The organism is Paraburkholderia sp. SIMBA_054, from assembly GCF_046534875.1.
Classification (GTDB): domain Bacteria; phylum Pseudomonadota; class Gammaproteobacteria; order Burkholderiales; family Burkholderiaceae; genus Paraburkholderia; species Paraburkholderia hospita.
This window is the reverse complement of record NZ_JAWRXV010000023.1, coordinates 114716-160278: the sequence shown is the minus strand read 5'-3', so window position 1 is coordinate 160278 and position 45563 is coordinate 114716. Positions and strand designations below refer to the sequence as shown.

Sequence of the window (45563 nt, the reverse complement as noted above, 5' to 3'; positions counted from 1 at the left end):
AAAAGTAGGTGCCGCCCCGCACAGGGGCGACGCTTGAAGCACGAAGGCAAATCGCGGATGCCAGCGCAAAGGCCAAAACACCGAACGGCTACGCCTGAAGCGCGAAGGCAAAACGCGGATGCCAGCGCGAAGGCCAAAACACCGAACGGCGACGCTTGAAGCACGATAACAAAGCGCGGATGCCAGCGCAAAGGCCAAAACACCGAACGGCAACGCCTGAAGCACGAAGGCAAATCGCGGATGCCAGCGAAAAGACTCATACACTCATCGTGCCTTCGTCTCGACACTTGCCAACGGCGACGCTTTCCGCCCACGCGACGAAGGACTGCTCGCATGCCAATCGCCAGATGATCCATCGACCTCACCCGCCATCATCGTACGAACCAGATCAAGAAAAATCTGAACCACAGGATTCGGCTGCTGCAACTGCGGACACAGCGTGAACCCGCGAAACATAATCTGAGGCACAAAAGGCCGAAACACAATCCGCTTCGGATTGGTATCAATCGCTGCAAGCGGATTCACAATACCAATCCCAAGCCCGCGCGAAACGAGCGCGCATATCGTCGCGCCATACGGCGTTTCGATCGCTGGCACCTGGCCAGCGCCAGCGGCCCGCAACACGCGATCAAGAGGACTGCGCGTATCGTCCGCATACGATGGCAGGATCAGCCGCTCGCCGCGCAGATCGCCCGCTTCGATCCGGTCTCGCGCAGTCAACGGATGCCGCGCGGGCAGCGCGCATAGCGCCGGCAGCCGATACAACTCGGCACTCGTCACACCGAACGCGTCCGGTGTAGCCGTCGCAAAGCCGACATCACAGTACGCCGACGACACCCAACGCTGGATCGTCCCTTCGCTTCTCATCTCCAGCGACACGATCACCCGCGGGTAAGCCGCAAGAAACTGCTCGATCACCGCAGGCAGAAAGGACAGCGCAAGCACGGGCGCGGCGACGATACGCAGACGTCCACTGCCCAACTGGCGAATTTCGCGTGCCGAGTTCTCCAGCTTTTCCAGTCCGACGAAGCTGCGCTCGACTTCGCGATAGAACGCACTGCCCGCATCCGTTGCGTGGATGCGCCCGCCGTTGCGCACGAACAGCGTGAGCCCCGTCGCCGTCTCCAGCTCCGCAATCAGCCGGCTGATACTCGGTTGCGACGTGCCAAGCTCTTCGGCTGCCGCCGTCATCGAGCCGCGCAGCATGACCAGCCGGAATGCCTCGATTTGCCTCTGATTCATCGCCTCTCCCGTCCGCTCGCCGTGAACAGAGACCTTAGCTTGCCATATCAGAAATGAATAGAAGCCCTTTTTGTCGCTATTTGACCGGATAAGCCGCACGAACCTAGACTGGCCTCACTACGCAGAACCCGTCACGCTCATGCGCCCTGATTCCCTGCTTTTCCATGAAGCCTTTCGATGCGACCCGTACTGGTGGGACGCTGCGCCGCCCGAAACCGCGCGGACGCCGCTGCCAGGCCAGGTGGATATCGCGATTATCGGCAGCGGTTATTGCGGGCTGTCGGCGGCTGCGGAAGCGGCGAGCCACGGCGCGCGCGTGGCCGTCCTCGATGCGGGTGAGATCGGCGCGGGCGGCAGCACGCGCAGCGGCGGAATGGTGTCGAGCGGCCAGAAGCTGGCGTTGACGAACGCGATCGCGGGCGTCTCCGCCGAGCGGCTCGTGCGGCTGATGCGCGAATCGATGGCAAGTTTCGATTACTTGAAGCGCCTCGTCGCCGACGAATCGCTCGATGCGGATCTGAAGATCACCGGCCGCTTTTTCGGCGCTTACACGCCCGGTCATTTCGATCAGTTGCGTCGCCAGGGTGAGTTACTGCGGGACAAAACGGGCGTCACCGTGCATGTGATCGAGCGCGACGCGCAGCGCGCGATGATCGGCTCGGACTATTACTACGGCGGCATCCTCGTCGATGAATACGGCGGGCTGCATACGGCCAAGTATCACCGCGCGCTGCGCGAGCTTGCCAGGCGGCGCGGCGTCACACTGCATTCGCACGCACAAGCGGAACGTATCGAGCGGATCGCGAGCAACGCGCCCGACGGCGTGCGCTTTCGCGTACACACGGCGCGAGGCTCGCTCGACGCACGCCATGTACTTGTCGCGACCAACGGCTATACGGGCCCGTTGCTGCCGTTCTTCGCGCGCCGCGTGCTGCCCGTCGCGAGCTATCAGATCGCGACGGAACCCCTGCCCGACGGATTGATGCACGCGCTCAACCCCGGCGCGCGGATGATCAGCGATTCGAAGCGCAATCTGTTCTACACGCGCCCGTCCCCAGACGGTACGCGGATGCTGTTCGGCTCGCGCCCGGCGATCCGCGAACTGAGCGAACGCGAAGCGGCCCGCCTTCTATACGGAAAGATGCTGCAACTGTGGCCGGCGCTGCGTGACGTGCGTATCACGCACGCATGGAAAGGCTACGTCGCGATGACGCGCGACAAGCTCGCGCACATCGGCGTGCACGACGGCATTCATTACGCGCTCGGCTGCAACGGCAATGGCGTCGCGCTGATGAGCTATCTGGGCCACCGCGTCGCGCGGCATATGCTCCGCGTAGATCGCGACGCAGGCGCCTTTAGCGAAGGCGAATTTCCGTTGAGCGGCGCAGGGATCGCCAGTCAGATTGCCGTGCCGCTCGGCACCGCGCTCTATCAACTCGACGACCTGTGGCGCGGACGTGTGCGCGTCGCGCTGTCCTGACCTTCATCGCGTCACTGGATACGAGGAGCCCCGATGATCCATCTGCACAACGTTTCGAAATGGTTTGGCGAGCACCGCGTGCTGGCCGGCTGCTCCGCGACGATCGAACGCGGCGAAGTCGTCGTGGTCTGCGGGCCTTCGGGCTCGGGCAAGTCGACGCTGATCAAGTCGGTCAATGGGCTCGAGCCTGTGCAGGATGGCCGCATCGTCGTCGACGGCGTGGACGTGACGGCGAAAACGGTAAACCTTGCGCGGTTGCGCGCGAAGGTCGGGATGGTTTTCCAGCATTTCGAGCTGTTTCCGCATCTGAGCGTACGGCGCAACCTGATGCTCGCGCAGATGACGGTGCTCGGACGCAGCCGCGACGAAGCAGCCGACAAGGCGCGCTCGCTGTTGCGGCGCGTGGGCTTGCGCGATTACGAAGACACGTACCCGACGCAGTTGTCGGGCGGCCAGCAGCAGCGTGTGGCGATTGCCCGCGCGCTGTCGATGGACCCCGTCGCGATGCTGTTCGACGAGCCGACCTCCGCGCTCGACCCGGAGATGGTCAACGAAGTGCTCGACGTGATGAGCGCGCTCGCTCAGGACGGCATGACGATGTTGTGCGTGACCCACGAAATGGGCTTCGCCAGGCGCGTCGCCGACCGCATCCTGTTCATGGATCGCGGCGCCATCGTCGAGGACGACTCGAAAGAACAGTTCTTCTCGCGCCCTCGCTCCGAGCGTGCGCGTGAGTTTCTGTCGCGCATTCTGCATTGAGCGGCACACGCCGCGTTCGCCCTGCTGTTCCCTTTCTGTTCACCGCCGTTCCTTTCGAGAGGAGCCTCATGATGCGTTTTCTTCAGTTTGCACGCAGTTTCGCGCTGGCTGCTTCGCTGTGCGTCGCAGCCGTATCGGCCGCTCATGCGGAAGACGTGGGCACGCTCACACCGGGCAAGATCGTTGCCGGCGTCGACGCGAACAACAAGCCCTATTCGTACATCGACAACGGCAAGATGACGGGCTTCGATGTCGAGCTGATTCGCGCGATCGCCGCGAAGCTCGGTCTGTCCGCCGACTTCCGCGCGCAGGACTTCGCCGGCCTGTTGCCGAGCGTCGCGAACCAGCAGATCGATCTCGCCGCCGGCTCCATTTCGATCACGAAAGAACGGCTCAAGATGGTCGACTTTTCCGAGGGTTACCTGACGGGCCTGTTGAGCGTCGCGACGCTGCCGGACAGCACGATTTCGAGCGACGTCGCGTCCGTCAAGGGCAAGCGGATCGGCGTCGTGCAAGGCACCATCGAAGACACGTATTCGGACAGCTATCTGCCCAGTGCGCAGATCGTGCGCTTTCCGAATCTGAACGCGGGGTTCCTCGCGCTGCGTAACAAGTACATCGACGGCTACTTCGTCGACAAGACACTGGTGGAAGGCCTGCAAGGCAAGTACCCGCAGATGAACATCGCGGACAAGCTCGACATATCTGCGATCAATCTGCCGGCGGGCTTTCCTGTTCACAAGGGCAACGTCAAGCTCGAAACCGCGCTCAACAAGACGCTCGGCGAACTGGTGGCCGACGGCACGTGGATGAAGCTCTATCTGCAGTTCCATCCCGGCTATCCGAAGCCCGCCGACCTGCCGCCGTACGCAATGAAGTCAGGCACCTGAGCGACCCGGCCGCCGCCCGCCAACCGCACGTCATCGACCACGTTTCGCCTCCCGGAGAGCGCACATGGACGCTTTTTTGCAGAACTTCCTCGACTGGCCGCTGCTGGTCGATTCGTTGCCGGCGCTGCTGGGTACGGGCCTGGTGAACACGTTGGTCCTGTCGTTGTTCTCGACGGTGCTCGGCATCGTCGCGGGCATGGTGCTCGCGTTGATGACCGTGTCCAACACGCGCTGGCTGATGTTTCCCGCGCAGGTGTTCATCGACGTGTTTCGCGGCCTGCCCGCCGCGCTCGTGATTCTCGTGGTTGGCCAGGGGCTGGCGCCCATCGGGCTGTCGATCTTCGGGCCGAACCCCTATCCTCTCGCGATCGTCGCGCTCGCGTTGATCTCGTCCGCGTATATCGCCGAGATTTTCCGCTCGGGCATCCAGAGCGTGGGGCGCGGCCAGATGTATGCGTGCCAGGCGCTCGGCATGACGTACTGGAGCGGCATGCGGCATGTCATCGTGCCGCAGGGCGTGCGGCGCATTCTGCCCGCGCTCGCCAACCAGTTCATTTCGATCGTCAAGGATTCGAGCCTCGTTTACTTTCTCGGGCTGCTCACGTCGCAACGCGATCTCTTCACGATCGGGCAGAATACGGCCGTCAATACGGCGAACCTGTCGCCGCTCGTCGCGGCAGGCGTCGTGTATCTGCTGATCACCGTGCCGCTCACGCATGCGATCAATCACATCGATCGCTGGACCAACCGCTTCTCGAACCCCGGCGCGCGCGGCGGCAAGCGGGCGCCGCGCAGTCTGCGCGCAGCGCGGCGCGAGGCAGCGCTGCAATCGCAGGCAACTGCGCAGGCCGCCGCAGCCGGCATCGCCGAACGCCGGCCTTGAACCCATCCAACTCAATACACGAACATGGGACCGAAAGTCGACACCGTAGCCGACGATATCCAGTTACCTGAGCGCGCCGATGTGGTCGTGATCGGCGGCGGGATCATCGGCGTTTCCACTGCGCTGTATCTGAGCGAAAAAGGCTTGCAGGTCGCGCTGTGCGAGAAAGGACACATCGCCGGCGAGCAATCTAGCCGCAACTGGGGCTGGGTGCGCGTCACGCGCCGCGACCCGCGCGAACTGCTGCTCAGCATCGAAAGCCTGAAGCTGTGGCGCACGCTCGACCGCACGCTGGGCATCGACACGGGTTTCAATCAGTGCGGCATTCTGTATGTATCGAACGACGACGCGACATTGGCAAGGCATCGCGACTGGCTCGCGCGCGCGAGGCAGATTGCCGGCGACGCATTCGACACGCGCGAAGTCGATACCGAAGCGATTGCCGAACTGCTGCCCGGCTCGACCCGCAGTTTCAAGGGAGGCATATACACGCCAGGCGACGCGCGCGCGGAACCGCAAAAAGCCGCGCCTGCCATCGCGAATGCGCTGCGCAAGCGAGGCGTGAAGATACTCACGCCTTGCGCCGTACGTGGCATTGAAACGAGCGGCGGACACGTCAGCGCCGTCGTCACCGAGCACGGCACGATCCGCTGCGATGCCGTCGTCGTCGCGGGCGGCGCATGGACGCGCTATTTCTGCGGCAATCTCGGCGTCGAACTGCCGCAACTGCTGACGCGCGCCTCGGTGCTGCGTACCGAGCCGCTCGAAGGCGGCCCGACGTGCAGCGCGAACAACGAGGAGTTCGCATTTCGCAAGCGCGCCGACGGCGGCTACACGGTCGCTTATGGACTGCGAACGCACGCGGACCTCACGCCCGATGCGTTCCGCCTCTTCTTCAAGTACATCGAGGCGTTGAAGAGCCAGATGGGCGCGTTGCAGATCCGCGTCGGCAAGCGTTTTCTCGATGAGTTGAAGCGGCCGCGCCGCTGGGCGCTAGACCGTCCAACCATCTTCGAAGCCATCCGCACGCTCGATCCCGATCCCGTCGTCCCATATGTCGATAACGGGTTGCTCGAGTTCGTGAAGGCGTTTCCGCATCTTGCGGGCGCGAAGATTGCGCAGCGCTGGGCGGGCTATATCGACGTGACGCCCGATGCGATTCCCGTCATCTCCGGCGCCGCGCGCGTACCGGGGTTGTTCATCGGCACCGGCTTCTCGGGCCACGGTTTCGGCATTGGACCAGCGGCAGGCAAGCTGATGGCCGATCTCGTCAATAACGACACGCCGCTCGTCGACCCGCACGCGTTTCGCCTCGAACGCTTCAGCGACGGTACGAAAATCACCATCGACGCGGGCTTTTAAACGTTGCACATCACATTGTCAGCGGGAACAGCACATGGACAAGGTAGCGATGGTGTCAGGCGCGAATCGCGGCATCGGCCGCGAAATCGCGCTCGAGTTGCATCGGCGCGGATATCGGCTGTCGCTCGGCATGCGCGACCCGTCATCGTTCGATAACGACGTCGACGCGTTTCTCTTCGCCTACGAAGCGCGCGACGGGCATGCCGCCCGCCAGTGGGTCAATGCGACCGTCGATCGTTTCGGCCGTCTGGACGTGCTGGTCAGCAACGCCGGCATCTGCAAGATGATCACGTTCGACGACGACGCGAGCGAGCTGCTCGACGAAACGCTCGACATCAACGTGAAGGCGCCCTTCCGGCTCGCGCAGGCCGCGTTGCCGCATCTGAGGCGTGCAGGCAACGGACGCTTCGTGCAGCTCGCGTCGCTGTCGGGTAAGCGGGTGAAGAACCTGAACGTCGGCTATCAGATGTCGAAGCACGCGGTGATCGCGTTGACCCATGCGGTGCGGCGTGCGGGCTGGGACGACGGCGTGCGCGCAACAGCCGTCTGTCCCGGCTTCGTCAACACCGACATGGCGGCCGGACTCGCCGATCTGCCACCCGACGCGATGACGCAGCCTGGCGACATCGCATCGATCGTCGTGAACACGCTCGAATTGCCGAACACGGCGAGCATGGCGGAACTGCTCATCAATTGCCGTCACGAAGACATGCTGTGACGACGAACGTCACGCCGCAATCGGCCCATGATCCGCCTGCTGCGTCTCGCGTTTCGGCACGACCACGCGCCGTGTTTCGCCGTCCGACAGCGCGGGCGTCGATTCGAACAACTCCGCGATCCAGTCCGCGAACACACGCACCTTCGCGGACAGATGGCGGTTGTTCGGATACACGATCGAAACCGGCTTGGACTTCGGCTTGAAGCCCGGCAGCACTTCGCGCAACGATCCATCGCGCAGTTGCGGCGCGACCATGAACAGCATCGGCTGGATCAGGCCAAAGCCTTCCAGCCCGCATGTGACGTACGCCTCCGAATCGTTGACCGTGACAACACCGTTCATCCGCACTTCCGTCAGCTTGCCGTCGACGAGAAAGATCCACGGCATTGGCCGCGTGCCGTGCACGACGCGAAAGTTCACGGCCTGATGCAAGGCCAGATCGTCGATGTTCTGCGGCTCGCCATAGCGCGCCAGATAATCGGGCGAAGCACACGTCACGCGCTTGAGCGTGCCGACGCGCCGCGCAACCATCGACGAATCTTCGAGCGGGCCCGCCCGCACCATGCAGTCGATCCCCTCCTCGACGGGATCGACGGGCCGGTCCGAGAGGCCCAGATCGAGCGAGATGTCCGGATAGCGCTCGTGAAAGCTGCGCAACGCTGGAATGACGAGATGTCGCCCGAGCGAATTCGGCATGTGCACGCGCAGCGCCCCGCTCGGCTTGCGATTGCCCGCCTGAAAACTCGCGTCCGTTTCCGCGATGTCGGTGATGATGCGGATGCTGTGCTCGTAATACGCGGCGCCCTCCGGCGTGAGCGACAGACGCCGCGTGGTCCGGTTCATCAGACGCACGCCGAGCACGGCTTCGAGGTTCTGGATGGTCGTCGTCACCGTCGCGCGCGGCATGCCCATCTGCTCGGCGGCGCGCGTGAAGCTGTTCGCATCGACCACACGAGTGAATACTTCCATTGCCTGAATGCGGTCCACGCTATCCCCTTTCGGCTACCAAACGACAAGGATAAAACGCGCGGACCGGCAAAAACAAGCAAACACCGCAATTAGCCGGATTTAGCGAACAGTTGGGCGCGTCTCACGCAAAATAGCGCGACGATAACGCTTATCGTCAGGCAATTTTGACGCGAACCTGAAGCCTGCCTCATGTTCGGTACAAGCGGCGAGGCCGCACAGGCCAATCAGCCGCCGCGATACATCGGATCGATGCTGTCGGGTTGCTCGCGTCCGCCGGACTGCGATTTCCCCGATTCGACGCCGCCGACGCCGCTGTGATTGCCGGGCCTGGCCTTGTCCGGCAAAGCCATTTGATCGCTGTGCCCGGCGTGCGACGCTTTCACGACGCCGCCCGTTCGAGGACTGGAAGCGGGCGCGTCATCGCCTGCGAAGGCTGGCAGGGCAAACGATGTCACGCACGCCAGCAACAGCGCACCGATCAGTTTCGCATTCATGTGGACTCCCTTGAGTTCGTTGAGCAATCGAATGCACGCGAGCCATGTGCTGCGACGCGCTTCGTGCAATCCGATGGAGCGCGCGAGGCCCGGCCTGCGCGCGCAATGGAAGGTTCAAACGATCAACACGGTTTCGCGGACTCGATCCGCGCGGCAGAGCGCCACGCATCGCGCGACAACGATCGTCGTTGCGCCTGCAGCGACAACTGCATGGGCTATGCCAATCGTGCTTGCAGAGCCGTTGGATAACGCCTGAAGTCCTGCCAAGCAAGGTTCTGCGGTCAACGGTAAGGATTGGCGCGGCCAGATGGAACGGCCGCAATGGCGGGTTGCAGCCAACATTTGCTCATCGGCTACGCGAGGTGACCCAACAGACCGATCAGTACAGCGCTTCGTCACCCGGCCCGCTCGTCCCCGCTCACACGGAATATCGCCACGGCGCCGTGCAGATGCTCGCTTTGCGCTTCCAGCGAAGCCGCCGTGGTCGACGCCGACTCGACCAGCGATGCGTTGCTCTGCGTCATCGCTTCCATCTGCACGACGGTCGCGTTGACCAGTTCGATCCCCGCCGTCTGCTCGCGCGAGGCAAGACTGATATCCGCCATGATCGCGTTCACGCTCTGCACGGCCTTCAGGATGTCGTCCATCGTCGAGCCCGCGCGCAATACCAGTTCGCTTCCCGCACGCACGCTCAGCGTCGAATTGCCGATCAGTTCCTTGATTTCCTTTGCGGCCGTTGCGCTGCGCTGCGCCAGATGCCGCACCTCGCTGGCCACCACCGCGAAGCCGCGCCCCTGATCTCCCGCGCGCGCCGCTTCGACGGCGGCGTTCAGCGCAAGAATGTTGGTCTGAAACGCGATGCTCTCGATCACACCGACAATACCGACGATACGCGCCGAGCTATCCGAAATCGCATCCATCGTGTCGACGACCTGACGCACCACTTCGCCGCCGCGTGTCGCAATGTCGGACGCACGCGTGGCGAGCGCGCTCGCGTCGTGCGCATTGTCGGCGTTCTGCCGCACCGTGGCCGTCAGTTCTTCCATGCTCGCGGCCGCCTGCTGGAGCGAGGCGGCCTGATCGCCCGCGCGCATCGACAGATCGCGGTTGCCGCTGGCAATCGCGCGCGCATCGTGCATGATCGCGTCCGTCCCAGCCCTGACTTTGCGCACCACAGCGACGAGACCTTGCTGCATGTCGTTCAGTGCGTCGAGCAGGTAGCCCATTTCATTGCGGCGCTCCGTCGTGACGACGGCCGTGAGGTCGCCCGCTGCGATCTTCGCAAAGTATTCGACGGCGGCGTTGACGGGCGTGACGATCGCCCGCGTCAGCCCCCGATGCGCGAGCATGCCGACGATCAGCGCGCTCAATCCAGCCGCGCCGAAGCCCCAGAGCGTCATGTGAAAGCGCTCGTTCGCGTGGTCGAAGCGCATACGCTGGCGCTGCACCTGAAAATCCTCCAGCGCGATGAGCGCCTTCTGGTATTCGTCGAACAGCGCGACGGGCATCTCGCGCTGCGTGCACAGGAAGTCGACCAGATTCTCGTCGTCGAGTTGCTTGAGGGCCTTCGAAAAGGCCTGCGCCAACAGATGGTCGCGTTTGTCCGTCATCGCCGCGAGCAGCGTCGTTTCCTGCGCGTCAGGTGCGTGCAGCGCACGGTACGCATCGAGCTCACGATTGCTCTCGCCGAGCAGCACATGCAGTTGCTTGATCTCAGCGGCAGCCGGCTTGCCTGCACTGATCAGTTGTTCGACGTCGGCGAGCCCCGTGCGAAACACCAGCAGCCGCTCGGAACTGGTCTTCAGATGCACGACGGAAGCGGTGTCGTCCCGATACATCGCGTCGAGCGCGGCGTTGCTCTTGAAGAGCGCAAACACGGCGGCCGCGATGACCAGCATCAACAGCAGCGTGCAACCCGAGATGGTGGCGGCGAGCCCGCCGCGAATCGTGGTGTTTCTGAACATGAGCGCAAAGCAGCGTGCGCGCCGCAAGCGCGGCGCGCGCAGCGTTTCTCCAGTAGTCAGAACGGAATCGGCTTCGGCCATGTGATCGCAGGCCGTCTACCGGACTAACGGCGCGGCCGCATGGCTTCTGTGATGCCAGCGCGACACCAATTCGACCAATTGCGACATCCACGCTCAGCGAAGCATCCCCAGCGAGGTGCATCGTGCGCCGCGCGCGACCTCAGCCGCGTGAAAACTCCCCGCGCCGGTGCATCACGCGCGCCTGCTTTCCTGCCCGACGGGGCCGTGCCGCATGGCACGCCTCATGCTTATTGAACCTCATTCAAGTAACTTGAATTAAATTCTTTTCACTTTCATACCCGGCCACGGGCCTTTCACAAGGAAGCGTCATGAACAAGCCTCTTCGCAGTCTGGTCTTCTCGTTGCTCGGTGCGCTCGCACTCGTCACCGCCACGCCGGGCTGGTCGCAGTCCGACGATCTGCTGGCGCGCATCAAGACGAACAAGGAAATCACCATCGCGACGGAGGCCCGTTACGCGCCGTTCGAGTACGTCGATAACGGCAAGATCGTCGGCTATGACGCCGACCTGATGGCCTACGTGCTGAAGTCGATACCCGATGTGAAGGTCAAGCAACTGGACCTGCCGTTTCAGGGGCTGTTGCCGGGACTCGACGCGAAGCGCTTCGACATCGTCGTGACTGCCGTTACCGTCAACAAGGACCGCGTCAGCCACTTCGCGTTCACCCTGCCCATCGCCGACGCGACGACAGGCGTGCTGCTGCGCAACGGCGACACGAGCATCAAGTCTCCCGACGACCTGAACGGCAAGATAGTCGGCTCGCAGACGGGCTCGGCGCAGTTGCAGGCATTGCAGGCGCTCGACAAGAAACTGAAAGACGCAGGCGGCCCCGGCATCAAGCAGATCAAGCAGTACGTCGCGTTCGACGAAGCCTATGCCGACCTCGCCGTGGGACGGCTCGATGCCGTCGCGCAATCGGTCGCGAACCTGGGGCCGTTGATGAAATCGCGCCCCGGCGTGTTCACGCTGCTGCCGCAGACCATCGGGCCGAAGAGCTACTTCGCGTGGGTCGCGCGCAAGGACAGCGACAGCGCCGCGCTCGTCAAGCTGTTTAGCGACGGCATCGCGCGCGCGAACCGCGACGGCACGATGAAGAAGCTGCAGGAGAAGTGGTTCGGCTCGACGATGGACGTGCCCGTCGACGCCGTCCCCGCCCCCTCCATCTGACTTGCCGCGATCCGATAGATGAACGCTCCCGATCTGCTCGCACGCTGCGCCGGCTATCTGCCGCAGTTGCTGGACGGCGCATTGACGACACTGTGGCTGTCGGCGGCTGCCGTGTTCTGCGGCTTCTTTGCCGGCATCTTCATCTACACGATGTCGGCAAGCGACAGCCGCCTGCTCGCGGGCGGCGCGCGGGTCTATGTCAGCGTGTTTCGCGGCACGCCCGTGCTCGCGCAACTGCTCGTGATGTATTACCTGCCGTCGGCGCTTGGGCTCGCGGTGCCCGGCATCGTCGCGGCGGCCATCGGACTGTCGATGAACACGGCCGCGTATCAGTCGCAGATTCTCGGCGCGGGCTTTCGCTCTATCGCTCGCGGGCAGATCGAAGCAGCCGTCACGTTCAATCTCACGCGCCGTCAGGTGTTGTGGCACATCGAAGTGCCGCAGGTGGTGCGGGTGACGCTGCCCGCGCTCGTGTCGGAGATGATCGATATCGTCAAGGCGTCGGCTGTCGTCTCCGTGATATCCGTCACGGACCTCATGCGCGTCGGCCAGCAGCTGTCGTCGTCGACGTACCGGCCGCTCGAGGTGTACACGTGCGCCGCGCTCTTCTATCTGGCCATCACGACGCTGCTGTCCTTCGCCGCGCATTGCTACGAGCGCCACGCGGCGTCGCGCGCATGACCGGGGATCACTCGCATGGATAACCTGCTCGCTCTCGTTCCGCGCTTCGCCGACGCGATGCTCGTCACGCTCGAAGTCAGCCTGATCGCGGCTGTGCTCGGCATGGCCGGCGGTTTCGCGCTCAACGCGCTGCGCCTGCGTTACGTCCGCGTGCTTGCCGCGCCCTACGGCCTGTTCGTCTGGCTGGTTCGCGGCATGCCGTATCTGTCGCAATTGATGATCGTCTACTTCGGGCTGCCCGTTTTCGGTATCACGATGACGGCCGTGCAAGCGACTGTCGTGTCGCTCGCGATCTATGCGAGCGCCTATTTTGCCGAGATTTTTCGCGCTGCATGGGCCAGCGTGCCGCGTGGTCAGCTCGAGGCCGCGCAGGCGTTCGGTGTGAGCCGCTGGCCCGCGTTCCGCGCGATCGAGCTGCCGCAGGCGCTCGCGTTCGCAGTGCCGCTGCTCGCGAACCAGATCATTCTCGTGATCAAGGAGAGCGCCGTGGCATCCATCATCACGGTCCCCGAACTGACGATGACGACCAGCGACATCGTCGCCTCCACTTACACGTACATCGGTCCGTATGCGCTGCTGATCGTGAGCTACTGGTTGCTCACGCAGGCGGTGTCGCTGCTCGCGCAGCGCGCGACAGCGATGATCCCTTTTCTGCGTAACGACGCAAATAAAGCCACAAATAAGGCCACATGAGCGCTCAACCCATACTCAAGCTGCGCGCCGTCGGCAAGTCGTACGGTGCAACCCGCGTGCTCAAGGGCATCGACCTCGACGTGATGCGCGGCGAGATCGTCACGCTGATCGGGCCGTCCGGCTCGGGCAAGACGACGGCGCTGCGCTGCATGAACTTCCTCGAGCCCTACGACGAAGGCGAAGTCTGGATCAAGGGGCAGTTGCTCGGCTATCGCTCCGCTGGTCGCACGCTGCGCGATCGCGACAGCGAGGCGAGCGTCGCAGAGGTACGGCGCCCGGTGTCGATGGTGTTCCAGCAGTTCAATCTGTGGCCGCACATGAGCGTGCTCGACAACGTCGCCGCGCCGCTCGTGCTGTCCAAGAAGATGCGCCGCGCGGATGCGCGCGCCAAAGCGCAAGCGGCGCTCGCGCGTGTCGGCCTGCAGCACAAGGCGGACGTCTATCCCGCGCGGCTGAGCGGCGGACAACAGCAGCGCGTCGGCATTGCGCGCGCGCTCGCCATCGAGCCGGAAGTGATGCTGCTCGACGAACCGACTTCGGCGCTTGATCCCGAACTCGTCGAAGAAGTGTTGAACGTGATCCGTTCACTCGCCCAGGACGGCATGACGATGGTCATGGTCACGCACGAAATGAGCTTTGCCGCGAAAATTTCCGACAAGGTCGTGTTCATGGAAGCCGGCCAGATCGTCGAGTCGGGGCCGCCCGCACAGCTGTTCGGTAACTCGCGCACGCCGCGTCTTCAGCAGTTTCTCAAACCGTGGTTCGATCGCAGCCTGAGTGTGACCGCGCCGGCAGGAAGGGCAGACAGCGTGGAGCAGACGTCGGGAGCGTCGTCATGATGCGCACCGGTCAACACAACCTCGCGGACGATGCACTGCGCGCCGCGGACTGTATTGACGAGACACGCCTGCTCGCGTCGATCGAGGCACTCGCCGCATTCGGCGCGCGTCCTGACGGTGGCGTGAACCGCCCCGCCCTCAGTGCAACGGATCTGGATGCGCGCCGCTATCTGGTCGCGCACGCACACGCGTTGGGCTGCACCGTCTCCACCGACGCATGCGCGAACCTGTTCATCCGCCGTCCCGGCATCGACGATGCGCCTCCCGTGATGACGGGCAGCCACATCGACACGCAACCCTCGGGCGGCAAGCTCGACGGCTGCTACGGCGTGCTCGCCGGACTCGAATGCATTGCCGCACTCAACGATGCTGGTATCCGCACGCGCCGGCCGCTCGAAGTCGCGATCTGGACCAATGAAGAAGGCACGCGCTTCGCGCCCGGCGCAATGGGGTCGAGCGCATTCGTCGAGCCTTCGCGCATGCCCGCCTACCTGGACGCCGCCGACGCCGACCGCGTCACGTTGCGCGCCGCGCTGGAGAGCTATCGGCGCGCCTTGCCCGAGCTGCCATCACGGGGCGACGCGCTGCCTGCACATGCGTTCGTCGAGTTGCATATCGAGCAAGGTCCGCAACTGGAGAATGCCGACGTACCGCTCGGCGTCGTCACGGGCATTCAGGGCGTGCGCTGGTACGAATTCCACTGCGAAGGCATGGCTGCGCATGCCGGCACCACGCCGATGCCGATGCGTCGCGACGCGATGACGCTCGCCGTCACGTTGCGCGCGTCGATCGAAGAAATCGCCACGTCGTTGGGCGGCGAGCACACGCGCATCACGTTCGGGCGCTGGAGCGTAACGCCGAATTCGATCAACACGATTCCATCCGACGTGACCTTCTCCGTCGATTTCCGTCATCCCGACGCCCATGTGCTCGATGCGTTCGACGAGCAGGTATCGGCTTGCGCAATGCGCCACGGCGCGCGCATCGCTCCGCTTTTCACTCACGCGCCGGTGCGTTTCGACGCGACGGTGCTCACGCGGATCGATGCCGCCTGCCATGCGCTCGACGCGCCGGCGCTGCGCCTCACGTCGGGCGCCTTTCACGACGCGATGTATCTCGCGCAGCACTGCCCAACGGCCATGCTGTTCGTGCCGAGCCGCGGCGGCATCAGCCACAACCCGGCTGAAGCCACGGAAGCCCGTCACCTCGTGCTGGGCGCACGCGCGCTCGCGCACACCCTCACCACTCTTTGCAACGACTGACAAGGAACCCAGATGAGCACGACTGCCACTCACACGCATACGCACGCGCATGCCCACCCGAGCGACGACAACGGCACGGAACTCGGCCAGAACGCCACCTTGCACGAACCGATTTCCGCCGACGGCACGCCCGAGCCCGGCAAGACCTACACGGTGCCCGCGCGCTGCGGCCGCGCCGTGCGCGTCAAGGCGGGGCAGACCATCCGTATCTCGAACCCGCATGGCACGCAGGTCTGCGATACGTGGATCTTCAACGCCACGCACCTGAACGAATTCCTCTCGTTCGAGCACACGCGCGCGTATATCGACAAGATCATTCCGCAGCCGGGCGACCCGCTCGTGACGAATCATCGCCGCCCGATCGCCGAACTGGTCGCCGATACATCGCCGGGCGTGCACGATACGCTGATCGCGGCCTGCGACCTGTATCGCTACCAGAATCTGGGTGTGGAGAGCTATCACGACAACTGCTCGGACAATCTGCGGCTGGCGCTAAAGGCGATCGGCGTGCGCACGCGGGAAGTGCCGCAGCCGTTCAACCTGTGGATGAACATCCCCGTCAAGCCGGATTACACGATCGACTGGCTGCCGCCTGTGTCGAAAGCGGGCGACCATGTGGACATCAAGGCCGCGATGGATTGCATCGTCGTGATGTCGGCGTGTCCGCAGGATATCATTCCCATCAACGCCCTCAACCCGGTCGAAGTCGAGTTCACGGTTCTCGCCTGATACTCGCCAGGCCGTTCTTTTACGCTGATCGACAGAACGCATACGGTGGCCACCAGAAAAACCCCCACGTCCGGCAACGGCGCTTCCCGCAGGCCGTCCCCACTCGCGCCGCGGCGCGCCGCGAAAGCGCCCCGCACAGCCGCCCCTCATTCTGCACAAGGGGCGGCAGCCGAAGGTCTTGGCACTCGGCTACGGCACGCACGCATGGTGCAGCAGCTCACGCTGAAGGCGCTGGCGGAGCAGGCGGGCTGCTCGGAGAGTCTGTTGTCGAAAGTCGAGGGCGGCCACGCGACGCCCTCGCTTGCAACCTTGCACAGGATCGCGCTCGCGCTGGACACGAACATCGCTGCATTGGTGTCCGGTCCCGTGGCGAACGTCACGCCCGTGCAGCGCGCCAGCGAACGGCCTTCCGTGCGCTTTCCGGGCGTGCAGCAAACCTCGGGGCGACATGGCCGCGCGGGCGGGTCGATCATGCTGGAACGGCTCGTCGTGGCGGGCCCCGGGCAACTGCTGCAAGGCGACATTCACGTGCTCGAACCACTCGCGCGCAGCGACGAGCAGATCAGCCATGCAGGCGAAGAACTGGGCTACGTGCTCGAAGGCGAACTCGAACTCACGCTCGGCAGCGAATGCTACCGGCTGCAGGCGGGCGATTCCTTCTACTTCCCGAGCACCGAGCCGCACAGTTACCGCAATCCCGGCGACTGCATCACCCGCGTGCTGTGGATCAATACACCGCCGACCTTCTAAAGCGTGCGGTTGCCGCCAAACGAAAGTGAAACAGGAGTTCAATGTGACGGGAACCGATCTGACCCAGATGCAGCAGCCGCGCTTCGCGGGCATCCCGACCTTCATGCGCGTGCCGTTCAGCACGGACCTGAGCACCTTCGACATCGCCCTTGCGGGCGTGCCCTTCGACGGCGGCGTTACGGCGCGCCCGGGTGCGCGCTTCGGTCCGCGCGAAATCCGCAACATGTCCACGATGATGCGCGGCATCCATCACGTGACGCGCTTCAATCCGTTCGACGCCTGCCGCGTCGCCGATATCGGCGATGTGCCGTTTACCGACCTCTATCATCTCGAACGCGCGCACGATGACATCCGTCGTTTCTTCGAACCGGTGTTCCGCGCCGGCAAGCTCGCGCTGACGGCGGGCGGCGATCACTCGATCACCTATCCGATCTTCCAGGCGCTGGCGCCGCGCGAGCCGATCGCGCTGGTGCATATCGACGCGCACACGGACACCTGGGATACGTTCAAAGGCTCGAAGTTCACGCATGGCGCGCCGTTTCGCCGCGCGGTCGAAGCCGGTCTGCTCGACCCGAAACGAACCATTCAGATCGGCATTCGCGGTGCGCAGAATTCGGACGAAGGCTGGCGTTATTCGCTCGATCACGGTATGCGCGTCGTGTTCATCGAGGAGTTCGACGCACTCGGACCGGCAGCCGTCGCCGCCGAAGCGCGGCGCATTGTCGGCGACGCGCCCGTTTACCTTTCGCTCGATGTCGACGGGCTCGACCCTGTGTTCACGCCGGGCACGGGCACGCCGGAAGTGGGCGGTCTCACGACCCGCGAGACGCAGGCGTTGCTGCGCGGTCTCGACGGGCTCAACTGGGTCGGCGGTGACGTGGTCGAAGTCTCACCGCCTTACGATCCGAGCGGCAACACCGCGCTCGTCGCCGCGACGCTGATGTACGAAATACTGTGTCTGCTCGCAAAGCGCGCGAGCGATGGAAACCGCTAGCACGCCGCCAGCGCGCTACTGCTTGCCCTTCCACGGCACGAGCTTGCGCTCCAGCGCGCGCATCCCGAGATCGAACAGCCACGCAATCGCGCCGATCAGCACGATGCCCATCACGACGACATCGGTGCGCAAGAAGCTCGACGCATTGAGCACCATCTGTCCGAGGCCTGCCGTCGCCGCGACCATCTCGGCGGCGACGAGCGTGGTCCAGCCGAAGCCGATCGCAATGCGCAGCCCCGTGAGGATTTCCGGCAACGCAGCGGGCAACACGACGTGCAGTACGACCTGCCTGAAGTTCGCGCCGAGCGACCAGGCGGCGTTGATCTGCTCGACGGTCGCGCTGCGCACGCCCGCGCGCGCGGCCATTGCAATGGGCGCGAAGCAGGCCAGCCAGATGACGATGAGCTTCGCCGTTTCATCGATGCCGAACCAGATCACCACGAGCGGCAGATACGCGAGTGGAGGCAGCGGCCGGTAGAACTCGATAGGCGGATCGAGCAGACCGCGCGCGACGCGGCTCACGCCCATCAACACGCCGATCGGCACGGCCGTCACGCATGCGAGCGCAAACGCGCCGAACACGCGGATCGCGCTCCACATCAAGTGTTCCGACAACGGCAGTCCGCCCTGAATGCGGCCGTTCCACGCATCGGCGAATGCGCGCCAGACGGCGTCCGGCGATGGCAGAAACAGCGGCGGCACCCAGCCGAAATGCGACGAGGCCCACCACAGTAGCAGCAAGGCCGCGACGCACAGCGTGCTGAGCGCGGCGGTCGGGCCTTCGCCGGGTATGCCGCGATTGGCCTTTCGCTTACGTGTGCGTGCCGCGTCGGCGTCGCCGCGACGTGCCGCACGCAGGCGGCCTGTCGCGTCGTGTCGCGAAGAATCGATCGAGTTCATCAGGCGGCCTCCCGCACCGTCTCATGCAAGCGGCGCGTCAAACGCTCGCGCCACTCGATAAAGGCCGCCGACGACTTCACCGCGCGCGCGTCGCGCGACGCCAGGTATTCGCGCGCAAACGGCAACTCATGCACTTCCGCGACGCGTCCCGGGCCAGGCGTCATCAGCACGAGACGGGTCGCGAGAAATAGCGCCTCTTCGACGCTGTGCGTGATGAAGAACACCGTCTTTTGCGTGCGCGACCACACGTCGAGCACGAGTTCCTGAACCGTCTCGCGCGTGAGCGCATCGAGCGCGCCCATCGGCTCGTCCATCAACAACACTTGCGGATCGCTCGCCAACGCGCGGGCGATGCCCACGCGCTGCTGCATGCCGCCCGACAGCGCGTATACCTTCGCGTTCGCATGCCGCTCCAGCCCGACGAGCGCCAGCGTGCGTCGCGCGATCTCGTGCCGCTCGTCGCGCGCGACGCCGCGAAAGCGAAGCCCGAGCGCGACGTTGTCGAGCACGTTGAGCCACGGCATCAACGCATGCTTCTGAAACACGACGCCGCGCTCCGCGCCCGGTCCTTCGATCGGCGCGCCGTTCAGGCTCACCTCGCCTTCCGTGGGATCGACGAAACCCGCAATGCAATTGAGCAGCGTGGTCTTGCCGCAACCCGACGCGCCCAATGCAACGACGAATTCACCGCTGTCGACGCGCAGATCGACGCCCGCGAGCGCGGGCTCATCCGCACCGTCATAGGTCACGCCGACGCCGCGGATTTCCAGCGCGCTCATCGCGCGGCCTGTTGCGCGAAGCGAGGATTCACGGCGCCCGAGTAGTCGGGCAGGACGTTCTGGATCGTGCCTTGTGTTTTCAGGAACGCCGCCGTCGCCGCCAGCGATGCCGCCGCGCCCGACTGCTTGCCGCCGCCGAGCCAGGTCGGCGACGCCTGTTCCGCCGGCGTCGGGAACGCGTACAGCGCGAGGCTTGCGGGCACGTCGGCGGGCGTTGCGCCCGACTCCTGCGCGACGGCCTGCACTTCCTTCGAAGCGGGCGTCCATGCCGCCTTGTGATCGCGATACTGCGCATCCGTGTCGGCCAGCACCTTGACGAGGCCCGTCATGAACGCGGCGTTGTCGCGCTCGAACTGGCGCGCGGCGACGAAGCCGTCGAACGTCGCCTTGCCCGATTCCTTCGCGACTTCACCCGACGTGATCAGCACCTTGCCGTTCTGCTTGACCTTCGCGAGCACCGGGTCCCAGATGTACGTCGCGTCGATGTTGCCGCGCTGCCATGCAGCCGCGACCTCGGGCGGACGCAGGTTCAGGATCTTCACCGTCGACGGATCGACGCCCGCCTGCTGCAACGCGACGAGCGCATGGAAGTGCGACGTCGACACGAACGGCAGACCGATCGTCTTGCCCTTCAGGTCGGTGAGTTTCGTCACGCCCGAGCCGTCACGCGCGACGAGCGCTTCGGCGTCGTTGATGTTGTCGAGAATCCAGAACAGCGACAGGTCCACGCCCTGGGACAGCCCCGCCGCGATCGGGCTGGAGCCCGCTTCGCCGAGCTGGATGGAGCCCGACGCGAGCGCGCGGATCACGTCCGCGCCGCTGCCGAGCTTGCGGTACGTGACCTTGTAACCGGTGGCTTTTTCGACGGCGCCCGTGACCTGGGCGTAGCGCCACGGCACGACCATGTCCTGATAGCCGATCACGACTTCACGGGTTTCCGCGTGGGCGGGCGAGACAATCGCGGCCGACGCCACGACGAACGCGGCGGCGTGCAACGCGCGGCGCAGGAAGGAGAGAGTGTGGTTCATCGGAAGGTTGCGTGCTGGTTATGGAAACTGCATGAGGCTTCCGACTATAGGCACTTCTCGCCGCCGTCGTTCGAATGTTTCGTGCGTAGCAAATCACGCCGTTGCAGCTTTGCTTTCCATGCGGAAACAGCGGATGCCGCTGATATCGCTGCACAGAACGGTTTGTGCAGTCGGCCAGCCGGATTTGCGCGCTTGTCGTATCGTATTTCGCGCACGCTTCGCAATCCGCTTACCTTTTCGGCAAGGGCTTCCATCATGACCCGATCCCGTCAGTTGCATCTCGGCGCTTTCATGCGTCCCGTCAGCCTGCATACGGGCGCATGGCGCTTTCCCGGCGCTTTTCCCGACGCAAACTTCAACATCGCGCATCTGAAGCGCTTCGTGCAGACGCTCGAACGCGCGTGCTTCGACGCGTTCTTCATGGCCGATCACCTAGCCGTGCTCAACATGCCGCCCGCCGCGCTCAGGCGCAGCCACACGGTGACATCGTTCGAGCCGTTGACGCTGCTCGCCGCGCTGTCGTCGGTGACGGAGCGTATCGGCTTGATCGCAACTTCGTCGACGACCTTCGACGAGCCGTATCACGTCGCGCGCCGTTTCGCTTCGCTCGATCATCTGAGCGGCGGACGCGCCGGCTGGAATCTCGTGACCACGGCCAATCCCGATGCGGCGCTGAACTTCGGCCTCGAAGCCCATGTCGAGCACGGCGAGCGCTATCACCGCGCGCGCGAGTTCTACGACGTCGTCACGGGCCTGTGGGATAGCTGGGCCGATGACGCGTTTGTCCGCGACGTCGAAAGCGGCGTCTTTGTCGACACCGAGCGGATGCATGTGCTCGGCCACAAAGGCGAGCATCTGTCGGTGCGCGGGCCGTTGAACATCGCGCGGCCGGTGCAGGGCTGGCCCGTCGTCGTGCAGGCGGGATCGTCGGAAGCGGGACGCCAGATCGCCGCCGAAACGGCCGACGCCGTATTCACCGCGCCGCCCTCGCTCGCCGAAGGCCAGCGCTTCTACGCCGATGTGAAAAGCCGTGTCGAGCGCGCGGGCCGCGACCCGGATCATCTGAAGATACTGCCGGGCGCGTTTGTGGTGGTCGGCGATACCGTCGATGAAGCACGCGAAAAGCGCGCGCTACTCGATACCTTCGTGCACTACGACAGCGGTATCGCGTCGCTGTCGATCGCGCTCGGCCATGACGTGTCGCAGCTCGACCCCGATTCGTTGCTACCCGAAATTCCCGAGAGCAACGCCAGCAAGAGTTCGCGGCAACGTGTCGTCGATTGGGCGCGTCGCGACCAGTTGACCATCCGCCAGCTTGCACAGCGGATCGGCGGCTATTCGGGGCTGGAAATGGTCGGCACGCCCGCGACGATCGCCGATCAGATGGAGCAATGGCTAGTCGAGCGCGGCTCGGATGGATTCAACGTGATGTTCCCGTATCTGCCAGGCGGCCTCGACGATTTCGCCGATAAAGTCGTGCCCGAACTGCAACGGCGCGGCATTTTCCGGCGCGCGTACGAAGGCACGACGCTGCGCGACCATCTCGGCTTGCCTCGCCCGGAAAACCGTTTCTTCGCGCGGCGCAGAGGCGACTAGACCGCCACCGCTTCGCGCAGGAAATCCACCAGCGCCGATTGCACCGCGTTCATCGCGCCGCCCGCGCCGATGAGCGCGAGCTCCGTGGGCGGCAAACGCGGCAGGTCGAAGCACACGCTATGCTCGGGCAGCACGGCCGTGGTCGGCAGCACCGTGATGCCGAGGCCGGAAGCAACGGCCGCCTGAATACCCGTCAGGCTATGGCTGCCGAACGCGACGCGCCAGCTTCGCTGCGAATGATCGAGGCTGCGGATCGCGCGCTTGCGGTACACGCAGCCTTGCGGAAACAGCGCCAGCGGAATCGGCTCGCCATCCTCGGGAGGCACTTCGATCATGCGCCCGCGCACCCACACGAGCGATTCGGGCCACGACGCGAGACACGGCCCGCTGCCCGGCTCGCGTTTGACGAGCGCGATCTCGATCTCGCCGCCCGACAGCTTGCGGTGCAGATCGGAACTCATGCCCGCGACGGTTTCGAGCCGCGCTTCGGGCCGCGCCTTGACGAAGCCCGACAAGATCGACGCCATGCGCTTCGCGTCGAAGTCTTCCGGCACGCCGATGCGGATCGGCGTGCGCCAGACGTCGCTCGCGAGCGCGTCCTGTGCCTCCTGCGACAGCGCGATCAGGCGGCGCGCATACTGCGTGAGCAGTTCGCCGTGCTCCGTCGCCGTCACCTGGTTGCCCGTGCGGTCGCGCATCAGCAGCGTACGGCCGACCAGTTCTTCGAGGCGCCGCACCTGCTGGCTGACCGTCGACTGGGTGCGGTGCACGCGGTCGCCGGCCCGTGTAAAGCTGCCTTCGTCGACGACGCACACCAGCGTCTTCAGAAGTTCGAGATCGAGCATGACGGGCGCCTCATATTTACGATTCCACTAAGCATGCCATTTTAATTTAATTTCCCAATATGCGGCGCGAGGCATAGTCTGTGTTCCATATCGACGTCACCGGAAAGGAGTCACACATGTCACTTGAAAACTCACCGCGCCCGTCGTGGCTGACCTTCGATTGCTACGGCACGCTGATTCAATGGGACGAAGGGCTGTTGGAGGCCGTCACGGCGATCCTCGCCGGCAAGCACGCCGCCGCCATCGATCCGCGCGAGTTCATCGCCGTCTACGACAGGCACGAGCACGCGCTGGAACAGACTCCGCCGCACCGCTCGTTCCGCGAAGTCGCGGGCCACGCGCTGCGCATCGCGCTCGAAGAATTCGATCTGCACGCCGACGACAACGACATCCGCCTGCTGACCAGCCGCATCTCCGCGATGCTGCCCTTCCCCGAAGTGACGGATACGCTGCGCACGCTGAAGGAAGCGGGCTACCAGCTGTGCATCGTGTCGAATACCGACGACGACGTGATCGCCGGCAACGTCGCGCAGCTCGGCGGCTATATCGACCGCGTGATTACCGCGCAGCAGGCAGGCGCATACAAACCCAACCGGCGGCTTTTCGACTATGCTCACGAACAGCTCGGCGTATCGCTCGACGAGGTGGTGCATATCTGCGCAAGCCCGCATCTGGATCACGCAGCGGCGCGCGATATCGGCTTTCGCTGCGTGTGGATAGACCGCGGCACGGGCCGCCAGCGCCTGCCCGACTACACGCCCGACGCCACGCTCGCGACGCTCGACAAGGTGCCGCCGCTGTTCGCGTCGCTCGGCTGGTGAAACGCGCAAAGGACCTGTAATGGCTCATACGCTCAACGTCAATACCTCTGCGGTCTCGCGTCGCGCCGCGCTCGATTCCGACGCGGTGCGCGCGGCCCGCATCGAACTGGCCGCGTGTTTTCAGCTTGCCGCCCAGCATGGCCTCGAAGAAGGCGTGTGCAATCATTTTTCCGCCGTCGTGCCGGGACATGACGATCTGTTCTTCGTCAATCCGTATGGCTTCGCGTTTTCGGAAGTCACGGCATCGCGCCTGCTGATCTGCGATTTCGACGGCAACGTGATCGAGGGTGACGGCAGCCCGGAAGCGACGGCGTTCTACATTCATGCGCAGTTGCATCGGGCCATGCCGCGCGTGAAGGCCGCGTTTCACACGCATATGCCGAACGCGACCGCGCTGTGCCTCATCGAAGGACCGCCGCTGTTGTGGCTCGGGCAAACCGCGCTGAAGTTCTACGGCCGCACGGCCGTCGACGAGCACTACAACGGCCTCGCGCTCGATACATCCGAAGGCGACCGCATCGCGGCTGCAATGGGCGACGCGGACATCCTGTTCCTGAAGAACCACGGCGTGATGGTGGCGGGCGCGAGCATCGCCGAAGCCTGGGACGATCTGTACTACCTGGAGCGCGCCGCCGAAGTGCAACTCAAGGCGATGCAGAGCAACCGGCCGCTCAAGCCCGTACCGCACGACATCGCGCAGCGCGCGTATGAGCAGATGCGGCTGGGCGACAAGGAAAGCGCGCGAGCACACCTCGACAGCGGCATCAGGCGTCTGCGCGACGCAGGCAACCGCTTCGAGAAGTGATCCGGTAACGCGTCTATCGACCGTGGCCCGCATGGCGTCTTTCACGCCGCCACCAGCCCCTTGTCCTTGAGCCACTCCGGATTGAACAGGCGCGCGCGATACAGTTCGCCGCGATCGCACAACGGCGTGACGATCGTATGGCCCGGTCCCATCTGCTGGGCGAGCGCGACGGCCGCGGCCACGTTGATTCCCGTCGATCCGCCAACGTACAGTCCCTCTTCACGCAGCAGGCGATACACCATCGACACGCAGGTCTGATCGTCGATGCTGAACGCGTCGTCGATCGCCGTGCCTTCGAGGTTGGCCGTAACCCGGCTGGAGCCGATGCCCTCGGTGATCGAGCTGCCTTCGACCTTGATCTCGCCCGTTTTGACGTAGCTGAAAAGGCCGCTGCCATGCGGATCGGCGAGCACGATCCGCACGTTCGGATTCTTTTCCTTCAGGAAGCGGCTGACGCCCGCGAGGGTGCCGCCCGTGCCCGTCGCGCAGACGAACGCGTCGACCGTACCCGCCGTGTCGCGCCAGATTTCGGGGCCGGTGGTCTCGTAGTGCGCCTGACGGTTGACGACGTTGTCGAACTGATTGGCCCAGATCGCGTTGTCCAGTTCCTGCGCGAGACGGCCCGCGACCTTCTGGTAGTTGTTCGGGTCCTTGTACGGCGCGGCGGGCACGGGCCGCACTTCCGCGCCAAGCACGCGCAGCAGTTCCATTTTCGCGGGCGACTGCGTGTCGGGAATCACGATCACGCAGCGGTAGCCGCGCGCCGCGCAGATATGCGCGAGTCCGATCCCCGTATTGCCCGCCGTGCCTTCGACAACCGTTCCGCCCGGCTTGAGCGCGCCGCGCCGTTCGGCGTCCTGGACGATGTAGAGCGCGGCGCGGTCTTTCACCGAGCCGCCCGGATTCATGAACTCCGCCTTGCCGAGTATCTCGCAGCCGGTTTCGGCGCTGAGCGCCGCGAGCCTGATGAGCGGCGTGTCGCCGATGCAGCCGATGAATCCTTTGCATACGCGCATGTCCGCCCCCTCGTTTCAGATGACCGGCAGCAAATGCGGCTGCCACATGTCGAAGGATAGTGCGCCGCGCCTGACAACGCGATCGACACACCAGGCGGGCTGCGATCGCTGCTACACCTGACGCGCGACGTGATCGGTGATCTGCCGCAGCTTGTGCAGCATCTGCTCGCCCGATGCAATGTAGAGCGTCCTGTCGCCCGTCAGGACGCTCGCACGGAACGTCTGCAGCGCATGCTTCAGCGGTTCGTACCTGAGCACGGAAGCCGCGCCGTCGACGCGATGAATCCACTGCCGCAGGACAGCCGGCTCGGCCTCGCCGAGCATGCCTTCGAGTTCGTCGGCGTCAGTCGTCATGGTCTGGACGATGATTTCGATCAGCTTCTCGTCGCGCCCGGTGCTGCCGAAATTCTGATTGATCGCGTCCCAGTCGAGATCGGGCAGTTCGCCTGGTTCCGTCGCTGCGGCAAGTACGGCGGCAGGTTCAGCCACATGAGGCGTGGCGCGCGGCGCGTCCACCTGCGGCACGGGCCGTCCGTCGCTCGCGGGCGCGCTGTGCCCCTGCAGGCACTGCGGCGCGAACCGGGTGAGGCACGCAAGCAGATCGCTGAGCTTGGCCGGCTTGTACAGGCATTCGTCCATGCCGGCGGCGAGACACTCTTCGCGTTCTTCCCGCCCCACGCTCGCCGTCAATCCGACGATGGACATGCGCCGCGCGTCATCCGTCCGTTCGCGCACGCGGGTTGCCAGCGTGTAGCCGTCCATCTCGGGCATGTGACAGTCGGTGATCAGCAGCGCATAGTCCGCCGACGCCATCGCCTTCAGCGCCTGCATACCATCTTCGACGGTGTCGCACGTGCAGCCGAGCAGTTCCAGTTGCTGCCGCAGCAGATGCCGGTTGATCCCGTTGTCTTCGGCGATCAGGATCAGCGCATGATCGCGCAGCGCATCGGCGCGGCTGCGCGGCGCAGCCGGTGTGAGCGCCGACGCCGCGGATTCCAGTCCCAGTTCGGCGTCCCCGTGCAAGACGGCATTGCATACGGCAGCCACGCCCTCGAGCGTGACGGGATAGACGCACAGATAGCAGAGGTCCCCCATGCGGACATATCCGCCCGTCTTGATGGTCGCGGTCGTCGGAACGACGGGGACGCCGCCCACCTGCATTTGAACTGCGGGCTTCTGCTGGGCTTGCGTGAGAGGCTGGTCCGCTGACGGACTTTCCGCTGTCAGCTGGTCGTCGATGATCAGCCGGCACTCCGCTGGCAAGCCGTCCGGGGAAAGCGCTGCATTCGGATCGAGAATCGCCACCGTGCCGCCGAAAGTGCGCAACGCTTGCGTCAGGCTGCGCAGCACAGACGCATCGCGAACACGAAGACCGACGGTGACGCCCGCCAGCGGATAGCTTTGAAACTCACGCTGGTTCACTTCCAGCGGCAGGCGGAACTCGACCTCGGTGCCGCGCCCCACTTCGCCTTCCATGCCGATGGTGCCGCCGAGCATGGCCACCAGCCGCCGCGAGATCGTCAAGCCGAGACCTGTACCGCCATAGCGGCGCGTCGTCGAGGCTTCGGCCTGCACGAACGGCTGAAAGAGGCGCGCCCGCTGATCCTGGCTGATGCCGATTCCCGTGTCGCTCACGCGCCAGACGATGGTTTGCTTGCCGTCTGTTTCGCCCGCGAGTTCGACGTCGAGCCGGATGCTGCCTTCCGTAGTGAACTTGATCGCGTTGCTGAGCAGGTTGAAGAGAATCTGCCGTAGCCGCACGCCGTCGCTCCACACCACGGGCGCAATCGCCGCGTCGATGCACAGCGCCAGCTTCAGCCGCTTCTCCTGTGCGCGCCAGAAGAACAGCGAGAACGTGCTCGTGCACAGATCGCGGATATCGACGGGTGCCCGCTCCAGCGCGATCTTGCCGGCTTCGATCTTCGAGTAGTCCAGAATGTCGTTGAGGATCTGCAACAGCGATTCGGCCGCCTGCGAGATCAGCTTCACCTTGACCGCCTGGTCGGGGCGCAGGTTGCTGTGTGCTAGCAGTTCGATCAGTCCTATCACGGCGCTCATCGGCGTGCGTATTTCATGGCTCATCGCCGCGAGAAACTCGCTCTTCGCGCGCGACGCCTGCTGCGCCGCATCGCGCGCCTCGCCAAGCGCGACGGCATGCTGATGCTGTTCTTCGGCGTCGCTCCAGTAGCCGGTCCAGACGAGATCGTCGTGCTCGACCCGATGCGGCACGGCGTGCAACCGCGTCCACCGGAAGGCGCCGCGGCGCTGCACGCGAAGTTCGCGGCTCACGGTCGCCAGCGTCTGCTCGGCCTTGTACGCCTCGGTCAGAAGAGCGGCGCGGTCCTCAGGATGAACCGCTGCGAGCACCGATCCCGGAATGGCTTGCAGCTCAGCGCTGGTCTTGCCGAACATTTCGACGGTATTGCCGCTTAGCCAGATGACCCGGGAGTCGCCGTTTCTAGCCTGTCGATACTGGAACGCTGTCGCCGGCAACTGGCTGGTCACGTCGATCAGCCGCAGCTCTGCTTCCCGGCGTTCGCGCGCCTCCTTGCGCAGCACGCGGCGCGAGCGCCACAGCACCGCGATCACGGCCAGCAGCGCGAGCGCCACGGGCGCGAACCTCAGTGCGATATCTTTCCACGACGGCCCCAGTTCGTAGTTCGCGCCGAAGTAGCGGTTCTGGATCGAGAGCCGCTCGGTGTCCGGCAACGCCGCGAGCGCGCGGTCGATGAGCGGCATCAGCCGGGCCGCCAGCTTCGGCGAGACGGCAAAGCCCGTCTGCAGCGAACGGCCCCCGGAGCCGATGATGCGCAGATTGTCGCCATGCATGCGCTGCAGCATGTAGTGAACCGTGGCCAGATCGTCCACGTAGACATCGGCCTTGCCTTCGGCGACCGCGTTCATGCCCGTCCCGACATCCGGCACGACGACGATGCGTGCCTGCGGCGCTGCGCCCGTCACCAGCCAGCGCAGACCGCCGCCGTCGGTGACGGCGACGCGCTTGCCGTTCAGATCGCGTAACTGGCCAAGAGCAGGCGCATCGTTACGGCCGACGGCAACAACCGGAAACGTCGCGTACGGGCGCGACACCGGAGTACCGCGCAATGCTGGGTCGTGAAGAATGGCGACGGCGACCAGATCCAGCGTTCCCGCTTGCAGGGCATCCACGGTGGCGGCGAAGCCCGGCTCGGGCCGACGTACGAAACTGATCCCCAGCCGGTTCGCCAGATAGCGCAGATAGTCCTGCGCCATGCCATGCGTCTGCCCGCTGTCGTCGACGTAACTGTACGGCGGCAGCCCGCTGTCCACGCCCACGCCCAGCGGCGGCAGCGAGCGCAGCCACGCGCGCTCCTCGTCGCTCAGTTGAAACGGCGCGGACGACTCCGCTTGAATCGGCCCGGTGGTCATCCAGCGGCTCAGGATGCGCTGCCGGGCATACTCGGGCAGTGCGTTCAGCCGTTCGTCGACACCGTCGCGCAACGCCTGTTGCGTGCGGGCAAAGCCGAAGCGCACGCCGCTTTCCGTTTCGCGATAACGATTCAGTTCCGCCAGCCCGGCGAACTCCGGCTGCAACAACAGGTAGTCGGCGACGGGCAGAAACGTGATGTAGACGTCTGCCTCCTTGCGCAGTACATCGCGCAAGCCCTCCTGCGGACTGTGTGCGCGCACGAAGACGGAGTCGGGGTAGCGCTCGTGCGATACCTGCTCGATGTACGAGCCTGCCTCTGCGGCAATGCGCTTGCCGGCGAGGCGTGGCGGCTCGCCGTCGCGGGCGGCATCCGATGCGCGCCCGACCACGACGACGTCGGAATCGTAGTAAGGCTCGGACAGGATCAGGCAGCGCCTTGCCTCGATGGGCTTCTGCACGGCGAACACGATGTCGAGGGAGCCGGCGCAAGCTGCCGCGCTCAACGAAGCATAGTCAGGAAACACCCGCACCCGCAGTTGCGCGGAAGGGTCGAGAACGGATTTGAGGATATCGAACGCGGCGCCGGACACCTGACCGTTGTTGACGATCATAAGCGGCGGCCAGCCGCCTTCCGGGACGCCCAATGTGAGACTTGCAGGCTTGTGCGGGTGAGATTGCGCCTGCGCGGTGGCATCGGTCGATGCCACCGCAAGCATCACGCATAAAATCCGGCACAGTGTGAGGCAGCGATTGCGGATGCTTTTCATGGCTGTCAGGGAAACGACCACCAGCGCAGACGGGCACCGGGGTCAGGTCGCTGAATCCATGATAGTGCCCCTTCAGACTGTTCGTGGCGCTTATTGGTCACACCGGGTGGCGCGCAACGAACTCCCGCGAAAACTCGCTCAGGCCAGCTCGACGATCACTTCATCGAGCGCGCGAAACGGCGCGAGCAGCGCTTCGTCGGCCAGCGCCGAGGTGATGAGCCGCCAGTCGCGCTGCAGCGGCGTCCAGTGTTGCTGGCGCGCGCGGCCCAGCTTGTCGGAATCGGCGAGCACGATGATTTCGGCGGCGCGTGACACGATGCACTCCTTCAGATACGCCTGCTGTGCCGATGCTTCGCACAGCCCGAACCCCGCGACCACGCCGTCCGCGCCGAGAAACGCGCGGTCGACGGTCAAACGGCTGAGGATGAGTTCCGCGAGCGGCCCGAGCGTGCTCATGCTGGAGCCGCGCAGCTCGCCGCCGATCAGCGTGAGCCGCACGCCTGGCGCATTGGCGAGCGCCGTGACCGCGAGCAGATTGTTGGTGACCACATGCAGGTCTTCGCGCGTCGACAGATGCCACGCGAGCTGGGCGCAGGTCGTGCCACCGTCGAGCAGCACCGTGTCGCCGTCGAGCACGTGCAAGGCGGCCGCCTGCGCGATGACTTCCTTTTGCTCGCGCTGCGCCGACTTGCGTTCTTCGAGCGACGCCTCCGGCTCGTGCACGCCGACCCGCGCGGTCGCGCCGCCGTAGGTGCGCACGAGGCGCTTCTGCTTCGCGAGCGCCGTCAGATCACGGCGGATCGTCGCTTCCGACACGCCCAGCGTGGCGCACAACGCCTCGACGTTGGCATCGCGCGTGCGTACGAGTTCGAGAATCGCCTGATGACGGTCGGTCGTTTTTTTCACGTCTGCGTGAGTCCGGGAATGGGGCTCGATCTTACACCAGCCCCTTTGCGCCCATTCGACGGCGGGCGCGTGCGGCGTTGCTGCTGCGCCGGCTCGCCGCCTTCCGCGCTCAGCGGCGCGTCGCCAGTTCCGCGCCCTGGCGCAGCGCTTCGAGCATGCTGCCTTCGTCGACGATACCCTTGCCCGCGATATCGAACGCGGTGCCGTGATCCACCGACGTGCGGATCACTTCGAGTCCCACCGTCACGTTCACGCCCGCTTCCAGGCCGAGCACCTTCACCGGGCCGTGGCCCTGGTCGTGATACATCGCGACCACCAGATCGAAGTCGCCGCGGCCCGCGCGGAAGAACAGCGTGTCGGCGGGCAGCGGGCCCGTGACATCGAGGCCGCGTTCCTGCAGCAGCTTCACGGCGGGAATGATCTTCTCTTCTTCTTCGCCATAGCCGAACAGGCCGTTTTCGCCCGCATGCGGATTGATGCCGCACACGCCGATGCGCGGATGTTCAATGCCCGCCTTCACGAGCGTCGCGTTGCCGCGTTCAATGGTCCGCTGCACGAGGCCCGGCTCGATCTTGCGGATCGCGTCGATGATGCCGATGTGCGTCGTCACGTGAATCACGCGCAGTTGCGGCGCGACGAGCATCATCGACACTTCGTCGACACCCGTCAGATGCGCGAGCATTTCCGTGTGGCCCGGATACTTGTGGCCGCCCGCATGCAACGCTTCCTTGTTCAGCGGCGCCGTGCAGATCGCGTCGATCTTGCCCGCCTGCGCGAGTTCGACGGCGCGCTTGATGTACTGATACGCGGCGTCGCCCGCCAGTGCCGACAGCTCGCCGAACGGCAGGTCATCGGGAATCAAACCGAGGTCGATGCAGTCGATCGTGCCCTGCTCGTAGCGTGCATCGGATGCGTCTTCGATGCGGCGAATCGTCATCGTCCCGCCGACAATCTGGTTCGCGCGCTCAAGGCGCTTCGCGTCGCCAATCACGAGCGGACGGCATTGCGCGTAGACCGACGCGTGTGCGAGGCTCTTGACGACGACTTCCGCGCCGACGCCTGTTGCATCGCCCATCGTGATGCCGATTACGGGAAGGTAGTTGCTCATGATGTGATCTCGTGGGTACTTGCTATTCATTCGCGGACGTCAGTGCGAAACGACGTCGCGCTCGGTTTCGTTGCGCAGGGTCAGCCATGCGGCGTACAGCGCGTGATCGGTGCCGAATGCGCCCGCCTTCGTCACGACGCCGGGACAATGCGTTCGGGTCGCGTCGAGCGGCCTTGCGACCGCGACGCCCGCTTCGACTTCGGCCAGCAATTGCAGATTGCCGATGCGTGCGGCCGCCAGCATCGCGCGCGCGGTCTCGCCGCCCGTCGCGATCAGGCCGCCCGTTTTCGTGAAGTGCGGATCGACCAGCGCCGCCAGCGCCGCCGACAGTTGTGCGCCTTCGGCGGGATCGAACGCGTCGTCGCGGCCAATGCGCAGCAACAGATCGACACCCGCCTTTAGCGACACGCCGACCTGGTCCTGCCACGCGCGCCAGTCGCGATGGCGCTCGCCTTCGCGCAGCACGACGGGCGGCACGATCAGTTCTTCGACGCCGCCGCGCTCGCGCAGCATTGCGCATTGACGCTCGCTGACGGCCGACAGGCTGCCCACCAGAATCAGGATCGGGCCGCCGGGGAACGCGTTGCTGTCGGACTTACGCTCATCAGCGTCGTCGCGCGGAATCAGCGCCGCGATCTCGCGCGCAAGCCCGCCCGATCCGACCCAGAAGAACGCCGCCTCACTTTGCAGCGTGGCGCGAGCGAGCGCGCGCAATGCCTTCTCGCTTTGCGTATCGACGATCAGCGCCTGCACGCCGTTCGCCGCCATCGCGCCAATGCACACGGCCAGCGTTTCGGGTTCGTCGGCGAGTGCTTCGGCGTCGAGCCGGTCCGTGGTCAGACCCGCCGCTTCGAGTTGCGCCGCGATGCCGGCGGTAACACCCGCATGCTCCAGCTTCCATGTCGCCGTCTGTTCGAGCGGCTCGCCGTGCACGAACACGCGGCCGTCGCGCACCGTGCGTCCCGTCGCCGGAAACGCGGGTGCGACGATCGCCATGCCCGCGAGCGCCTGCAGGCCCGCGACTTCCGCTGCCCAGTTGCCGCGCAGCGTCGAATCGATTTTCTTGTAGAGCCGCTGGTCGCGCGCGCTCATCTCGGCATAGGCCGCCGACGTGCGCGCCGCTGCGTCGTGAGGCGTGAGACGGCGCGTGTCGGTATCGACAGCGATCGTGTCCGCGCCGTCATGCGCGGGTGTGCGCGTCGCCTCCAGCGTGACGACCGTGCGATGGCCCGCGCTCGCGAAACCGATCGCGCAGTCCGCGGCGCCCGACAGGTCGTCCGCGAGAATCAGAATCTTCATCGTGCCAGCCCTTCGCGATTCTTCGTGCGCGCGCCTTCCTGGCGCTGCTGATAGCGCTTGGCCACCTGCGCGGTCAGGATCGGCGACAGGATCGCCGTGACCACCACGCATGCGGCGACCAGCAGTGTCGCGCTCTGCGCCGCTTCGTTGTACACCGGGTTCGCCGCCGCGACGAGCGCTGGCACAGCCGCTGCGTTGCCCGCCGTATTGGCTGCCGCCACACCGGCCACGCCCGTGCCGCCCGTCAGGCGATCCGCGAAGTACAGCGGAATGCCCGTCACGATCACCACCGCGATGCCGAGACCAATGCCGAGCAACCCGGCCTGCCAGACCTTGTGCAGATCGAGGCCCGCGCCGAGCGCCAGCGCGAAGAACGGAATCATCACGGGCACGGCCTTCGCGAGAAAGTCGCGCATTTCGCGGTCCAGATTGCCGAGCAGCATGCCGAGCGCGAGCGGCAGGATGCTGCCGACCAGCGTTTGCCACGGGAACGCCGACAGACCCGCGACGCCGAGCGTCACCATGGTCAGGAACGGACCCGATTCGAGCGACATCAACGTGTACGCGCCGACGTCTTCCGAGCGGCCATACTGGCCCATCAGCGCCATGTAGAGACCGCCGTTGGTGTCGTTCATCGCGGCGACCACGGCAAGCGTCGAGATGCCCGCGAACAGCCCCGACGACACGGGATGCTCGCCAAGTACATGGCCGAGAATCACACCGACGATCACCGCCGCCCCAACCTTCGTCACGAGCAGCGCGCCGCCCTTCTTCATCAGATACGGCGTCGCCTTCACGTCGATACTCGCGCCCATGCAGACGTAGAACACGGCAAGGATAGGCAGCGCGCCCGTGAACAGCGCATTCGTGAACGATCCGAAGAACTTCGGCATGCCGGGCAGGAACGTCGCCACCAGCGAGCCGATGAGCAGCGGCACGATCATCATGCCGCCGGGGATGCGCTCGATCGAGCGTTTGATGGGAATCTGAACCATGCGAGTCTCCTGGCTTTATTAAGCGCCGCGTCTATCCGCGATTTTGATTGAAACAGTCATCATTCGATCAAATCGATCAGTTTGGAGTGTAGACCGTTTGATTGGATTGCGCAAACCGATCATGCATTTGCGCAAAACGATCATTTCGCGGACGGCGCGCTCAATGCCCACGACCTCGCCCATTACCGGCGCGCGGCACGCACCGTATTGCGCCGCGTGTCGCGGCTCTCGCTGTCGCTCACGCTGCGCACGATCGACGCAAACGAGCGGGCCGCGGGCGTGCGCGCCTCGTCCCTGCGCCACAGCAAACCGGGCGAACGCACGGGCGTCGGACTTTCGAGCGGAATCAATTTCACGTCCTCGCGCCGCAGCGCATGCGTCGACACGATCGTCGCGATGTCGGTCTCTCTGACCAGTTCGATCATCGGCGCGATGGCGTTCATTTCCGCGACGACGACGGGCGCCGCATTCGCCATCCGGAACGATTCGTCGAGCAGCACGCGCGTGGAAAAACTGCGCGGCAACAGCACCATGCGTTGCAGATGAAGCTCCGACACGCGCACGAAGCGCCGCTTCGCGAACGGATGCCGCAGCCCGACGGCGAGCATCATCTCCTCGGTGTAGAGCGGCTCGAAACGCAGCGGCAACGCGTCGTTCGGCTTGTACGTCACGCCGATATCGAGGTCGCCGCGCAGCAGCGCCTGCGCGATGCCGTCGCCCGTCATTTCGAGCACGTCGACGCGCACGGACGGATGCCGGTCCAGAAACAGCGACACGCAGCGCGGAATGATGTGCAGGTTGAACGTGTGCGTCGCGCCGATGCGCACGACGCCCGTCATTTCCTCGGCGGCATCGCGCACGGTCGACACGCCTTCGTCGACTTCGCGCAGCGCATTGCGCACGCGCTCCAGAAACAGCTCGCCCGCTTCCGTCATCGTCACGCGCCGGCCTTCACGCTCGAACAGCCGGCAGCCGAGTTCCTCTTCGAGCTGGCGGATCTGATGCGACAGCGTCGATTGCGTGACGTGGACCTTTTGCGCGGCGACGGTGAAGCTCAATTGCTCCGCGAGGGCCGCGAAGTAGCGCAGATGTCGTAGTTCCATGGGTTCTCGTGGGTCGCGTTTGAATCGATCGCATCGATAGATAATCAGCGAAAAATACCATTTTTATCGATAGATTGCCTGCCTTACACTGGCCTCGCCATCAACGATCGCAGCGAGAGGAGACCTCGACGCGATGCTCAACGGACCCGCGAAGCACCCATGAAAATCGGCAAAGAGACCATTCCGCGTACGTCGATCTCGACCTCGAATACGCACACCATCGTCGTGCGAGGACGCGACCTCGCGAACGAACTGATCGGCAAGATCTCGTTCACCGACTACTTCTTCCTGCTCGTCACGGGACACACGCCCAGCCCGGCCGCCAGCGCCGTGCTCGACGCGACGCTCGTCGCGATCGCGGAGCACGGACTCGTGCCGAGCGTGCAGGCGAGCCGCATGACGCTCGCCGCCGCGCCCGACGCGCTGCAAGGCGCCGTGGCCGCCGGGATTCTCGGTTGCGGCTCGGTGATACTCGGCGCGTCCGAGTCCTGTGGAAAGCTGCTCGACGAAGTGCGGCAGTGCGCGGCGCAAACGGGCGGCGATCTGTCCGAGGCGGCTTTCACGGTGATCACGCGTTATCGCGCGGACAAACGCCCCGTGCCGGGCTACGGCCATCCGCTGCATAAAGAGCGCGACCCGCGCGTCGACGCGCTGTTCGCCGTCGCCGAACGCAGCGGCGCGGATATGACCTATGTACGCATCGCGGAAGCGATCGAATCCGTGTTGCCGGATGTGTTCGGCAAGGCGCTGATGCTCAACGTGTCGGCGGCGATTCCTGCCGTGCTGCTGGGCGTCGGTTTTCCGCTTGCCGCGCTCAAGGGCGTGCCGATTCTCGCGCGCACGGCCGGACTGATCGGGCATCTGACGGAAGAACTGGCGCATTCGATCGGCTTCGCCCTGTCGTATCAGGCCACGCGTGAAGTGGTGTACGACGGCGAAACGCCCGAAGGCTTTCAGCCCGGTATCTGATCGTTCCGCTCACATCATTTCGCAGCGCATCTCTGGAGTTGTTGCATGACCAAAGTTCTCGAAGGCGTCCGGGTGCTCGAGCAAGGCACCTTTATCACGGGGCCAGCGGCCGGCATGCTGCTAGGCGATCTGGGCGCCGACGTCGTCAAGATCGAGCAGCCGGGCACGGGCGATCCGTTCCGCGCGTTCAAGGGCGGCTTCTATAGCCCGCACTATCAGACTTACAACCGCAACAAGCGCAGCGTCACGCTGAATACGAAAGACGCCGACGATCTCGCGCTGTTCGACGCCCTCATCCGCGACGCCGACGTGTATATCCAGAACTTCCGGCCCGGCGCGGCGGATCGCATGAACGCGGGCTACGAGCGTTTGCGCGAGATCAATCCGCGTCTGATCTACTGCGCGATCAGCGGCTTCGGTCAGACCGGCCCGGCAGCGGCGCGGCCCGCGTACGACACCGTCGCGCAGGCGGCCAGCGGATTTCTCGGCCTGCTGATCAATCCCGAGAATCCGCGCGTGGTCGGTCCCGCGATTGCCGATTCGCTGACGGGCTTCTACGCGGCGTATGGCATTCTCGGCGCGCTGCATGAACGCAACCGGACGGGCGTCGGACGCAAGGTCGAAGTGTCGATGCTCGAAGCAATGAGCCACTTCAATCTCGACGCGTTCACCCACTACTATTCGGCCGATGAGCTGATGGGCCCATACAGCCGTCCGAGCGTGTCGCAGTCGTACGTGATGAAGTGCGCGGACGGCAAATGGCTGGCGTTGCATATGTCGTCGCCAGAAAAATTCTGGCTGGGTCTCGCGGACGCCATCGAACAACCGACTTTGCTGCAAGACCCGCGCTTTGCTGACCGCGCAGGTCGCATCGCGAATCAGGAAGCGTTGATCGATCTGCTCGGCGCGGCATTCGCGCAGCGTAACCGCGCCGACTGGTGCGCGCGGCTCGAAGCGAACGACGTGCCGCACGCGCCGATGTACGACGCCAGCGAAGCGCTCGACGATCCGCAGGCGAAGCACCTCGAATTGCTGGTCGAAACATCGCATCCGGAGATGGGACGTTTTCGCACGGTGCGGTCGCCTGTTTCTTTCGACGGCGAGCGCACGACCGACGTGATCGCGCCGCCGACGCTCGGCGAGCACAACGCCGAACTGCTCGCACCGTTGCGTAGCGCGTTGAAGCAGAGCGAAGCCGCGTAGGCAGCACGGCCGACATATCAAATGACGACTATATTGGAGACCTCGTAATGGAAACGACCAACGGTGCGCTGGCGCGCAGCGGCCTCGACGGCCCGCCATCCGAATCGATGAAGAGCGACAGTGTGCAGGTGGATACGGAGAAGCTGTTCGGACGCATCGCGCGGCGGCTGATTCCGTTTCTGTTTCTCTGCTACGTGCTCAACTACATCGACCGCGTCAATATCAGCTTCGCGCATCTGCAGTTCCGCGCGGACCTTGGCTTGACGGAAGCGTCATATGGACTGGGCGTCGGTGTGTTCTACATCGGCTATGTGCTGTTCGAGGTGCCGAGCAATCTGCTGTTGCGCCGCATCGGCCCGCGCCGGACGATCGCGCGAATCATGGTGCTGTGGGGTCTCGTGTCGGTGTCGATGATGTTCGTGCGCAATCCGACGCAGTTCTATATCGCGCGTATTGCGCTCGGCATTGCCGAAGCGGGCTTCTTTCCTGGCATCGTCTATTACCTCACGTCGTGGTTTCCGGATCGTCATCGTGCGAAGGTGCTGTCCGCTTTCGTGCTTGGCATCGCCGTGGCGGGCATCACAGGTGGTCCCGTTTCCGGATGGATTCTCAGCAATGCCGATGGTTGGCACACGCTGCACGCATGGCAATGGCTCTTTCTGCTCGAAGGGATTCCGCCTGTGCTGGTCGGTCTGGTCGCGCTCTGGTATCTGCCTGACTCCGCGGCAACCGCGAAGTGGCTAACGCCTGAGGAAAAGGCCATCGTCGCTCGCGAGCTGCAAGGCGAAGGCCATGGAAGCGAACATCGCATCGATCACTTCGGCGCGGCGTTGAAGAACTGGCGCGTGTATGTGTGCGCGTTCGGCTATTTCACGATCACGTGGGCGGGCAGCGTGCTGAACTTCTGGGCGCCGTCCGTGATCCGGCAGGCGGGCGTCGCGAACCCGTGGCATATCGGGCTCGTGTCGGCGATTCCGTATCTGATCGGCGCAATCGGCATGTTGCTCGCGAGCCGGCACTCGGATGCGACCAAAGAACGGCGGCTGCATTTCGCGGGGTGTGCGCTGGTGTCGGCTGCGGGCGCGGTCCTGCTTGGCACGGCGCACGCATCGTTCACGCCGGCAATCGCTGGGTTGGCGCTTGTCGCGATCGGTTATCTGTCTTGTACGGCAATCTTCTGGACGATACCGGCGACGTTTCTGTCGGGCACGGCGTCGGCGGGTTCGATTGCGCTGATTTCGAGCATCGGGCAGCTCGGCAGTTTGAGCGCGCCGACGGCTATCGGCGCATTGACGGCGGCGACGCACGATATCAGCGCGGGCTCGTATCTGGCTGCCGCTGTGCTTGTGTGCGGTGCGGTCGTGATTGCGGTAGCGATGCGCAATATGAAGCGTTGAGCTTGAAGGCAGCGGTCGATCGGGTTTCTGATTGGCCGCTGCCGCCTGCCGTTACCCTGCCAGCGTAGTTTCACTCACACTCAGGTTGCGCCGCATCCACTGGCCGACATTCTCGACGGCAATCCCGCGCTGCGCGTTGAAGGTCTGCTTCTCATCCCACGCCACGCCCTTGCCTTCCGCAAACACCACGCGATACTTCTTCAGGCCATTGTCAGGATCGAGCGCCAGTTCCCGCTTTAGCTGCGGCACGGTCCACTCCACACGTTCAAACGTGCGGCCCGTGAACGCGTCCAGCTTGTCGGCGAGTTGCCCATAGCCGATCGTCTCGCCCGCGACATGCACGACGCGACGACTGATGCATGGCTCGGCCAAAAGGATCTCCGTCGTCAATGCACCGATATCTTCGGCCGTCGTGACCGTGACGGCATTGTCCCAGCCGCCCAGCGCCCGCACGATACCGCTTTCGAACTCCACCACGCCAAACGACGGCTCGAACAGAAAGCTGGTAAACATACCCGTCGACACGATGACCCAATCCGTGCGCGATTGCGCGCGCAACAGGTCGCGCACGTCGAGCTGCTCGTCGAACAGATCCTGCGCGCTGCCCCGGCCGATCACGTCATAGTCGACGCCGAACTGCCACGGGAAGAAGCGCGGCACGCCCGCATTCAACGCGGCGCGCGCGATCTTCAGTTGCACGCCCTTGCCGCCGACGAACCCGGTGCACGACACGACGGTATCGAATCTTTTGAAAAGCGCAGCGAGCGTGTCGACGGAATCGGCCGCGAGGTCGCCGGGAATGGGCTCGATGCCGAGCGCGCGCAATTCGTCGATTTCGCGTTGCTTGAAGGCGTCGATGGATTGAATCGTCGATGGGCGAAGCAGCACGCTAATGCTCAGTGCCGAGGACCCGGCCCGTCGTGCGAGATTGCGCAGCACGGACATGCCCAGTTCGCCTGCGCCCAGAATGAGAATACGTTGTTGCGTCATGACGCGTTACCCTTTTCATGGCATCGAAAACGATGCAGTGAATGGCCTTCTGTGCGGTTTCGTTGCATGAAGGATTCGATCGCATCGCGCCGCCGGGCATTGTGCCCAAAGCGCGGCTGCGTTGATCGAAGTCTAGGTCGGCACGTGTCTGTCATTGTTCGTCGCGCTTGAATTCACAACGCGTGCGCGGCGAACGCACGGTTTTTGAGTCGCGTTCGATGCTGCGAAGTCTCACGCGATGTATGCTCGCGTTCGAACGCCGGGTGCGGCGTTATCGCTTCTTCGCACGCTCACCACTTTCATGGACAAACTTCAAGCGATCAGCACCTTCGTGCGCGTCGTCGACGCACGCAGCTTCAGCAAGGCGGCCGAGACGCTGTCGATGCCGCGCTCGTCCGTCACCACGACGATCAAGAATCTGGAGCAATACCTCGGCACGGTGCTGCTGCGCCGAAGCACGCGCAACCTGAGTCTCACGGAAGCGGGCGAGCGCTACTACGCGTCGTGCCGGACCATCCTCGCCGAAATCGATCGTGCGGAAAGCGGGCTTCGGGACGACACGCTCGCGCCGCGCGGCAAGGTGAGAGCCGATATGCCAGGTGTGATCGGCCGGGCCGTCGTGCTGCCGAATCTGCGTGACTTCGCACAGCGCTATCCCGACATCGAACTCGTGCTGGGACTGAGCGACCGGCCTGCCGATCTGATTTTCGACGGCATCGACTGCGCGATCCGCACGGGCGAGCTCGCGGATTCGACGCTGATCGCGCGGCAACTCGGCACGCTGACATGGCTCACCTGCGCGTCGCCGCGCTATCTGCGCGAGCGTGGCGAGCCTGTATGCGTCGGCGACCTCACTGCGCACGAAGCGATCAACTACATTTCGAACGCGACAGGCCGTCCGCTCGACTGGCGCTTCGACGTGAACGGCGAACCCGTCACGCTGACGATGCAAAGCCGCTTCGCCGTCAACGAAACGGAAGCGTATCTGCAATGCGGGATCGAAGGACTTGGGATCATCCAGCTATCCGAGTTCGTCGCGAAGCCTTATCTGGAATCGGGGCGGCTGAAGGAAGTGTTGCGGGAATCGAGAAGCGCGCCCGTCCCCGTCGCGATCCTGTATCCGGACCGATCGCATTCGAGCGCGGCTGTGAAGGCCTTCGTCGACTGGATCGCGGAGATTTTTCCGCGCTGACGCTGATTCTTGCACTGACACAAAAACCGCGGCGCGCATCCAGGCGCGTCGCGGCACTTGCACAACGTGGTGTCGTCACTGCGCCTTCGCAGCCGCCGCAATGATCGCGTTCGCCACCGCTTCGGGCTTGCTGAGCATCGGCACGTGGCTCGTGTCGACGTGCGTCACGTTGGCCTTGATCTGCCCTGCCATCGCGTCCTGCAAACGCGGATCGATCATCCGGTCGTGATTCGCGACGACGAAGTACGAAGGCTTCGTGTGCCACGCCGCGTCCGTTATCTTGTCGTCGGTGCAGCCGGCGAACCACGGGCCTTGCGTCGCCGCGACGATGCGCTTTTGCGCCGGGCTCAGGTCCTGCGCGAAGTCGTTGTCGATGGCTTTCGACGACAGCGTCAGGAAGTTGCCCGAGTCCTTCTGCAGCTCGCTCGCCCATGCGGGCGCGGGCTTGCCCTTCACAACATCGTTGATCGACTGGCCGCTGTCGGGTGCGAACGCGGCGACGTAGACGAGGGCCTTCACCTTGTCGTCATTGCCCGCCTGCGTGATGACGGCGCCGCCCCACGAATGGCCGACCAGCACGACGGGACCCTGCTGCGCGTCGATCGCGCGTTTCGTGGCGGCGGCGTCGTCCGCGAGCGAGCTGAGCGGGTTCTGCACGGCAACCACATGCAGGCCGCGCGCTTCGAGCAGCGGAATCACCTTCTCCCAGCTCGATCCATCGGCGAACGCGCCGTGCACCAGCACGACGTTCTTGCCCTTCAGATCCTGCGGCTGCGCGGCGTGCGCGGACTGCAACGAAAATACGGCGCCCGCCAGCATGGCGGAGGCGATGCACTTCCTGATAAGCGAGTTCATGAGCGAGATGTCCTTATGTGTCAAACCGGGTTATCGAATGGAACGAAGCTTCGCAGACGCCCATGAGCGCGGGTATCGGTCAAATGACCGATCTCGCGCGAAACCGCGCGCGGTATAGTGAGGCTCGATAAAAGACCCACATCGCACCTTTATGCAGACCTCGTCAGGCTCATCCGGCGGCCCCGTCGTTCGCGTCTTCGATGCCGTGAAGGCGCTCGCCTTCATCGGCGATCTGAGCATGGGCCAGCCAACCGACCACTCCATCCGCACCGCGTGGCTCGCCGTACGCCTCGCACGGGCCGCGGAACTCGGCGAAGCGGCCGTCGTCGCCGTGTGCGAGGCGTCGCTGTTGCGCTGGTCGGGCTGCACGGCGAACGCGTCGGGCTTCGCAGAAGCGCTCGGCGACGACGTCGCGAGCCGCGGAGCGATGCTCGCGCTCAAGCCGGACTGGGCACGCCCGATGGAATTGCAAGGCGATGTGAGCGCGGTCATGACGCCGCTCGCGCGCATTCACTGCGAAGTGTCGGGGGAAGCGGCGCGCATGCTCGGTCTCGGCCAGGGCACGGAAGCCACGCTGCGGCACGTGTTCGAATCGTGGGACGGCACGGGCACGCCGGACCGGCTGGCGGGCAGCGCCGTGCCCGCCACCGTGTTCGTCGTGGCGCTGGCGGGCGAACTGGAGATTTTTTCGCGCACGTACGGGATCGAACGCGCGAGTGTGCTGATCGGTGAGCGTGCCGATTCGCGCTACCCGGACAAGCTCGCGCGGCTCGCGGTCCGGCTCGCACCGCAATGGCTCGATGAACTGGCACAGGCGGACGCTGTGTCGATCGATGCCGTGCTGTTGACGCAGCAGATGAACGACGTCACGCCCGTCGAACTGGTCGCGGACATCATCGATCTCAAACTGCCGTGGATGACGGGCTATTCGCGCAGCGTCGCGGCGACGGCTGCCTCATGCGCAGCGCGCTTCGCGCTCGATGCGAACGCGCAAAACCGGCTCTATTGCGCAGGCCTCGTTCATGGCATGGGCCGCGCGGCCGTGCCGAACTCCGTCTGGGACGCGCCTGCCCGTCTGTCGCAGGCGGCGTGGGAGAAAGCGCGTCTCGTGCCGTACTGGACGTCGCGCGCGGGCAAGCAGACGGGCTCGCTCGCCGAGGCGGCCGAACTCGGCTCATACGCGTATGAACGGCTCGACGGCTCGGGTTATTTTCGTGGTGCGTTGGGCGCTGCGTTGTCGATGGAAGCGCGCATTCTCGCGGCGAGCACCGCGTGGGTCGCGTTACGCGCGGCGCGTCCGTGGCGTGCGGCGCTCACGCACGACGAAGCAGCGAAGCTGTTGCACGAAGAAGCCGCACGAGGCCGTTTCGACGCCGATGTCGTCAATGCACTGATCGACGAGCGTGTCGCGCAGCGGCGCGTCGTGAATCCGCGCGCGCAAACGGCGCGGCTTTCCGCGCGTGAAGTCGACGTGCTGCGCGGCATTTCGCGCGGCGCGAGCAACAAGGAAGTTGCCCGCGATCTGTCCTTGAGTCCGAGCACCGTGCGCACGCACGTCGAAAGCGTATTCCGCAAGCTGGACTGCTCGACGCGCGCAGCCGCCACGCTCAAGGCCCTGGCGCTAGGCGTGCTGTGACGCGCTCAGGCCGCTGCGACGACGTCGATACGCAGCGCTTCGCCGCCCACTGCAATCTCCAGCAGCCGGTCGACATTCGGATGCGCGCCCGGACGGTTGCGCGCATCGGCCGTATGTTCCGCGAACACGGCGAGGCCATGTTCGGCGGCCTTCGCGTCGAGTGTGCCGAACGCGTTGCGCAAATAGTGGTACACGGCAACCGAGCCCTGCTTGCCCGGCTTGTTCTCGATGCTCGCGACCACGGCGCCCTTGCCGTCGACGAGATCGATCCGTTCGATACCGTCGATGCCCGGCAGTTGCGCGAGGTTGTCCTTGAATACGTTGCCCGGTTGAATCACTGAAAACACTCCATCGTTCGAAAATGACTGGCGGGCCGTATCTTAGCCGATTGACTGACCGATTGAACGTGCGGCTCCCGGGTTTGCATGCCGTGACCGTCTTTCACTCGCCTTTCCGCTTCGGCCCCGAACGGAAGCACGGCGCGCCGAAAACGCTCGTCAGCAACATTGTCGGATCGACGTTAAAATTATCGGCTTGAACTCCGTCCGTATATATTCAGGCGCGCCAACGTTTGCCGCGCACCGGCCTTATGCCTTCGTCGAGGGCAGACCAACGAGTCAGTAGCAAGGAACGACTTCAATGACAGGCGCAGACTTGTCCGGCATGCTGCCCGAGATGCTTCCCAGGTTATGGGCTTTCGCATTGCGCATTTCCGGCGACCAGCACGACGCTGAAGACCTCGTTCAGCGTGCCTGCGTGCGCGGGCTGGAACGCGCGCATCAGTTGCAGGCGGACACCGCGCCGCTTAGCTGGATGTTCTCGATCGTCCACTCCACGTGGATCAACGAGCTGCGCGCCCGTTCGGTGCGCAACCGCTCCAGCATGGAATGGGACGACGACTTTCTCGAAACGGTCGAAGACCCGAAGGCGCGCACGCCGGAACAGATCACGATGAACGCGCAGATCATCGAGGCCGTGCAGCGCCTGCCCGACGCGCAGCGCGCCGTGATGCTGCTGGTCGCCGTCGAAGGCCTCAGCTACAGCGAAACGGCCGAAACGCTGAACGTTCCCATCGGCACCGTGATGAGCCGGCTGTCGCGCGCGCGCCAGGCGATCGGCGCGCTGTTCGCCAGCAAGCCAGTCCCGTCGATGAAAATGGCCACCTTCGGCAAGGACTCGGCGTCATGAAAGTCGACGACATCACGCTGATGGCCTACGTTGACGGCGAACTCGACATCGAGGAACGCCGCGAGATCGAACGCGAGCTCGACGACTCGCCGGATCTGGCGGAGCGCATCGAACTGTTCCGCGCATCGAGCCTGCCGTATCACGATGCGTTCGCGCAGCAGAAGCTGCCGCCCGTGCCCGAATCGTTGACGCGCAAGATCGCCGAACTCTCGCGCACGCATGCGAGCGCGACGTCGCCCGTGCCGCCCGGCCCCGCCGCGAACGACGCCATCGCGCCGCCGAACCTTGGCCTGCCACCGTCCGCGCCCGTGCGTTCGCTCATGCGCTTTTCCGCGCCGTGGCTTGCCGCCGCGTTCGCTGCAGGTGTGTTCTCTTGCGTGGTCGGCTTGCGGCTGTTGCCCAGCCTTCCGGGCTTGCCTGGCGGCGCTGCGACGGTCGCGTCCGCGCCACCCGCTTCGCCCTGGGTGATGGCTGCCGCCGGTTATCAGGCGCTCTATTCACGCGACACGGTGGCCGTCGCGACGGACGCGGCCGTGTCGGCAAAAACCGTCGCCGATATCCATCAGATCGACGGATTGCCCGTGCGCGTGCCCGATCTCAGCGCGCAAGGCCTGACGTTCAAGCGCATCCAGCGGCTGCGCTTTCACGACAAGCCGCTCGTGCAGATCGTCTATCTGCCGAAAACGGGCGGCCCGGTCGCGTTGTGCGTGGTGAAGGACGCAAAGCCCGACCAGTCGCTTGCGCAGCAGAAGATCGACGACATGGACGTCGTCACGTGGAGGCAGTCGGAACTGAGCTAC

Annotated in this window: 43 protein-coding genes (1 of these 43 cut by a window edge); 24 read left to right on the top strand and 19 right to left on the bottom strand. The window is 64.7% G+C overall.

Going from position 1 to position 45563, the window contains the following annotated elements:
• Positions 1–264: 264 nt before the first annotated feature.
• Positions 265–1242: a LysR substrate-binding domain-containing protein gene (locus SB822_RS26970; RefSeq protein WP_007749307.1), complete on the bottom strand. Its 978-nt coding sequence runs from the start codon at positions 1240–1242 to the stop codon at positions 265–267.
• A gap of 139 nt (positions 1243–1381) precedes the next feature.
• On the opposite strand from SB822_RS26970, the gene SB822_RS26965 reads away from it, so the two are divergent.
• The 6 genes from SB822_RS26965 (at position 1382) to SB822_RS26940 (ending at position 7334) form a co-directional block, all read left to right on the top strand.
• Positions 1382–2722: an NAD(P)/FAD-dependent oxidoreductase gene (locus SB822_RS26965; protein ID WP_007749304.1), complete on the top strand. Its 1341-nt coding sequence runs from the start codon at positions 1382–1384 to the stop codon at positions 2720–2722.
• A 33-nt stretch (positions 2723–2755) separates the two neighbouring features.
• Positions 2756–3481, top strand: a complete 726-nt coding sequence (locus SB822_RS26960) for an amino acid ABC transporter ATP-binding protein (protein ID WP_410856050.1) — start codon at positions 2756–2758, stop codon at positions 3479–3481.
• A 71-nt stretch (positions 3482–3552) separates the two neighbouring features.
• Positions 3553–4371 (top strand): substrate-binding periplasmic protein, encoded by an 819-nt coding sequence (locus tag SB822_RS26955; protein WP_007583872.1) that lies wholly within the window; start codon positions 3553–3555, stop codon positions 4369–4371.
• A 64-nt stretch (positions 4372–4435) separates the two neighbouring features.
• Positions 4436–5254 (top strand): amino acid ABC transporter permease, encoded by an 819-nt coding sequence (locus SB822_RS26950; RefSeq protein ID WP_114223329.1) that lies wholly within the window; start codon positions 4436–4438, stop codon positions 5252–5254.
• Positions 5255–5278: 24 nt separating this feature from the next.
• The gene (locus SB822_RS26945; RefSeq protein ID WP_007583868.1) at positions 5279–6616 is read left to right on the top strand and encodes an NAD(P)/FAD-dependent oxidoreductase; all 1338 of its coding nucleotides are present in this window, start codon (positions 5279–5281) and stop codon (positions 6614–6616) included.
• 34 nt (positions 6617–6650) lie between these two features.
• Positions 6651–7334: an SDR family NAD(P)-dependent oxidoreductase gene (locus SB822_RS26940; protein ID WP_410856049.1), complete on the top strand. Its 684-nt coding sequence runs from the start codon at positions 6651–6653 to the stop codon at positions 7332–7334.
• Between the two features lie 9 nt (positions 7335–7343).
• Here SB822_RS26940 and SB822_RS26935 read toward each other — a convergent pair whose 3' ends face one another.
• The 3 genes from SB822_RS26935 to SB822_RS26925 all read right to left on the bottom strand — a co-directional run bounded on the left by SB822_RS26935 (position 7344) and on the right by SB822_RS26925 (position 10842).
• Entirely contained in the window at positions 7344–8321 is a 978-nt protein-coding gene (locus tag SB822_RS26935; protein ID WP_410856048.1) for a LysR substrate-binding domain-containing protein, read from the bottom strand.
• 206 nt (positions 8322–8527) lie between these two features.
• Positions 8528–8797: a hypothetical protein gene (locus SB822_RS26930; protein WP_410856047.1), complete on the bottom strand. Its 270-nt coding sequence runs from the start codon at positions 8795–8797 to the stop codon at positions 8528–8530.
• Between the two features lie 395 nt (positions 8798–9192).
• Positions 9193–10842 carry a methyl-accepting chemotaxis protein gene (locus tag SB822_RS26925; RefSeq protein ID WP_410856046.1) on the bottom strand — a complete coding sequence of 550 codons (1650 nt, stop codon included), beginning with the start codon at positions 10840–10842 and terminating at the stop codon, positions 9193–9195.
• A gap of 308 nt (positions 10843–11150) precedes the next feature.
• Here SB822_RS26925 and SB822_RS26920 point away from each other — a divergent pair, with 308 nt between their 5' ends.
• The 8 genes from SB822_RS26920 to speB are packed head-to-tail and all read left to right on the top strand — an operon-like array spanning position 11151 to position 17956.
• Entirely contained in the window at positions 11151–12008 is an 858-nt protein-coding gene (locus SB822_RS26920) for a transporter substrate-binding domain-containing protein (protein ID WP_007583856.1), read from the top strand.
• 18 nt (positions 12009–12026) lie between these two features.
• Positions 12027–12689 carry an amino acid ABC transporter permease gene (locus SB822_RS26915; RefSeq protein WP_410856045.1) on the top strand — a complete coding sequence of 221 codons (663 nt, stop codon included), beginning with the start codon at positions 12027–12029 and terminating at the stop codon, positions 12687–12689.
• A gap of 15 nt (positions 12690–12704) precedes the next feature.
• Positions 12705–13382, top strand: a complete 678-nt coding sequence (locus SB822_RS26910; RefSeq protein ID WP_410856044.1) for an amino acid ABC transporter permease — start codon at positions 12705–12707, stop codon at positions 13380–13382.
• Positions 13379–14221, top strand: a complete 843-nt coding sequence (locus tag SB822_RS26905) for an amino acid ABC transporter ATP-binding protein (protein WP_079502845.1) — start codon at positions 13379–13381, stop codon at positions 14219–14221. Before SB822_RS26910 ends, SB822_RS26905 begins: the two co-directional genes overlap by 4 nt.
• A complete protein-coding gene (locus SB822_RS26900) occupies positions 14218–15483 on the top strand; it encodes a M20 family metallo-hydrolase (RefSeq protein WP_410856043.1) in 1266 nt (421 codons plus the stop codon). The genes SB822_RS26905 and SB822_RS26900 overlap by 4 nt, the downstream gene beginning before the upstream one ends.
• Before the next feature lie 12 nt (positions 15484–15495).
• The gene (locus SB822_RS26895; protein WP_007749276.1) at positions 15496–16212 is read left to right on the top strand and encodes a DUF1989 domain-containing protein; all 717 of its coding nucleotides are present in this window, start codon (positions 15496–15498) and stop codon (positions 16210–16212) included.
• A gap of 45 nt (positions 16213–16257) precedes the next feature.
• Positions 16258–16962: a cupin domain-containing protein gene (locus SB822_RS26890; protein WP_079502843.1), complete on the top strand. Its 705-nt coding sequence runs from the start codon at positions 16258–16260 to the stop codon at positions 16960–16962.
• Positions 16963–17005: 43 nt separating this feature from the next.
• Positions 17006–17956: an agmatinase gene (gene speB, locus SB822_RS26885; protein ID WP_007749274.1), complete on the top strand. Its 951-nt coding sequence runs from the start codon at positions 17006–17008 to the stop codon at positions 17954–17956.
• Between the two features lie 15 nt (positions 17957–17971).
• On the opposite strand, the gene SB822_RS26880 is transcribed toward speB, so the two are convergent.
• From SB822_RS26880 to SB822_RS26865, 4 genes are read right to left on the bottom strand one after another with little or no spacing between them, the layout of a single operon-like run.
• A complete protein-coding gene (locus SB822_RS26880) occupies positions 17972–18856 on the bottom strand; it encodes an ABC transporter permease subunit (RefSeq protein WP_410856042.1) in 885 nt (294 codons plus the stop codon).
• Positions 18856–19635, bottom strand: a complete 780-nt coding sequence (locus SB822_RS26875) for a taurine ABC transporter ATP-binding protein (protein ID WP_079493344.1) — start codon at positions 19633–19635, stop codon at positions 18856–18858. Before SB822_RS26875 ends, SB822_RS26880 begins: the two co-directional genes overlap by 1 nt.
• The gene (tauA, locus tag SB822_RS26870) at positions 19632–20663 is read right to left on the bottom strand and encodes a taurine ABC transporter substrate-binding protein (protein WP_007749268.1); all 1032 of its coding nucleotides are present in this window, start codon (positions 20661–20663) and stop codon (positions 19632–19634) included. The genes SB822_RS26875 and tauA overlap by 4 nt, the downstream gene beginning before the upstream one ends.
• 44 nt (positions 20664–20707) lie before the next feature.
• Entirely contained in the window at positions 20708–20920 is a 213-nt protein-coding gene (locus SB822_RS26865) for a hypothetical protein (protein ID WP_144267865.1), read from the bottom strand.
• Here SB822_RS26865 and SB822_RS26860 point away from each other — a divergent pair.
• Complete coding sequence (locus SB822_RS26860; RefSeq protein ID WP_410856041.1) at positions 20919–22259, top strand: LLM class flavin-dependent oxidoreductase; 1341 nt, start codon at positions 20919–20921, stop codon at positions 22257–22259. The genes SB822_RS26865 and SB822_RS26860 overlap by 2 nt on opposite strands.
• On the opposite strand, the gene SB822_RS26855 is transcribed toward SB822_RS26860, so the two are convergent.
• Complete coding sequence (locus tag SB822_RS26855) at positions 22256–23104, bottom strand: LysR substrate-binding domain-containing protein (protein ID WP_079493347.1); 849 nt, start codon at positions 23102–23104, stop codon at positions 22256–22258. The genes SB822_RS26860 and SB822_RS26855 overlap by 4 nt on opposite strands.
• A gap of 116 nt (positions 23105–23220) precedes the next feature.
• Here SB822_RS26855 and SB822_RS26850 point away from each other — a divergent pair, with 116 nt between their 5' ends.
• Positions 23221–23925: a haloacid dehalogenase type II gene (locus SB822_RS26850; RefSeq protein ID WP_410856040.1), complete on the top strand. Its 705-nt coding sequence runs from the start codon at positions 23221–23223 to the stop codon at positions 23923–23925.
• A gap of 19 nt (positions 23926–23944) precedes the next feature.
• A complete protein-coding gene (locus tag SB822_RS26845; RefSeq protein ID WP_410856039.1) occupies positions 23945–24730 on the top strand; it encodes an aldolase in 786 nt (261 codons plus the stop codon).
• Between the two features lie 41 nt (positions 24731–24771).
• Here SB822_RS26845 and SB822_RS26840 read toward each other — a convergent pair whose 3' ends face one another.
• From SB822_RS26840 to SB822_RS26810, 7 genes are all read right to left on the bottom strand, one after another.
• Positions 24772–25746, bottom strand: coding sequence for a cysteine synthase A (locus SB822_RS26840; RefSeq protein ID WP_410856038.1), 975 nt, complete (start codon positions 25744–25746; stop codon positions 24772–24774).
• 111 nt (positions 25747–25857) lie between these two features.
• Positions 25858–29871, bottom strand: coding sequence for an ATP-binding protein (locus SB822_RS26835; protein ID WP_410856055.1), 4014 nt, complete (start codon positions 29869–29871; stop codon positions 25858–25860).
• Between the two features lie 189 nt (positions 29872–30060).
• On the bottom strand, positions 30061–30828 hold the full coding sequence (locus SB822_RS26830; protein ID WP_007583829.1) for a DeoR/GlpR family DNA-binding transcription regulator: 768 nt from the start codon (positions 30826–30828) through the stop codon (positions 30061–30063).
• A gap of 109 nt (positions 30829–30937) precedes the next feature.
• Complete coding sequence (gene pdxA, locus SB822_RS26825; RefSeq protein WP_007583828.1) at positions 30938–31936, bottom strand: 4-hydroxythreonine-4-phosphate dehydrogenase PdxA; 999 nt, start codon at positions 31934–31936, stop codon at positions 30938–30940.
• 39 nt (positions 31937–31975) lie between these two features.
• Positions 31976–33235, bottom strand: coding sequence for a four-carbon acid sugar kinase family protein (locus SB822_RS26820; RefSeq protein WP_410856037.1), 1260 nt, complete (start codon positions 33233–33235; stop codon positions 31976–31978).
• Complete coding sequence (locus SB822_RS26815; RefSeq protein ID WP_042304973.1) at positions 33232–34230, bottom strand: 2-keto-3-deoxygluconate permease; 999 nt, start codon at positions 34228–34230, stop codon at positions 33232–33234. The genes SB822_RS26820 and SB822_RS26815 overlap by 4 nt, the downstream gene beginning before the upstream one ends.
• A 182-nt stretch (positions 34231–34412) precedes the next feature.
• Positions 34413–35333, bottom strand: coding sequence for a LysR substrate-binding domain-containing protein (locus SB822_RS26810; RefSeq protein ID WP_410856036.1), 921 nt, complete (start codon positions 35331–35333; stop codon positions 34413–34415).
• Between the two features lie 159 nt (positions 35334–35492).
• On the opposite strand from SB822_RS26810, the gene SB822_RS26805 reads away from it, so the two are divergent.
• From SB822_RS26805 to SB822_RS26795, 3 genes are read left to right on the top strand one after another with little or no spacing between them, the layout of a single operon-like run.
• Entirely contained in the window at positions 35493–36302 is an 810-nt protein-coding gene (locus tag SB822_RS26805; protein WP_086914700.1) for a citryl-CoA lyase, read from the top strand.
• A gap of 45 nt (positions 36303–36347) precedes the next feature.
• Positions 36348–37505 (top strand): CaiB/BaiF CoA transferase family protein, encoded by a 1158-nt coding sequence (locus SB822_RS26800; RefSeq protein WP_410856035.1) that lies wholly within the window; start codon positions 36348–36350, stop codon positions 37503–37505.
• A 47-nt stretch (positions 37506–37552) separates the two neighbouring features.
• The gene (locus SB822_RS26795) at positions 37553–38902 is read left to right on the top strand and encodes an MFS transporter (protein ID WP_410856034.1); all 1350 of its coding nucleotides are present in this window, start codon (positions 37553–37555) and stop codon (positions 38900–38902) included.
• Between the two features lie 51 nt (positions 38903–38953).
• On the opposite strand, the gene SB822_RS26790 is transcribed toward SB822_RS26795, so the two are convergent.
• Entirely contained in the window at positions 38954–39892 is a 939-nt protein-coding gene (locus SB822_RS26790) for an aromatic alcohol reductase (RefSeq protein ID WP_079493365.1), read from the bottom strand.
• 301 nt (positions 39893–40193) lie between these two features.
• Here SB822_RS26790 and SB822_RS26785 point away from each other — a divergent pair, with 301 nt between their 5' ends.
• Positions 40194–41084: a LysR family transcriptional regulator gene (locus tag SB822_RS26785; protein WP_410856033.1), complete on the top strand. Its 891-nt coding sequence runs from the start codon at positions 40194–40196 to the stop codon at positions 41082–41084.
• 75 nt (positions 41085–41159) lie between these two features.
• On the opposite strand, the gene SB822_RS26780 is transcribed toward SB822_RS26785, so the two are convergent.
• Positions 41160–41903 carry an alpha/beta fold hydrolase gene (locus SB822_RS26780; RefSeq protein ID WP_410856054.1) on the bottom strand — a complete coding sequence of 248 codons (744 nt, stop codon included), beginning with the start codon at positions 41901–41903 and terminating at the stop codon, positions 41160–41162.
• A 187-nt stretch (positions 41904–42090) separates the two neighbouring features.
• Between SB822_RS26780 and SB822_RS26775 the strand changes: the two genes are divergently transcribed.
• Complete coding sequence (locus tag SB822_RS26775; protein WP_410856032.1) at positions 42091–43575, top strand: HD domain-containing phosphohydrolase; 1485 nt, start codon at positions 42091–42093, stop codon at positions 43573–43575.
• 5 nt (positions 43576–43580) lie between these two features.
• On the opposite strand, the gene SB822_RS26770 is transcribed toward SB822_RS26775, so the two are convergent.
• On the bottom strand, positions 43581–43913 hold the full coding sequence (locus tag SB822_RS26770; RefSeq protein ID WP_086914706.1) for a DUF2322 family protein: 333 nt from the start codon (positions 43911–43913) through the stop codon (positions 43581–43583).
• Between the two features lie 301 nt (positions 43914–44214).
• Here SB822_RS26770 and SB822_RS26765 point away from each other — a divergent pair, with 301 nt between their 5' ends.
• Both SB822_RS26765 and SB822_RS26760 read left to right on the top strand, forming a co-directional pair.
• Complete coding sequence (locus SB822_RS26765) at positions 44215–44763, top strand: RNA polymerase sigma factor (RefSeq protein ID WP_079502830.1); 549 nt, start codon at positions 44215–44217, stop codon at positions 44761–44763.
• A protein-coding gene (locus SB822_RS26760; RefSeq protein ID WP_114223348.1) for an anti-sigma factor crosses the window boundary here: on the top strand, positions 44760–45563 show its 5' portion. The gene runs 120 nt beyond the window's last position; only the first 804 of its 924 coding nucleotides appear in the window; the start codon lies at positions 44760–44762; its stop codon lies beyond the right edge, outside the window. The genes SB822_RS26765 and SB822_RS26760 overlap by 4 nt, the downstream gene beginning before the upstream one ends.

Excerpts from the sequence above, each read along its gene's own strand:
- SB822_RS26970 (WP_007749307.1), bottom strand. The coding sequence starts at position 1,242 with ATGAATCAGAGGCAAATCGAGGCATTCCGGCTGGTCATGCTGCGCGGC.
- SB822_RS26965 (WP_007749304.1), top strand. The coding sequence starts at position 1,382 with ATGCGCCCTGATTCCCTGCTTTTCCATGAAGCCTTTCGATGCGACCCG.
- SB822_RS26960 (WP_410856050.1), top strand. The coding sequence starts at position 2,756 with ATGATCCATCTGCACAACGTTTCGAAATGGTTTGGCGAGCACCGCGTG.
- SB822_RS26955 (WP_007583872.1), top strand. The coding sequence starts at position 3,553 with ATGCGTTTTCTTCAGTTTGCACGCAGTTTCGCGCTGGCTGCTTCGCTG.
- SB822_RS26950 (WP_114223329.1), top strand. The coding sequence starts at position 4,436 with ATGGACGCTTTTTTGCAGAACTTCCTCGACTGGCCGCTGCTGGTCGAT.
- SB822_RS26945 (WP_007583868.1), top strand. The coding sequence starts at position 5,279 with ATGGGACCGAAAGTCGACACCGTAGCCGACGATATCCAGTTACCTGAG.
- SB822_RS26940 (WP_410856049.1), top strand. The coding sequence starts at position 6,651 with ATGGACAAGGTAGCGATGGTGTCAGGCGCGAATCGCGGCATCGGCCGC.
- SB822_RS26930 (WP_410856047.1), bottom strand. The coding sequence starts at position 8,797 with ATGAATGCGAAACTGATCGGTGCGCTGTTGCTGGCGTGCGTGACATCG.
- SB822_RS26925 (WP_410856046.1), bottom strand. The coding sequence starts at position 10,842 with ATGGCCGAAGCCGATTCCGTTCTGACTACTGGAGAAACGCTGCGCGCG.
- SB822_RS26920 (WP_007583856.1), top strand. The coding sequence starts at position 11,151 with ATGAACAAGCCTCTTCGCAGTCTGGTCTTCTCGTTGCTCGGTGCGCTC.
- SB822_RS26915 (WP_410856045.1), top strand. The coding sequence starts at position 12,027 with ATGAACGCTCCCGATCTGCTCGCACGCTGCGCCGGCTATCTGCCGCAG.
- SB822_RS26910 (WP_410856044.1), top strand. The coding sequence starts at position 12,705 with ATGGATAACCTGCTCGCTCTCGTTCCGCGCTTCGCCGACGCGATGCTC.
- SB822_RS26905 (WP_079502845.1), top strand. The coding sequence starts at position 13,379 with ATGAGCGCTCAACCCATACTCAAGCTGCGCGCCGTCGGCAAGTCGTAC.
- SB822_RS26900 (WP_410856043.1), top strand. The coding sequence starts at position 14,218 with ATGATGCGCACCGGTCAACACAACCTCGCGGACGATGCACTGCGCGCC.
- SB822_RS26895 (WP_007749276.1), top strand. The coding sequence starts at position 15,496 with ATGAGCACGACTGCCACTCACACGCATACGCACGCGCATGCCCACCCG.
- SB822_RS26880 (WP_410856042.1), bottom strand. The coding sequence starts at position 18,856 with ATGAACTCGATCGATTCTTCGCGACACGACGCGACAGGCCGCCTGCGT.
- SB822_RS26875 (WP_079493344.1), bottom strand. The coding sequence starts at position 19,635 with ATGAGCGCGCTGGAAATCCGCGGCGTCGGCGTGACCTATGACGGTGCG.
- tauA (WP_007749268.1), bottom strand. The coding sequence starts at position 20,663 with ATGAACCACACTCTCTCCTTCCTGCGCCGCGCGTTGCACGCCGCCGCG.
- SB822_RS26860 (WP_410856041.1), top strand. The coding sequence starts at position 20,919 with ATGACCCGATCCCGTCAGTTGCATCTCGGCGCTTTCATGCGTCCCGTC.
- SB822_RS26865 (WP_144267865.1), bottom strand. The coding sequence starts at position 20,920 with ATGATGGAAGCCCTTGCCGAAAAGGTAAGCGGATTGCGAAGCGTGCGC.
- SB822_RS26855 (WP_079493347.1), bottom strand. The coding sequence starts at position 23,104 with ATGCTCGATCTCGAACTTCTGAAGACGCTGGTGTGCGTCGTCGACGAA.
- SB822_RS26850 (WP_410856040.1), top strand. The coding sequence starts at position 23,221 with ATGTCACTTGAAAACTCACCGCGCCCGTCGTGGCTGACCTTCGATTGC.
- SB822_RS26845 (WP_410856039.1), top strand. The coding sequence starts at position 23,945 with ATGGCTCATACGCTCAACGTCAATACCTCTGCGGTCTCGCGTCGCGCC.
- SB822_RS26840 (WP_410856038.1), bottom strand. The coding sequence starts at position 25,746 with ATGCGCGTATGCAAAGGATTCATCGGCTGCATCGGCGACACGCCGCTC.
- SB822_RS26835 (WP_410856055.1), bottom strand. The coding sequence starts at position 29,871 with ATGCTTGCGGTGGCATCGACCGATGCCACCGCGCAGGCGCAATCTCAC.
- pdxA (WP_007583828.1), bottom strand. The coding sequence starts at position 31,936 with ATGAGCAACTACCTTCCCGTAATCGGCATCACGATGGGCGATGCAACA.
- SB822_RS26820 (WP_410856037.1), bottom strand. The coding sequence starts at position 33,235 with ATGAAGATTCTGATTCTCGCGGACGACCTGTCGGGCGCCGCGGACTGC.
- SB822_RS26815 (WP_042304973.1), bottom strand. The coding sequence starts at position 34,230 with ATGGTTCAGATTCCCATCAAACGCTCGATCGAGCGCATCCCCGGCGGC.
- SB822_RS26810 (WP_410856036.1), bottom strand. The coding sequence starts at position 35,333 with ATGGAACTACGACATCTGCGCTACTTCGCGGCCCTCGCGGAGCAATTG.
- SB822_RS26805 (WP_086914700.1), top strand. The coding sequence starts at position 35,493 with ATGAAAATCGGCAAAGAGACCATTCCGCGTACGTCGATCTCGACCTCG.
- SB822_RS26800 (WP_410856035.1), top strand. The coding sequence starts at position 36,348 with ATGACCAAAGTTCTCGAAGGCGTCCGGGTGCTCGAGCAAGGCACCTTT.
- SB822_RS26795 (WP_410856034.1), top strand. The coding sequence starts at position 37,553 with ATGGAAACGACCAACGGTGCGCTGGCGCGCAGCGGCCTCGACGGCCCG.
- SB822_RS26790 (WP_079493365.1), bottom strand. The coding sequence starts at position 39,892 with ATGACGCAACAACGTATTCTCATTCTGGGCGCAGGCGAACTGGGCATG.
- SB822_RS26785 (WP_410856033.1), top strand. The coding sequence starts at position 40,194 with ATGGACAAACTTCAAGCGATCAGCACCTTCGTGCGCGTCGTCGACGCA.
- SB822_RS26780 (WP_410856054.1), bottom strand. The coding sequence starts at position 41,903 with ATGCTGGCGGGCGCCGTATTTTCGTTGCAGTCCGCGCACGCCGCGCAG.
- SB822_RS26775 (WP_410856032.1), top strand. The coding sequence starts at position 42,091 with ATGCAGACCTCGTCAGGCTCATCCGGCGGCCCCGTCGTTCGCGTCTTC.
- SB822_RS26765 (WP_079502830.1), top strand. The coding sequence starts at position 44,215 with ATGACAGGCGCAGACTTGTCCGGCATGCTGCCCGAGATGCTTCCCAGG.